The sequence below is a fragment of the Streptomyces sp. NPDC001507 genome, from assembly GCF_042894765.1.
Taxonomy (GTDB): Bacteria; Actinomycetota; Actinomycetes; order Streptomycetales; family Streptomycetaceae; genus Streptomyces.
This window is the reverse complement of record NZ_JBIAVV010000006.1, coordinates 1-57,671: the sequence shown is the minus strand read 5'-3', so window position 1 is coordinate 57,671 and position 57,671 is coordinate 1. Positions and strand designations below refer to the sequence as shown.

The 57,671-nt window shown below is 69.8% G+C and carries 33 protein-coding genes and 4 pseudogenes (1 of these 37 running past the window's edge); 19 read left to right on the top strand and 18 right to left on the bottom strand.

Features of this window, described 5'->3' with window-relative positions:
- Together ACFY0K_RS20320 and ACFY0K_RS20315 are read right to left on the bottom strand one after the other, a co-directional pair.
- A protein-coding gene (locus ACFY0K_RS20320; protein ID WP_390641006.1) for a UvrD-helicase domain-containing protein crosses the window boundary here: on the bottom strand, nt 1–785 show its 5' end (the start). It extends 1,474 nt beyond the left edge of the window; only the first 785 of its 2,259 coding nucleotides appear in the window; it begins with the start codon at nt 783–785; the stop codon falls past the left edge of the window.
- Nucleotides 782–7,693 carry a DEAD/DEAH box helicase gene (locus ACFY0K_RS20315; RefSeq protein ID WP_390641005.1) on the bottom strand — a complete coding sequence of 2,304 codons (6,912 nt, stop codon included), beginning with the start codon at nt 7,691–7,693 and terminating at the stop codon, nt 782–784. The genes ACFY0K_RS20320 and ACFY0K_RS20315 overlap by 4 nt, the downstream gene beginning before the upstream one ends.
- A gap of 399 nt (nt 7,694–8,092) precedes the next feature.
- Here ACFY0K_RS20315 and ACFY0K_RS20310 point away from each other — a divergent pair, with 399 nt between their 5' ends.
- Both ACFY0K_RS20310 and ACFY0K_RS20305 read left to right on the top strand, forming a co-directional pair.
- On the top strand, nt 8,093–9,787 hold the full coding sequence (locus ACFY0K_RS20310) for a hypothetical protein (RefSeq protein WP_390641004.1): 1,695 nt from the start codon (nt 8,093–8,095) through the stop codon (nt 9,785–9,787).
- On the top strand, nt 9,784–10,224 hold the full coding sequence (locus ACFY0K_RS20305; RefSeq protein ID WP_390641003.1) for a hypothetical protein: 441 nt from the start codon (nt 9,784–9,786) through the stop codon (nt 10,222–10,224). Before ACFY0K_RS20310 ends, ACFY0K_RS20305 begins: the two co-directional genes overlap by 4 nt.
- Before the next feature lie 37 nt (nt 10,225–10,261).
- On the opposite strand, the gene ACFY0K_RS20300 is transcribed toward ACFY0K_RS20305, so the two are convergent.
- From ACFY0K_RS20300 to ACFY0K_RS20275, 6 genes are all read right to left on the bottom strand, one after another.
- Nucleotides 10,262–10,933 (bottom strand): hypothetical protein, encoded by a 672-nt coding sequence (locus ACFY0K_RS20300; RefSeq protein WP_390641002.1) that lies wholly within the window; start codon nt 10,931–10,933, stop codon nt 10,262–10,264.
- On the bottom strand, nt 10,930–12,168 hold the full coding sequence (locus ACFY0K_RS20295) for an AAA family ATPase (RefSeq protein ID WP_390641001.1): 1,239 nt from the start codon (nt 12,166–12,168) through the stop codon (nt 10,930–10,932). Before ACFY0K_RS20295 ends, ACFY0K_RS20300 begins: the two co-directional genes overlap by 4 nt.
- 69 nt (nt 12,169–12,237) lie before the next feature.
- On the bottom strand, nt 12,238–12,864 hold the full coding sequence (locus tag ACFY0K_RS20290) for a DUF4276 family protein (RefSeq protein WP_390641000.1): 627 nt from the start codon (nt 12,862–12,864) through the stop codon (nt 12,238–12,240).
- Nucleotides 12,861–14,372, bottom strand: coding sequence for an AAA family ATPase (locus tag ACFY0K_RS20285; RefSeq protein WP_390640999.1), 1,512 nt, complete (start codon nt 14,370–14,372; stop codon nt 12,861–12,863). Before ACFY0K_RS20285 ends, ACFY0K_RS20290 begins: the two co-directional genes overlap by 4 nt.
- A 21-nt stretch (nt 14,373–14,393) precedes the next feature.
- Nucleotides 14,394–14,852 (bottom strand): ATP-binding protein, encoded by a 459-nt coding sequence (locus ACFY0K_RS20280; protein WP_390640998.1) that lies wholly within the window; start codon nt 14,850–14,852, stop codon nt 14,394–14,396.
- A 121-nt stretch (nt 14,853–14,973) separates the two neighbouring features.
- The gene (locus ACFY0K_RS20275) at nt 14,974–16,110 is read right to left on the bottom strand and encodes a hypothetical protein (RefSeq protein ID WP_390640997.1); all 1,137 of its coding nucleotides are present in this window, start codon (nt 16,108–16,110) and stop codon (nt 14,974–14,976) included.
- 365 nt (nt 16,111–16,475) lie between these two features.
- Here ACFY0K_RS20275 and ACFY0K_RS20270 point away from each other — a divergent pair, with 365 nt between their 5' ends.
- Together ACFY0K_RS20270 and ACFY0K_RS20265 are read left to right on the top strand one after the other, a co-directional pair.
- Complete coding sequence (locus ACFY0K_RS20270) at nt 16,476–17,291, top strand: Scr1 family TA system antitoxin-like transcriptional regulator (protein ID WP_390640996.1); 816 nt, start codon at nt 16,476–16,478, stop codon at nt 17,289–17,291.
- A complete protein-coding gene (locus ACFY0K_RS20265) occupies nt 17,288–17,494 on the top strand; it encodes a DUF397 domain-containing protein (protein ID WP_390640995.1) in 207 nt (68 codons plus the stop codon). The genes ACFY0K_RS20270 and ACFY0K_RS20265 overlap by 4 nt, the downstream gene beginning before the upstream one ends.
- A gap of 78 nt (nt 17,495–17,572) precedes the next feature.
- Here the strand turns inward: ACFY0K_RS20265 and ACFY0K_RS20260 are convergent, their stop codons facing one another.
- The 4 genes from ACFY0K_RS20260 to ACFY0K_RS20245 form a co-directional block, all read right to left on the bottom strand.
- Nucleotides 17,573–22,681 carry a class I SAM-dependent DNA methyltransferase gene (locus ACFY0K_RS20260; RefSeq protein ID WP_390640994.1) on the bottom strand — a complete coding sequence of 1,703 codons (5,109 nt, stop codon included), beginning with the start codon at nt 22,679–22,681 and terminating at the stop codon, nt 17,573–17,575.
- A gap of 24 nt (nt 22,682–22,705) precedes the next feature.
- A complete protein-coding gene (locus ACFY0K_RS20255) occupies nt 22,706–25,582 on the bottom strand; it encodes a DEAD/DEAH box helicase (RefSeq protein WP_390640993.1) in 2,877 nt (958 codons plus the stop codon).
- 126 nt (nt 25,583–25,708) lie between these two features.
- Nucleotides 25,709–26,971 carry a serine/threonine-protein kinase gene (locus ACFY0K_RS20250; protein ID WP_390640992.1) on the bottom strand — a complete coding sequence of 421 codons (1,263 nt, stop codon included), beginning with the start codon at nt 26,969–26,971 and terminating at the stop codon, nt 25,709–25,711.
- A 173-nt stretch (nt 26,972–27,144) separates the two neighbouring features.
- Nucleotides 27,145–29,298: an N-6 DNA methylase gene (locus ACFY0K_RS20245; protein WP_390640991.1), complete on the bottom strand. Its 2,154-nt coding sequence runs from the start codon at nt 29,296–29,298 to the stop codon at nt 27,145–27,147.
- A 281-nt stretch (nt 29,299–29,579) separates the two neighbouring features.
- Here ACFY0K_RS20245 and ACFY0K_RS20240 point away from each other — a divergent pair, with 281 nt between their 5' ends.
- The 9 genes from ACFY0K_RS20240 to ACFY0K_RS20200 all read left to right on the top strand — a co-directional run bounded on the left by ACFY0K_RS20240 (nt 29,580) and on the right by ACFY0K_RS20200 (nt 46,972).
- Nucleotides 29,580–30,812, top strand: a complete 1,233-nt coding sequence (locus ACFY0K_RS20240; RefSeq protein WP_390640990.1) for a hypothetical protein — start codon at nt 29,580–29,582, stop codon at nt 30,810–30,812.
- A 270-nt stretch (nt 30,813–31,082) separates the two neighbouring features.
- Complete coding sequence (locus ACFY0K_RS20235; protein ID WP_390640989.1) at nt 31,083–31,916, top strand: hypothetical protein; 834 nt, start codon at nt 31,083–31,085, stop codon at nt 31,914–31,916.
- 177 nt (nt 31,917–32,093) lie between these two features.
- Complete coding sequence (locus tag ACFY0K_RS20230) at nt 32,094–33,725, top strand: RNase H family protein (protein ID WP_390640988.1); 1,632 nt, start codon at nt 32,094–32,096, stop codon at nt 33,723–33,725.
- A 340-nt stretch (nt 33,726–34,065) separates the two neighbouring features.
- Entirely contained in the window at nt 34,066–36,126 is a 2,061-nt protein-coding gene (locus ACFY0K_RS20225; protein ID WP_390640987.1) for a hypothetical protein, read from the top strand.
- Nucleotides 36,123–37,115, top strand: a complete 993-nt coding sequence (locus ACFY0K_RS20220; protein WP_390640986.1) for a hypothetical protein — start codon at nt 36,123–36,125, stop codon at nt 37,113–37,115. Before ACFY0K_RS20225 ends, ACFY0K_RS20220 begins: the two co-directional genes overlap by 4 nt.
- On the top strand, nt 37,112–42,577 hold the full coding sequence (locus ACFY0K_RS20215) for a DEAD/DEAH box helicase (protein ID WP_390640985.1): 5,466 nt from the start codon (nt 37,112–37,114) through the stop codon (nt 42,575–42,577). The genes ACFY0K_RS20220 and ACFY0K_RS20215 overlap by 4 nt, the downstream gene beginning before the upstream one ends.
- A complete protein-coding gene (locus tag ACFY0K_RS20210; protein ID WP_390640984.1) occupies nt 42,577–44,319 on the top strand; it encodes a hypothetical protein in 1,743 nt (580 codons plus the stop codon). Before ACFY0K_RS20215 ends, ACFY0K_RS20210 begins: the two co-directional genes overlap by 1 nt.
- Before the next feature lie 149 nt (nt 44,320–44,468).
- Nucleotides 44,469–45,215: a hypothetical protein gene (locus ACFY0K_RS20205; RefSeq protein ID WP_390640983.1), complete on the top strand. Its 747-nt coding sequence runs from the start codon at nt 44,469–44,471 to the stop codon at nt 45,213–45,215.
- Entirely contained in the window at nt 45,212–46,972 is a 1,761-nt protein-coding gene (locus tag ACFY0K_RS20200) for an Hsp70 family protein (protein ID WP_390640982.1), read from the top strand. The genes ACFY0K_RS20205 and ACFY0K_RS20200 overlap by 4 nt, the downstream gene beginning before the upstream one ends.
- Nucleotides 46,973–47,245: 273 nt before the next feature.
- Here the strand turns inward: ACFY0K_RS20200 and ACFY0K_RS20195 are convergent, their stop codons facing one another.
- The 3 genes and pseudogenes from ACFY0K_RS20195 to ACFY0K_RS20185 all read right to left on the bottom strand — a co-directional run bounded on the left by ACFY0K_RS20195 (nt 47,246) and on the right by ACFY0K_RS20185 (nt 49,197).
- Complete coding sequence (locus ACFY0K_RS20195; RefSeq protein WP_390640981.1) at nt 47,246–47,875, bottom strand: hypothetical protein; 630 nt, start codon at nt 47,873–47,875, stop codon at nt 47,246–47,248.
- 34 nt (nt 47,876–47,909) lie between these two features.
- A pseudogene (locus ACFY0K_RS20190) lies at nt 47,910–48,802 on the bottom strand (transposase); the annotation flags it as partial.
- Nucleotides 48,760–49,197, bottom strand: coding sequence for a WD40 repeat domain-containing protein (locus ACFY0K_RS20185; RefSeq protein WP_390640980.1), 438 nt, complete (start codon nt 49,195–49,197; stop codon nt 48,760–48,762). The gene ACFY0K_RS20185 and the pseudogene ACFY0K_RS20190, both read right to left, overlap by 43 nt.
- Before the next feature lie 62 nt (nt 49,198–49,259).
- Between ACFY0K_RS20185 and ACFY0K_RS20180 the strand changes: the two are divergent.
- Nucleotides 49,260–49,703: pseudogene (locus ACFY0K_RS20180) on the top strand (PIG-L family deacetylase); the annotation flags it as partial.
- Between the two features lie 110 nt (nt 49,704–49,813).
- Here the strand turns inward: ACFY0K_RS20180 and ACFY0K_RS20175 are convergent.
- The gene (locus ACFY0K_RS20175; protein ID WP_390640979.1) at nt 49,814–50,527 is read right to left on the bottom strand and encodes an endonuclease domain-containing protein; all 714 of its coding nucleotides are present in this window, start codon (nt 50,525–50,527) and stop codon (nt 49,814–49,816) included.
- A 265-nt stretch (nt 50,528–50,792) separates the two neighbouring features.
- Here ACFY0K_RS20175 and ACFY0K_RS20170 point away from each other — a divergent pair.
- Nucleotides 50,793–51,890, top strand: a pseudogene (locus tag ACFY0K_RS20170) (IS256 family transposase); the annotation flags it as partial.
- Here the strand turns inward: ACFY0K_RS20170 and ACFY0K_RS20165 are convergent.
- Nucleotides 51,849–53,066 (bottom strand): IS110 family transposase, encoded by a 1,218-nt coding sequence (locus ACFY0K_RS20165; protein ID WP_382732375.1) that lies wholly within the window; start codon nt 53,064–53,066, stop codon nt 51,849–51,851. The pseudogene ACFY0K_RS20170 and the gene ACFY0K_RS20165 sit on opposite strands and share 42 nt — an antisense overlap.
- 279 nt (nt 53,067–53,345) lie before the next feature.
- Here ACFY0K_RS20165 and ACFY0K_RS20160 point away from each other — a divergent pair.
- The 4 genes and pseudogenes from ACFY0K_RS20160 to ACFY0K_RS20145 form a co-directional block, all read left to right on the top strand.
- Nucleotides 53,346–53,567, top strand: a pseudogene (locus tag ACFY0K_RS20160) (IS256 family transposase); the annotation flags it as partial.
- Nucleotides 53,568–53,618: 51 nt separating this feature from the next.
- Entirely contained in the window at nt 53,619–53,918 is a 300-nt protein-coding gene (locus tag ACFY0K_RS20155) for a hypothetical protein (protein WP_390640978.1), read from the top strand.
- Between the two features lie 264 nt (nt 53,919–54,182).
- Nucleotides 54,183–55,985, top strand: a complete 1,803-nt coding sequence (locus ACFY0K_RS20150) for a hypothetical protein (protein WP_390640977.1) — start codon at nt 54,183–54,185, stop codon at nt 55,983–55,985.
- Between the two features lie 207 nt (nt 55,986–56,192).
- On the top strand, nt 56,193–56,510 hold the full coding sequence (locus ACFY0K_RS20145) for a hypothetical protein (protein WP_390640976.1): 318 nt from the start codon (nt 56,193–56,195) through the stop codon (nt 56,508–56,510).
- 197 nt (nt 56,511–56,707) lie between these two features.
- Here the strand turns inward: ACFY0K_RS20145 and ACFY0K_RS20140 are convergent, their stop codons facing one another.
- On the bottom strand, nt 56,708–57,580 hold the full coding sequence (locus tag ACFY0K_RS20140; protein ID WP_390640975.1) for an IS3 family transposase: 873 nt from the start codon (nt 57,578–57,580) through the stop codon (nt 56,708–56,710).
- Nucleotides 57,581–57,671 lie beyond the last annotated feature (91 nt).

Here is a 57,671-nt window from a genome sequence, read left to right as displayed (position 1 = left end):
AGCTTGGCCTGGGTGGGGTGCAGGAAGACCTTCCAGCGCCCGAAGTCCTCACCCTCGAGCGCCTCGCGCAGCGCTTCGTCGGTCGTGGTGACGATGGTGGCGGGACGTTCGACGGCAGCCTGGAAGTCTTCCGGGTCCACCGGTTCCGGCGCCGCGACCGGGGCGGTGACCTGTTCGAGGACGTCGTCGTACTCCTTGCCGTCGTACAGCGCCAGCAGCACCTCGCCGGTGAGCTGCGGCGCGTACTCGACGAGCCCGAGGAGCTGGTCCTCCGTGGTCAGCGCGGCGATGACCGGGGTCAGCGACGGGGCCACACCCAGGTCGGTGAGCTGCTGTTCCGACCACTTCGCGAACAGCGGCCGCGGAGCGGCCGGCTCGGCGGGAGGGACGGGCTCGGTGGGTGCAGTGGCCCGCGGGGCCGCGGGAGTGAGCACCTCTTCCTGCACGACCTGCAGGTCCACGTACTCGATGCCGCCCGTGACGCGGTTGACCGAGTACGTGAGCCGGTCCAGGTGCTCGTAGACGTCTTTGCGGTGCTTGACCGAGACGATCAGCCAGTCGTCGTCGGCCAGGCGCAGCAGCAGCGCGCGATATTCGTCGTTGACTCGTGCCGAGTGCAGCTTGTCGTGGCCCTGCAGCTGCTTGAGACGCAGTCCCGCCGAGTCGGGGTTGGTCTTGAACTTGTGCTGGAAGTCGTAGATGGCGCCCTTGACCGGGCGGGGGAGCTTGAGGATCTCCCGGTCCGCCTTGTCGAGCAGGCGCAGCGTCACGTTCTTGCCGGTCACGGTCGCTCTTCCTGTCCATTGTCCGTGGTGGTGTCGTCAGGCCGGCCGGGACGTTCCCGGCCGCCGGCCGGTGGCGCGCCGTCGAGTCGGTCGGTGATGTCGTCGGCGGTCCAGCCGGTGGCAGGGCGCACCTCCCAGCCGGCCGCGGCGAACGCACGGTCGCGGTCGACTGCCTCCGGATCCTCGTCCTCGCCCTCCGGCGGGCGGGGAGCGAGGACGACACCGACGCGCGCGTCCGGCCAGGCCAACTCGGCCAGCCAGCCGTTCTCGTCGAGCTCGTAGCCGTCCTCGGGAACCCGGGCGCGGCGCGCGGCGAGGGACTCGGCGAGCGCGAGCAGGCCGGGCTCGTCCGGGTCGAGGTATTCGATGATCCGGTCCCATGCCGCGTCCCTGGTGGGCGGCACGACACCCGCCGCGGGCTCCTCCGTGATGGCCGCCTGTGGCGAAGGGGCGGCGGGCTCGGCCTGCGCGGGCCTGCCGTCGCCGGCCGCGGTGACGGCGAGCGTCGCGCGCACGCTTTCCAGGACTCCGCTGCCGCCGGTGACCGCCAGGGTCTCGACGGGGAACCCGGCGAGACGGCCGGTCGTGAGCTGGACGGCGTCGCCGCCGCCGGTGTCCAGGAACTGGAGCAGGTTGGACCAATACAGCCAGGCCCGCCAGCGGCGTTTGTGCGCCTCCTCGTGGGCGTGGACGCCGGGTGCGTCGTCGAGGAGGACGATGCCGGTCCACGCGGGGGGCTTGGCCCGGCCGTCCGCGGCGAACACCAACGGCAGTCCCGAGTGGTCGGTGACCGTGAACAGCTGGACCGGGCCGCGTGGCCCAGCGGGTGTTCCGCCGCGCAGCGCCACGACGATCTGCTCGCCCAGAACCTCCGGCAGCAGCGGGACGGGGCGGGCCCCGGCTCCCATGAAGCCTGCCAGGGCGGCCTCGGCCCGCCACCGCCAGCGCTTCGCATCCGGGCGGCGCAGGTATTCCACGAGTTGCACGGCCGGATTGACCCAGACCGTCTCCGCGAGCTCGCCGGGCAGGCCGTTCCACACCTTGGCGTAGTAGTCGCGGGCCCTGCCGCGGGCCTGGTCGCCGTACGGCTCCCACACCGGGTCGGCCGGTCCGAGACCCGCGTGGCCGGTGTCGCGGACGCGGCGCCGCCACTCCTTCACGTCGCCGTAGGTGAGCTGGAAGACCCTGAGGCCTTCCGCGCGCAGCCGCGTGCGCTTGTCGGCGTCGTCTCCGACCCGGTTGTGCTCCCGGCCGGCGTGGAACTCGTAGCCGTCCAGGTAGACCGCCACGCGCGGGCCGGGGGCGTCGAGCCGTTCGAACAGGACGTCGGGACGGGTGCCGTCGAAGACGCGTTGCTGCGACACCCGCCAGCTCAGCGTGGTGCCGTCGGCGGCGGTCAGCCGCAGGTCCAGGGCGTGGGTGCCGGCCGGCGTTATGTAGGCGTCGCCGCTGGCCCGGCTCTCAGGCAGTCCGGCCCACTCCCGCAGCGTGTCGATGAACAGCACTTCGAGGTCGCTCTCGGCCTGCCGGTGCATGGGGATGTGCTGGGTGGTGGCGACGGGCGAGGTGCGCCAGCGTTCGCCGTCCGCGCCGAGCAGCTCGTCCAGCATCTGCCGGACCTCGTTGCGGCTGACCTTGTCGTAGTCGGCCGGAGGCACGCGGCGCAGCAGGCAGCGGTGGCAGCCGTCGAGCCCCTTCTCCAGGCAGCCGCAGCTCTCGATCACCTCACGGGCCTTCAGCAGGACCTCGCGGAAGCCGTCGGAGGTCGCCAGGCGGTGCAGGTAGCCGGTGCCGCCGGGCAGCCGGTCGTACACCACGAGGAACCGGCGCGGCCAGTCGCGGTCCTCACCGTCCGGCATGGACGCGGACGTGATCTCGATGTGGTCGGGGTCGCCGCCGTAGCGGGCCGCTATGCCCGCGAACAGCGCGGCGGTGAACGAGGCCAGCCGCTCCTTGGCCCGCGCCACGGACGCCGGCAGCAGGATGCGGACGGCCTCCGTCGTCAGCTCGTGCGCCAGCAGCAGCGGCACGTCCAGACCGGCGCCCTGTTCCTCCCCGCTGCCGCGCAGCCGTCGGCGCGGGCACCACAGCTGGTGGTGGGCGCTCGCACGCGTCGACCGGGCGAGGGAGGCGGTGAGCGCGTGCTGCGACTGGTCGACGACCGGCCGCCCGTCAGCCGTCGCCCCACCACAACTGGCGCACACATAGAACGGGTTCAGGCGCACGTCGTCACCGGCCAGCGGAACCGTGCTGCTGCCGTCCTGCCGGTCGACCCCGAGGTTCAGGGTGCGGACGACGGCCTTGCGTGTGAAGTCGGCGCCGAAGACGGCGGTGTCGTGCCGCCACGATCCGGCCGCCAGATGGGCGGGGTCGATGTCGACCGTGGTGAGGACCGCGTACCGCCTCCGGTCCCGTTCGTCACGGTCGTCCCGCACCCGGGCGTCGTCCCGCTTGTCCCGGGACATCACGCGCCGGGGCTCCAGCACGTGGTGCACGCATCCCGCGTCGGCGATCTCCCGGGAACCGCACCGCGGGCACGGTGAGGTGTCGTTCTTCGGATCGCCGTGCGTGCGCGCGTACCCGCAGGCCGGGCAGAGACGCCACACCGCCCAGGCACGCCGCTCCGGGCTGCCGATGTCGAGGGCGCGCACGACGTGCCGGTAGCCATTGACGTAGAAGCTGTTGCCGGGCGCGAGTTCGGTCAGGGCCAGCTTGCGGGAACGCTCGTAGTCGCGCACCTCGCTGTGGTACACCCACTCCCGGCGTTCGTCGTCGCCCTCCGGCGCCTCCGGGCCCTCGTCGTCACCGGCGGCCTCCTTCCAGTAGAGCGTGGCCTCCAGCGACGTCGTCGTGTCGGTGAGGCTGTAGTTGGGCAGCAGACCCAGTTCGACGAGGGCGCCGTGCGCACTGGCCTGGCTCAGCTGACGCAGCAGCTCGCCCGTGGCACGCCGTTCCGCGAGCAGCTCACGCCGCTCGGCGCCCTGCTCCCGGTCCTCGGCGAGCAGACCGTCCACCGCGGTGTCGATGGCGGCGATGCGGCGGCGCAGTTCCTCGCGGCGCGCCGTCCACTCCTCCTCGGCCTCCTGCAGGGCGCGCGCGATGCCGCCGGTGGCGTAGGCGCGCAGTTCGTCCGCGGCGTGCGCGGACACCCCCCGGTCGTCGTCCGGGCCGCCGGGGGCCTGCGGGAACAGCGCCAGGAACTCCTCCACCAGCCGCGCCCCGTGGGTGAGCGCCGCCTCCGACAGGTCCTGGCACCAGCCGGTCGCGCCGAACAGCGCCGACGACAGGCGCGGTACCGGCATGAGCGGCTCGCCGTCCGCCGTCGTCAGCTCGCCGCGCGCCGCCCGGTCCAGCAGGTGCGCCGTGTACTGGCGGCGCAGGATCTCGACGGCCGACAGGTAGCAGCCCGGCGGCACGATGTCACCGGCGATCATCTCCGTCGGGTCGTCCAGGTAGTACCGGTCGCGGGCCCGGCGCCCGCCGAAGGCGACCACCAGCGCGTTGCCGGTCCGGCGTCCTGCGCGCCCGGCGCGCTGCACGTAGTTCGCCGGGCCGCCCGGCAGCGAGCCGAGCAGCACCGCCGACAGGTCGCCGATGTCGATGCCCAGTTCCAGGGTGGGCGTGCAGGAGAGCACGTTGGGGTCGGTGTAGTGGACGCCCTGCCGGAACGTCCGCTCCACGCGCTCCCGTTCGGGCCGGGTCAGCATGCCGGTGTGCTCGGCCGTGACGACCCGGTAGGTGCCGCCGGTCAGATACAGACGGCGGTAGTAGTCGGCCCGGTAGTCACGCTCCAGCTTCCCGCCGAAGCCGCCGCCGCCCGCGCCGGACGACGACATGCCGTACTGGGGCGGGGTGAGGATGCCCGTGCAGCGCCAGCGCGGGCAGGGGTGCCCGTACCAGCGGGTGCGCCGCTCGGGCGGCACCACCTGCTGCCACCCGCACTCCTCGCAGGACACGAACGCCTTGTTGACCAGGTCGTCCGCCAGCAGCCGCACATGGATGTGGCCCGGCTGCAGCCCGTAGACGCGACTCGTGCGGTCCTTGGCGGTGCGTGCCGACAGCACGCCCTCGTCCGCGAGAACCGGCAGCAGCCTGCGCAGGTACTCGGTCGCCTGCGCCGCGTCCAGGCCGAGGCAGCGCCGGGTCCAGTCCTGGTACCAGTTGCCGCGACCGGTGATCGTGTCGAACTTCGTCTTCTCCTTGGGGCCGGCGAGCAGGAACCTCGGCGGTGCCACGTACCCCTCGGGGAAGGCCGGCATCCCCTCCGGCCGCTGTCCGGAGATCAGGTACTGGTTGACACCCGCTTCCCTGATCCAGGTGTCCAGCCACCGGTGCCGCACGCCGCCGCGCAGCCGCATCCGCTCCAGCAGCCCCCGTACGTACGCCAGATACCGCTCGGGCGTGGGCAGGCCGCCGTCCAGCCCCAGCTGTCCTGGCAGCGTGAGGTGCAGGTCACGGGCGAGCGCGACGATCCGGTCCGGTTCGGCGATCACCACCTCCGCGGCCGTGGTCCGGGTCAGCTCCAGTGTGCGCCCTAGCCGCGACCGCAGCCCGAACTCCATGACGGCCGCGAAGGCGAGCCGTTCGCCGATGAGTTTCCAGGTCCGCGCGTCCCCGGTGCCGCGCCCTGACAGGAGCCGGTCCACGCCAGGTTCGTCGTGCAGGTCCGGCGGGACGACCGCGGCCAGCGTCTGCGGGTCGTCCACGGAGTCCAGGACGTCGCCGATGAGGTCGTTGAGCGGAACCGGCGCACCGGTGTCGTCCAGTTGGTGCGCCAGCAGCGAGCGCAGCGAGAACTTGTACGAGGCGTTGGCGACATAACCGGCCCGGTGCGCCGCGTCCTGCGTGGAGTCGTTGAACAGCAGCGTCTTGCGTTCCTCCGGCGCCAGCGCGATCTCGTGGCCGCCGGTGAACAGCTGGGTGACGGTGGCGGAGGCCAGTGCGGCGAGCGCGGTACCGAGGAACCTGATGCCGTTGTCCGTGCCGCAGGCCGGGCAGGTGTCGTCCTTGGCGGCCTGGTCGGCGGTCTTCTTGTCCAGGACGGCCCGTGCGAACCAGGCGTCCTGCAAGCCCTCCCCGTCCTCGGCGACGGGCAGGCGGTAACTGCCCTGCGTCCCGTCCAGCACCACCACGGACATCGGATCGGCGCCGCCCGCCTGCTTCGGCGCGGCGCCGGTGAGCGCCGCGAGAGCGTCCCTCGCCTCGGCCGGGGTCGCCGAGATGAAGTACCGCAGCCGCCGCTTGTCCCGTCCGACGGACGCCGACCAGATCTTCGGCGGGCTGGTCTCCAGTTTCTGCGGATCGGCCTCCGGGGACAGCGCCGCCCAGCCGGACCGGCCGCACACGCGGCAGTAGATCGCGGGCAGATGAGTCTGCGCCGGCCGCTGAACGGTGTCGGAACCGGGCAGCGCCGGCGGCCTCCGGGAGTCCGCCGTCGGCCATTCGGCGCTGTCGGACAGGTCCTCGGACAGAAGGGCCGTGGTCAGCGCGGAACGCCGCGCGAGGGCCCGCTCGTCCTCGTACCAGCGGAACTCCGGCCGGCCGCTCACCCCGCTGAGCACCCGCCCCACCGGTCGGACCCACAAGTGCGCCTCGATGTGCAGCAGCGGACGCGGCCTGCGCTCGTCGGACTCCGGGTCCCGCGCGGACGACAGCAGCGCCACGAACCGGGACAGGGCCTCCAGCGCGAGCCGCGGGTTCTCCCGCGCGGTGCGCGCCCACGCGTACCCGAAGCGGGCCATACGGTCCCGCAGCCCCCACTCGTCGAGCGGCTCGCCGTTCAGCAGCGCGAGCACACCGTGGGTGAAGTCGTGCTTCTTCAGCAGCCGTCCGATCTGGAAGACGTCCATGCCGCGCCGCCCCAGGAGCCGCTCGGCGAGCCCGTCGAGGTCGAGCCGGTCCGGGTCGGACTCCACGCCCGGCCCGCCCGAGACCTCGATGACCTCCTTGGGTCCGGGAGGCTCCGGCAGCTCGTAGTCGATGTCTCCGACGAACTCGTCGGCGCTCAGCCGCTCCTCACCGACCACCGAGTCCGCTCCGAACGGCACCCCGAACACCTGCTCGGCGACGGTGAGGATGCCGCCGGTGTCGCCCCCGCCCTCGCCGAGGGTCGCCGACGTCGCCACCGGGCAGATGGCACCGAGCGGCCGGCCCGGCTCGGAGGCGCCCACGGCCGCCGCCAGCCGCCGCAGCAGCATCGCCACGTCGGTGCCCTGCGCGCCGTCGTAGGTGTGGAACTCGTCCAGCACCACGTACGCGGGTTCCGCGCCCTCCCACAGCGGGCGGTCCTCGGCCCGCTGCAGCAGCAGGTCCAGCATCTTGTAGTTGGTGATCAGCACGTCCGGCGGCGACTGGCGCATCTCCTCGCGCCGCGTCATCACCCGCCGGAAGTCCATGTCCGGTTTGTCGCCGATGTAGAGACCGGCCGTCACTTGCGCCAGTTCGGGCTGCGCCAGGTAGTCGCCGATACGGCCCGCCTGGTCGGTGGCGAGCGCGTTCATCGGGTACAGCAGCACGGCCTTCACCCCGCGCCGCCCCAGCCCCTTCTGTCGCCGGCAGTGGTCGAGCACGGGAATCAGGAACGACTCGGTCTTGCCGGATCCGGTGCCGGTCGTCACGAGCGTCGGCTCGGCGGCGCCCTTGTACGTGCTCAGCCGCTCCCACGCCGTCGCCTGGTGCCGCCACGGCGTGAACGACGGCTGCCACTCCAGCGCCGACTGCCACCCGTCGCCGGCGGGGTGGAACGGCGTCCTGATCCGTAGGTACGGCCCCCGGAAGATGCCCGTCTCCGGATCCCCGAGGAACCGCTCCAGCGCGAGCCGCGTGTCTTCGTCGGCCAGCGCGTACGTCGTCGTGAGGTACTGCGTCAGACTGCCGCGGAGCTGCGCGGCGGCCAGGGTGGGCTTCACGAGGACCTTTCGGACAAGTCGGTTACCGGGACCGCCGGTACGCACCACCGCTACTACCGGCGCCGACACCCGTGACGATCAGCATCAAAAATAGCGCCCACCTCGGACAATGACACCCACCTGGCCGAATCCCGGACTTCGGCCACGCGGCACGGCGGGATGCGGGTGCTCGGCGATGCCGATGACTCAAAACCTATTGTCGGAGCGACCGCCCCCTTCTCTGGCGAGCCATGAGCCACCACCCTGTCTCCACCGCGGCAAGTCGAGGGGGCAAGCACGTTGGGGCTGGGGACCGATTTCGAGCGTTCCGAGGAGAACACCGATAAACCGGACAAGAAGCCGAACGTCGGGCCGCCTCCGCAGAAACGACGGCGGATCACCTTGTACAGGGAACCGGTCATGCCGCTGCCGGATGATCGGCCGGAACCGCACGGACCTGCGCGAGAGGCGCCGCCTGGCGAGGAGAGCGAGCGGGGCCGACCGGACACCTCCGACGTCACCGGCTGGTTCTGCGCCGCCCCGTACCTCCGTGACGATCACGCCGAGAGGCTGGCGAGGCTGATCTCGCGCTACGCGACCGTCGCGCCGCGCATGGCATGGATCTTCGTCACCCGACGTGACCGCGAGAAGCGGGAACGCGCGCTGAAGGCGGTCGTCGAGGACCTGCGCCCGGTGGACAGCCAGTGGCCGGTTTTCCTCGGCCACGACTATGTTCGCTGGGTACGCCGCCGTGTCGCCCGCGGCCATCCGGTTCCGCCGCACGGCTTCCACCTCACCCCGGTCCTGCAGAGCGCGGCCACCGCGGAGAGCCTCACCCTACTGAGGAGGGCGCTGCTCGTCGCGGTCCTGGCCGGCGCCGCCGTAACCGGCTGGGCCACGGGCTTCGCCCTCGTCCTGCCCCTCTTGGCGGGCGGTGCGTGGACCGTCTGCTACGCGGACCGCGTGTACGCCTACGTACGGTTCCGCCGGACCTGCTGGACCGCCCGGCGTCCGGCACGCGACCTGCGCTGGTGGATAGGGCCCCGGCGGCGCCGTGTGCTGCGCCGAGAACCGCCCGAGCGCGACGGCCTCGTGGTGCCGTACGCGCTGCGGCTGCGTGGCGGCACCGAGCCCCTGCACAACCTCGTAGGCGCCGGCACGTTGTGGTCCGACAACGCCATCGGTATGGACGTCATGGCAGCGGACGACCAGGACACCCTGCGCAACGAGACGGAGGAGGAGAAGATCGTCCGCCGGACGTTCCGCAGTGTCGAGGAGATCATGCACGGCACGGCGGGCCGCACCTTCGCCGACTTCACCCCCGACGAACTCCACCGCCACGTCGCCGTCGAACTGACCAAGCTGCTCGACAGCCGGCCCGCCTACCATCCGGACAACAGGCTGGACGTCTTCGACATCGCCGCCGTCTCGGCCGAACGCTGGGACGACATCACCGACGCCGAATGGGACTCCCTCCTTGTCCTCGCCCGGCAGGGCACGGGCACGGACGGCGCGAGCGCGGCCCCGAAAGAGGCCCGCAGGATGCTGTGCGCACGGATCGTGTCCTGGGACGGCGAACTGGTCGCAGCGCTGTACGTGAGCTTCGCCTATGAGCACCATTTCCTGCGCATCACCCTACGCGCGCAGGTCATCAATCCGATCCACCCCACATTGCGCACCGCAGTGAAGGACACGCAGCGCGGCGGAGGCGGATGGCACGCCCGCACGGTACTCAACGCGCTGCTGGACGTCTTCGCGTTCCTCAACCGCCTGCGCGCACCGCTGCACTCACGTCGTCCGCCGATGGACCCCGGTAAAGGTCCGGTGAGCCTGCGCGAGGTCTACTCCTCGCACTTCATGGACGACATGCTCCAGTACGACGACGCCCGCAGATACGTGGACTGGATGCAGCGCTGCGTCTTCCGCGCGGCCCTCGGGTTCCTCAAGGACCACAACGTCGACATCAGCGCCTTCGTGCAGCAGGCCACGTACATCCTGCAAAACAGCGGTGTCATCAACTCGGGTGTCATGGGCGACGTGCAGAACCAGCCTGGCGCCCGCCACTCGACGACCACCATGACCCGGACACCACCGCCCAAGGGAGACACACCTTGAACATCTTCCGCCGCCGCGACGAAGAGCCCGCCGATGAGCGTGAGGACGGGGACGGGAGCCCGGAGCCGGCCGCCCGCGACGTCAACTCCGGCATCGTCAACTCGGGAACCATGGGCAATGTGCAGAGCCAACCGCACTCCTCCGGCTCGAGTCAGAGCATGGTGACCATTGCCTCCGGCCCCGGTGCCGCCGACCGCTGGTCGCAGACGGTCAAGGATCTCGAAACGGCGCTCGCACAGGAGCGGACCAAGGTCACCGCCCCCGAACGCTGTGAGGCGCTGCTCGGCCTGATCCGCGACCAGAGGGTCACCGAGGAACCGGGCCGTAGTGTCGCGGGTGCGATGCTCAACCAGTTGAGGACCTTCTGCGGTGACGCCAACAACGTCCTCACGGTGATCAGCACGGCGCTGGGACTCCTAGGGCTCGCGTCGGGTTGACCGCGGCACCAGACGTGCACCGGCGACCTTCAGGCGGTCAGCTCCAGCCTGTGAGGTCGCCCACGAAGTCGTCGTACGAGCGGTTGCTGCCGCGGGGGGAGGGGATCAGCCGAAGGGTGAGCGCCTCGCGGGCCACCGCCGGGCCGTCGCTCTCCCGGAACACCGGCAGGCCGAGCCCGCGCTTGAGTTCCTCCTTGGCGTCCCTGATACGCCCGGTGTCCTTGTCCAGGAGCTTCGCCGGCACCTTCCACCGCGGACGCACCTGCGGAAAGGCGTCCGGGAACAGCAGCAACCAGCTTTCGCTCTCCCAGGCGGCGAGCGCGAGAGCAGTGCGGAACTGCGGGCACTGGCGGCCCAGTTCGTCGGCGAGTGCCTTGCGGATCCGGTCGTAACCGGCATCCGCGTAGCCGTCCAGGTCCTCGTGGACGACGAAGCCGAGCAGGTCGGCGCGCTCCCGGAGGGCCTTCGCGCGGGCCTTCCCGGCCAGGGTCTTCACGGCGGCGGCCAGCTCCGCGCCGGACTTCCTGCGCAGCCGCACCGGGTCGTTGATGCGGACCAGCTTGGCGGTCTCGCTCAGATCGGGCCGGTGCGCGCGTATCAGCTCGGCGAGGATCTGGCAGTCGTTCTGGTCCTCACCGGCCAGCACGATGACGCCCCGCGCCTGGCCCCTGGACGCCCGCCCGCCGGCCCGTCGCCCGCCCGGGGTCACAGCTCACCTCCGGTGAGGTCGCCGCCGAGGACACCTGAGAACCACAGCTCTCCGAGGGGCTGTTCGCCGGACTCCTCGACGATGGACTTCACCTCGTCCACGGTCAGCGCGGGGATGATCGACGCACCCTCGTCGTCGCGGTCGCACACCACGAACTCCTCCGGTCGCAGCCGGTTGACGAGCGCGGGGGAGTGGGTGGCCACGATGAACTGCGTCCGCTCGGCGGCTTCGCGCAGCCGCTGCACGACGAGTTCCAGGGCTTGCGGGTGCAGCCCGTGGTCGATCTCCTCGATACAGGTGAACGCCGGCGGGTTGGGGTCGTACAGCAGGGCGAGCAGTCCCAGCAGACGGACCGTGCCGTACGACGCGTCGGCGAGCGGGGTCAGGCGGCGCAGGCCGCGCTCGCGCAGCACGACGATTGCCTGGTTCGTCTCCCCGCCGACCGTCTCGAACTCGATGTTCTCCAACTGCGGCAGGACCGTACGGGCGTCGGCGACCAGATCGTCCCAGGTCTCGTCGTGCAGTCTGAGGTGGATCAGGAACCCGGCCAGGTTCTCGGCGTGCGGCGAGAGGGCCTCGGAGCCCGTTCCGTGCAGGCGGGTCGGCTGACGGGCTGCTGCCACGTCGACGTCGAAGACCCGGAACGACGACAGCCGGTCTGCGACCCGTGTCACCTCGTCGCCGCCGTCGGCGGGACCGAGCCGGGGCAGCGTGGACAGACCGCTGCTGAGCCTGCGGATACCGAAGCTGCCGCTGTCCTTGCTCTCGCCGGCCCGCACGTCGAGGATGCGCGCCTCCTCACCCTTGATGGTGATGCGTCGACCACGCCCCTGCTTGCGCTTGAACGCGAAGCTCTCCTCACGGGACAGGGCGTAGTAGGGCGACCGTTCATCGGTTTGTCTCGACCGCAGGGAACGGCGCCGGATGGTCAGTCCGTATTCGTCCGGCGCGTTGAGAGTGGAGTTGGTCGTCCAGGTCGCCTTGAGGTGGATACGCAGAGTGGTCGGCGGCCTGCTCCCGCCCCAGAAGGCCACCTCGTCGAACCCGCCGCGCGAGTCCAGCGCCGGCTGGAGGTCGGTGCGGATGATGTCGGCGAGGAAGTCGAAGACCTTCAGCACATTGGACTTGCCCGCGCCGTTCGGGCCCACCAGCACCGTGAGGGGACCGAGCGGCACGGTCACGTCGCGCAGGCTACGGAAGTTCTCGACGTGGAGTTCGAGGAGGCGGCCAGGCATGGGAAACCTATCGGCTGGATGCGGGAACGACATACCTGCTGTCGCAGGGGGGCGGCGCTGCCTCTGCTGTCATGCATGCTCCAGTGCCGCTCTGAGATCGGTCATGAATGCCTGCCAGGAAGGCAACTGGGACACCGGCCCGTGGGTGTCGAGGGCTTCCAGGAGTTTGTGCCGGTGTCGCAGGAAGCGGCCGCGGAACGTGGCCAGACGGCGTCCGGAGACACCACTCGCCGTGGCCAGCGTCTCCTGCAAGAGTTTCTTCGGATCGCTGATCCGTTCGGCGGCGCTGCCCTTGGGCAGTTCGAGCTTCATCCGCCCACGGGGATTTTCCGCGACTCGGCGGATGGCCGCTTCGTCGAGGAGCAGCCAGGCTTCCAGGGCTCGCACCGGTACGACAGCTATGTGGGGGCGACCAGGCCACTCCGACGTGACGGCCTGGGCCACCTCCTGGTGCCGCTTCTCCGGAGCCACACTATCGGCGTCCCGGTGCACGATCACCAGGTCATAGGCATCTCCGAGATCCCGTACGGCACGGAGTTTGTCCGCTACTCCATGGCATTCCGTAAACCCGAGGCGGCCGAAGTCCGGCGCGGTCACCACGGCTTGTGTGCCGCCCTCAGCCGCCACCGCCTCGATATGGGGCACCAGCCCGTTGTCACTCGTTCCCTCGCCGGTGAAGAGGATGCGCAGGGTCACGCCGCCCCCAGATCGAGGGTGATCTGAGCACCGGGCGGAGTGGTCAGGTACGGAAGGATGTCCGCCTTGGTGACATAGTCCCGCCTCCCGTCCGTGACGCGCCACGTGCCATCCAGCGGGCGCAGCCGGAGGCCGTGGGTCAGTGTGCCGTCTTCCATCCGCTGCATGGTCGCGTCCGCGAAGAGCAGATCTTCAGGGGAGACGAGCTGTACGACGCCAGGCGAGTGGGTGTTGATGAGAACTTGCCGGAAAGGATTGTCCGGTCCAGGCTCCTCGCTGGGGTCCACCGCGAGTTCCTGGACGAGTTCCACCATGGGGTTGAGGTTTGCCGGATGGATGCCGTTCTCCGGCTCCTCCATGCAGATCATGCCGCGCACGGTGGGATCCTCGAGCAGCACGCACAGCGCGAGGAAGCGAAGCGTGCCCTCGGACAGACTGCGTGCCGGCAGGAGCATCCCGTCCGACTCCCGGACCTGGACCGTCAACAACTGCCGCACCTCGTCCTGGTCCACTCCGAGTTCGCGGACCTGTACCCCCGTCAGATCCGACAGCCGGCCGGCCACACGCGCGTACACCTGGTCGGGATCTGTCTCGGGCAGGGTGTGCGCGACACGGTAGAGGGCTGCGGGCAGGTGCGAGCCGTCGACATCCATGCTCTGTGGATCCATGTAACGGTCCGCGCTGCGCAGCGCGGAGGGTTCGAGGGCGAGTCGGCGCCACGACTCCATCTCTCGCCGGGCGGCGAGGATCGTCGGGTCGTCGCTCGATGTGATGGTCGAGACGACCGTGGCCGGGGCACGTGAGGCCGCTGCAGGCTTGGGCTGGCCGCGGCTGCCGCCGTCTTGGTGGATCTTGACGATGGGCTCGCCGGACGATGCGTCCGCGTCGGTCGAGATGTAGGGCGCGCCGCTGCGGTGCCCGATGATGACCTCGTTGCGGAAACGGCCGGCGCTGTGGGGGAAACGCATGTGGTTCTTGGCGGCGCCTTTGGTGATGTGGTGCAGGTTCTCACGGAGCAGCGTCAACCGTCCGAAGCGGTCCAGCCCGGAGGGTTCCTGGTAGCCGATCTCCAGCTCGTAGCGCAGGAAGGTGGTCGTCGGTTTGGCGACCCGCCCGAAGTCGTCCTCGATCACCGGTGGGACGATCATTTCGGCGGCGAAGCGCATCCGGTGCTGTCCTGCCGCGTAGCCCTTCCAGAAAAGATCCCTCGGGTCGCCGTGGCGCTCGCCGTGCACCCCGCGGACCTCTTGTGCGGCCTCCATCATGGAACGGTCGGCAAGGAGGGACAGGAACTGGATCGCGTCGAACACGTTCGACTTGCCGGTACCGTTCTCTCCCGCGATACAGGTGAACGGTCCGAAGTCGATGGACAGGTCCAGCAGGTTCTTGAACCCATGGACCTCCAACCGGGTCAGCATCGCCCCTCCGTCCTGTTCGGCTTCCACGGATGGATGGTCATCTTCCACACGTGGAACATCGTGGCTCAGCGTATCCGGGAACGCTGACATGGGTCTGTGTGTCCGGCGTGGTCATTCCGCCTGGCGAGCGGGTGCGCTCAAGGACGCCCACACGGTCTTGCCCGGGCCGTGGCAACGGTCAGTGACGCCCCAGTCGTCGGCCAGGGCGGTGACGAGGAGCAGGCCGCGGCCGGATTCGGCGTCGGGCTCCGTGGGAGGGACGACGGTGGGTCGGCGCTCGCCACGGGCGTCCGACACCTCCAGCCGGAGTGCACCCCCTGCCTCAGTGGTCAGCCGTACGTGGAAGTCCCGTCCGGGGACCCGGCCGTGCCGTACGGCGTTGGCGCACAGTTCGGCGGTGATCAGGGTCAGTGCCTCGTTGACGTCGCTGTCGTACGGGTGGCCCCAGGAGTCCAGGCAGTGCGAGACGAACAGCCGGGCCAGGCGGGCGCCTCGCGGGGTCGAGGTGAAGGACATCGCGAACTCGCTGGTCCCCGTGGGGCCGGGGAGAGGGAAGAACGTCGTGTGCATGCGGCCAGCGTTGCGGCCGTATCGGGCGTGTCACCAGGAGCGACGCCTGTACGGCCGTGCGCTGTACACGGAGCCGGGTCGCAGCGGGGGAGTGGCGTGCGGGCGGTGCCGTACGGCGGCATCAGCCCCGGCGGCACCGCTCCCGAAGCTCCGCGAGGATCGCCTTCTCACGGGAGTTGACGTCACCGTCCACGGTGGCCACACGCTCGGCCGCGTCAAGGACATCGCCGAGATCGCCCGGCTCTGCGTCCACGCGCTTCCACACCTCGGCGGGGTCGATGTCGACGACGTTCGCGAGGTTCTCGTCGACCACCTCGTGCCGTTCCCGGACCAGCCGCACCAGATGCCGCATCAGCAGTGCCTCGTCGTCGGCAATTTTGGCCTTCGCGTTCGCCCTGAGTACGAGCCACGCGACCCACAGCATCAACTGCGGGTGGCGACTGCGCTCGCTGATTCCCTCGGCGATCTCGATCACCCGCGCCTCGTTCCGGAACACGGCCCGCGCGTGTCGGCCGGCGAGGAGCGTGGTGTAGCGGTTCAGCAGGACGGCGAGGGGAACGCCGACCAGGGGGATGCCGATCTTGATGACGTTGCGCTGCAGGAGGCTCTTCCCGACGACGGGGAGCGCCTTCCCCGCGTTGAGTACCGATCCTGAGTAGAAGCGCTTGACCAACGGCCTCACGAGGGCCGGGACCGCTTTGGCGACACCTTCGCGGGCAGCTTCCCCGCTCTTGATCGTGAAGGCCACGCGGATGAGCTTCCACAGGTCCTCGGGGTCGTGCACGTCGAGCGGGATCCGGTAGAGGACGGAGATGTCGTAGGCCAGGCGAAGCTGGAGCTGGGTGGTGAATGCGACGTCGACCATCATGGTCGCCACGGCGGCGGGGACGGTCGCCGGTGAGGCACCGCCGAGGCTGCCGATGGTGGCGGCGACGGTCGCCGTGTAGGCCCCGGCGGAGAGCCCGCCTTCGAGCGCGGCGTACCGGGCCGCCATCTTGATCCGCTGATCCACGATGGCGTCTGCGGGGACGCCCGCGTACCGGTCCTGGAAGTACTGCCAGTCGACCTTCTCGGTGTACGAGTTCATGGCGTGCGCGGCGAGCTTGGTGAACCAGTTGCCCGACTTGATGTCGTCAGCGCTCAGACCCTTGACGAAGTCCTTGATCTCGGCCTGCTCCTGCTCGACGACCTTCTGGTCGGCGGTGTCGTGGGCCTCGTCCGTGTCGGTGTCGGCGGCGTGCGTCGGCGCGTCTGTCATGGCGCGTTCCCCCCAGACTGTTGCGCGGTCGGCTGGGCTGCGGGGTGCGGGCACCCCGGCTGCCGTCTCCGCGCGTTGATGCGGCGAGCGGTACAACGGCCGCTCTGTCCTCCCCTTGAGGCGGAACCATAGCGCGTCGTGAGGCGACCGGTGCCGTGTCGAGTCACGCGGGGGCGGGTGTACAGGCGGGGGCTGTACAGGGAGGGCGGGCGCTCTTACTCGGTACGAGGGATCTGGGGTGAAGTAGGACCGGCGCAACGCTGCGTGTCTTTACAGTGTGCGGTGAGCGACGGATGGGTGCGGTGCCTGCGGCCGGGCGAGGTGCGGGTGGGGCCTTTTGTGCGGGTGGGTGAGGTGAGGTCACCATGGCGGCACACGGTGAGAGCGAGGCGGGCATTCTGCGGTGCTTCGGGCAGCAGTTGCGGTTGCTCAGGACGAGCCGGGGGCTGACGCGGGCGGAGTTGGGCGCGAAGCTCGGGTACGGCGAGGACATGGTGACGTCGGTGGAGCTGGGGCGGCGCATCCCGAGGCCGGAGTTCATCGAGCGGGCGGATGAGGTGTTGGGGGCTGGCGGGCTATTGGTGGTGATGAAGGAGGAGGTGGCGCGGGCGCGGTATCCGGCGTTCTTCCGGGATGCGGCGAAGTTGGAGGGGGAGGCGGTTGAGCTGCATGTGTATGCCAACCAGGCCGTGCCGGGGCTGTTGCAGACGGAGGAGTACGCGCGGGCGGTGTTCGGGGTACTGCGGCCTCCGTTGGACGACGCGGTGGTTGACGAGCGGGTTGCCGCTCGGCTGGCACGTCAGGAGATCTTTCACCGCACGCCGCCACCACTGATGAGCTTCGTCATCGATGAGTCCGTCCTGCGCCGCCCTCTCGGGGGACGCCGCGTTCTGCGTGGCCAGTTGGAGCAGATCCTACTCGTCGCGCACATGCGGTACGTCGAGGTACAGGTCATGCCGTTGAGCCGCGAGGAGAACGCCGATATGGCAGGACCGTTCACCTTGATCGAGACGAAGGGAGAGCGCAGGATCGCGTACGTGGAGGTGCAGAACGTCAGTCGGGTCCACAGCGATCGCGAGCCGGTGCGCGCCCTGGAGGCCAAGTACGGGACGCTGCGAGCCCAAGCGCTGACGCCTCGCGAATCGCTCGCGTACGTCGAAAAGCTGTTGGGAGAACTGTGAGCCCCGAGAAGGCAGTCCTGGGACCGAGCGCCACCCTTCGTTGGATCAAGAGCAGCTACAGCAGTGAGGAAGGCGGCGAGTGTGTCGAAGTAGCCGTCGACGGCAACGCCGTTCATGTGCGTGACTCGAAGCAGATAGCGCTGGGTGGGCCAGCCCTGAAGGTGGGTTCGGCTGCATGGACAGCGGTGCTTGAAACGATCTGAACGGCACCAGGTTGGCCCGCGTTGGGCCGCGCTTCTCCTCTTGCGGGAAGCGCCGCCCAACATTATGCCTGACGGCCCTCAGCGCTTCGGCGGAGTCCAACGCCCAGCAGCCATCTCCTTGTCCAAGCGAGCTTGGAAGTGCGCGTGCGCGGCGCGCATCTCGGCCTCGCGGTCAGCCTTGTAGAAGGGAGCGGTGTAGCTAGATGGGGGCGGGATCGTCTCCGGGTTCTCCAAGTGGGTGAGAAGGTCGATGTAGTCCTGCTTCGTCTGGCCGTGGCCGTAAGTGTTGAAGTCAGCCGCGATCTTGCGGCCGCGGGCATCGAAGTGGGTTGCTGACTCGTAGTCGTAGAGCTGCGGGTAGCGGGACTTGTAGATAGCGGCGAGTTGGTCGGCGGTGATACCGAGCCAGACGGCGACGAGAGCGTCCAATTCGACGAGGGCGGCGCGGCGCTCGTGCTCGGTGCGGAGCGGGGTGGTGAACTCCCAGTTTGGTCCGAGGCTCGCAGCAAGTGGCTTGAGGCCAGGCCAGTCGGGATTCGCCCAGTCCTCGTATCCCGCCCACCTAGGGTCGAACAATTCCGCCCAAAGGGGGGCGTAGTGGCTCGTGAGGCAGTTCAGGCGGAGGGTGCGGAGAAGAAGGGCGGAGGCGAGGGGATGCTTCGGGTCAGGAGCGGGCATCTTCGCTGCGCCGCCGACTTGGAGGTTCGAATGACCGGTGATGCGCAGTAGGTAGTCAAGCGGCAGAGACGCCCAGAAGCCTGCGTTGAGAGCGGTCAGGCGCACGTCAGTTAGTGCTGCCGAGTAAACAGCATGAACATGGGCTGGCCCGGGAGGAATGAGGGCGGCATAGAGACTGCGTTCGGTGTTGAACGGAATCATCGCTCGCCAAGCCAGCCGGAAGTATGAGGTGGATGGCTTTCCGCTCCAAGAGTTCTGGGCTGCCAGGTAGGTGTTCTGATCGGTGGCCCGCACGTAGTTGGTGACTGGAATATAGTCCACGGGAAGTTCGGCAGGGTCCAGCGGTTCCCAGTCTCTGTGGTTTCGGCAGGGCCTTCTTGGCTCTTTCCCGAAAGGGTGTGCCAGCAGGATATGTGGTCCCTGTAGGATGACGTCCGTTAGGTTGGAGACTAGTTCGTTACCCCAGCGAATCAGACCCTCCTGCTTGGCGCCAGCCTCGTGGTATCCGCCGGTAATTGCGGGCTGGAAGTCCGCTAGGCGAAGTGGATGGGCGGCCAGCGCTTCGATGGCGCCTTGCTCGCTACCGAGAACCGGGTACAGCAAAGGGGTCTGCTCCCACCCCCCTGTTGAACCAGTGAGGACCTGCCAGCTGGAAAGAAGAGGGGTGTTTACGCGCACTACGCGTTCTCGGTGCGGCCGAACATCCCACACGCCGTGGTATCTGATTCCCGGGACTTCGCCGTGTCCGTCATGAGCCAATGATGTGGGCAAGACTTCCGCAGCGCGCAGTTCGCTCAGGTGTAGAAAATCGGGTTCGCGCACAGGTCCGTAGATATGAGCCCCAAATTCTTGGGTACGTCCGAGATCCTCAAACGCCCAGTTGGCGGAGTTCACGAAATGCCCGTGCACTCGAAGATGGCGGTATGAAGCCTCTCGGAGCGCCCGCTCGCGAACACCACCGAAGTGAGTGTCAGGGTGAATGAGTCCTGCACTCCCTTGCGTCGCCATGTGGCGCCATACCTGACTCATGAAGGCCCGATAGAGGTCACCTTGGGTGCCGACGAGCAGTGGGTACATGCTGGAGCTACCGAGCACAGCGACAGCGCCCCCAGGGATGGCCAGTTCACTTAGGAAGTAATTACGGCCATCGTTACTCTCGATCAGTGCCTTGGTCTTGCGCAGCTGCCACTCTGCGGCGCTCGGCCTCTCCGCTAGTACAAACCAAGGTTCCAATTCGGCTAGAACCGCGTCTTCCTGCCACTGAGGCCGCACCCATGGCGGATTGCCCATCTGCAAGTCAAATCCACCCTGCGCGAAGACCTGCCCAAACTCCAATTCCCAGTGGAAAAACCCCTGGCGCTCAGCCACGTCCTTCGCGACCGCCGCCCACGGATAGCGCGACTCCAACGAGTAGAACCGCTCCATGCCCATCCACTCGGGCAACTCATCCTCGTACCGCTCAAGCTCATCAAGCGTGTCGAACTGGGCCACCAGTGAGTCCTCCGGCACCCCCTGCGTGCCCAACAGCGACTCCGCGAAGTCCAGCCAGTCGTCCAGTGAAGCCAGCGGGATCGCTGTCCGTCGCTCGCCCCGGATCTGTTCCCTACGGCTGCCGCCCCGCGCGCTCTTCGACTTGACCTCGACGACCTCGACCCCGCCGAACAGGTCCTCCTTCTCATACGTCTCCCGCGCAGACGCACCCGACTGGCCCGGAACCGAAGTCGGGGCCGGGGCCGACGGCACGACCCACTCGCCCGACTGCGAAGCAAGCTCCGCCGCCCGCGCATACGCCTCATGCGAGCCGTCCAGCAGCGCAGCCTCCTGCACCGGCCAGAACCAAAGCGCGCACCAGGCGTCCATCAGTGTCTTCAAGCGCCAGTACGGGGTGTCGACGGCTTCCAGGTCGGCCTTGACCTTCTCCCTCGGCACCGCGACCTCGGGCGACCGCAGCCAGCCGTCCTCCGCACCCCACACGTCGATCCGCCGCGAGATGTCCCGTTCGGAGATCTCCAGTCGGCGTACGACCAGCCCCCACAGGTACTCCGCGCGCCGCGCCAGCCCTTGGAGCCGCTTGGTCTGAGTGGTGCTTGGTGACTTAGTGATCGCCTTGCGCCAGGCGGCCAGCGCCTTCGCCTCTTTTGGGGCTAGCGCCTTCGCCTCCTTCTCGGCGGCTACCGAGCCCCACTCCTTGGCGGGTAGGAGAAAGTGGTGGACCGCACCCAGGAGGAAGCGGTTAACCGCGCTAGAGGGCAGACCACCGGTTGCTTCCGCTAGCGGGAAGCGTTCCGGTGTCGTACCCAGCCAGCCGCCCTTCTTCAGGCGCTCGGCGGAGTAGATCTCCCTGCGCCCGCCGATCAGCGAGTTGCCGCGCCGCAGGTGCAGCCCGAACCACGGCGCCTCCATCCCCGGATGCATCGTGTTCAGCCACAGCGACACCTCGGCCAGCTCCACCGCCGTGTCGTTCAGGTCGACGCCGTAGGAGTTGTGCAGTGCGATGTACGCCTTGGCCTTCTGCAGCTCCACCGCGTACTTCTCCGTGTCGATGGCGACACCCAGCTCGTCCTGCCGCCGCCGCAGGTACTCCGCCGCGACCTGGTTGATCGCCTCGTTGAGGAACGCGCCCGAGCCGAGCGCCGGCTCGCAGATCTTCCAGTCAAGGAGCTCCCGCGCCTCGGTCGTCGTACCGTCCTGGTCGAGGCGGTGCTGCAAGGCGAGCTGGACCGTCACCCGGGTCAGGGACTCCGGCGTGTAGTACGACGCCGAGGTCTGTCGGTCGCGCCCCGACAGGCGGTACACGAACGCGCCCGGCGCGTACCGCACGCGCCGCTCCTCACCCGTGTCCTCGTCCTTGTGCCGGACGAACACCTCGTCCGGGTACTCGTCGGCCTTGGTCGCCGGGATCAGCCAGGAACCGTCCTTCGGGTCGCCGTTCTTCGCGACCTCGTACAGCTCCTCGCCCGCGACGAAGCCCGAGTAGGACATCAGACCCTCGTACACGGCGCCGAGCTGGTTGATGCCGAGCTGGGCGTAGGAGATGAAGCCGCCGCGTTCGCGCCTCTTGCCGCGCGTCAGCATCAGCAGGCGCAGCACCCGGTACAGCGTCTCGTTGCGCAGGCGGGTGTCGATGAAGCGCTCCCCGCTGTCAGTATCAGCCTCCGCCTCGGCCTCCATGTCGACCCGGGGGTCGAGGACGGCGTCCCGCCCGATCAACCGGATGGCATCCGGCTCGAACAGCTTGGAGTGCAGCGGCTCGAACCGCAGCCCGAGGTCCTCCGAGGTCTTCGCGGTCACCGCCTCGGCCGACTCCGCGTCCACCCCGTGCGTGCGGCGCGGCCGGTATCCCTCCTGGACCTTGCTGAACAGCAGGTCCAGCGACTCGTACAGGTAGAAGCCCTTGCGGGACTTCTCGTCCACGAGGTCGCGCTCGGCGATCAACTCGCCCAACCGGCCCAGGCCGTACCCCATCTGGTACTCGGGGTAGTCCGAGGGCAGGATGCCCAGCTCCGGGCGGGCCTCCGCGTACAGCAGGAACAGCACCCGGTACAGGTAGCGCAGCGACTCGCGGGTCAACTGGCGTCCCAGCTCGGGGAGTTCCTTGACCTCGTCCGGGCGGACGCCGGCCTCGCGCAGCCGGTCCAGCACCTCGTTGGCGATCAACTCCACGCTCAGCCGCAGGCCGTCCCGCAGCTCGCTGGAGACACCCACCGCGTGCTTCGTCGACTTGTCGAGGAGCGTGGCGAGGGGGTTCTCGCCGCCCTCCTCCGGCGTGCGCAGCGAGTCCGCGCCGAACAGGGTGGCCACCGTGTCGAGTTCGCCCCCCGCCTTGGTGTCGTTGCGCTCCAGCGCCGCGTCCAGCGACACCGCCAAGTAGCGGCCCTCGCCCCATGCGGCCCGGTCGGCGAGGACGACCACGCCGCCGACCAGGAGCAGGACGTAGCGCGGAGCGTCCTCGCACGCGAACAGGAACGAGGCGAGCTTGGAGCCGGTGGTGACGGTGTGTTGGCCGTCCAGGCGCAGTTCGTCCAGGAGGCGTCCCGCGCCGTCGGGGTCCAGGGCGTCGTCGGGCTCGGCCGACCAGCCGCAGTCCAGGGCGACGAGGTCCTTCTCCGCGTGCGCGACGGTCACCTCGTGGGACTGGTCGGCGCGGGCGACGGTGAGCGTGCCCGGCTTGGCGTCGAAGCCGAGCGCGTGCAGCACCTCCGCGTTGAGGGCGCGGACGCGGTCGCGCCACTCGGGGGCGTCGTACGTCACGGCGTCCTCGCCGGTCGCCGCACGCTCCTCGTCCATCGTGAAGTAGGAGCGCGCCGCGAAGTAGGCGCGGCGCAGCGCCCGCAGGCCCGCGCGCGGGGTGACCGGCAGCGCGCCCTCGGGGCGCTCGGCGCTGGCGGCGTCCTCCTCGCGCTGCTTCCACTCGGCGAGCAGACCGGACTTGAGGTCCTTGGGGAGGACCTCGGCGAGGTAGTGCGCGGAGAAGTAGTCGCCGCGGTTGACCAGGCTGTCGTACGTCATCTTCGTGAACCTCTGGGGACTCGGTCAGGCGGCGTGGGCGGTGGCGGGGGCCAGGACGGCGAGCACGCGTAGCATCGGGCGGCCGGTGGTGAGGAGGGAGTCCGCGAGGGAGGCGAGGCGTTCGCGGGTGCCGGTGGGCGCGGCGCCGCCGCCCGTCAGCGTCGGCTGCTCCCACGAGCCCAGGCGGGCCTTGTACTCCTCGATGGGGGCCCTCAGTGGCTCGTCCCACGCCTCGCGGCGGAGCTCCAGGAAAGCCTCCGCGGTGTCCAGGACGCCGGGGATCGCCTCGGCGAGGCGGGCCGTGTCGTGTGCGAGGCCCGGGTTCGCCATCGTCGGGCCGACCTGAGCGCGGCGCAGTACCGCCACCATGTCGTCGTCGACCTCGCCGTCCGCGGTGACCGCCATCCACTTGACGACGGTCGGGCGGCCGAGCGCGTTGGAGTAGATGCCCTGGACGAGGTAGGTGGGGCGGGACACGTCGGCGGTCAGTACCGGCGCCTCCTGGCGGTCCAGGCGGACGAGGACCTTGTCCGTGAGCCACTCCATGACCGGGTGCAGGTCGGTCAGCAGGGAGATGTCGGGCCAGCTGGACGTCGCCGAGGCGCGGGCGCGGGTGAGGCTGTGGTCGGCGAGCCGCCGGCTGAAGGTGACCTTCAGGCGGTCGCGCAGGCCCTGTTCACGGACGTAGTCCGGGGGCAGCGCCTTCAGACGGTGCACCAGGTCGGAGGGCGGGACGAAGGAGAGCAGGCCGGTCTCGGGGTCAGCGGACAGGTCAAGGCGGTCGTGGGCGTCCGGGTAGACCTCGCGCAGCGCCTCGTCCAGGAACTCGCGGGCGGAGGCGAACAGCCGGGGCACGTGGGCCTTCGGCGCCGCCCCGGTCCCGTGGCCCGCGTCGCCCGTGGCGTCCTCTTCCGGTTCCTCGTTGACGGGGCCGAAGAAGTCGGCGAGGAAGTCGTCCACGCCGTCGTCGGTGTCGGAGGCGCGGTCGGTGTCCAGGGACTCGTCCACGGTGCGGCCCCGCAGCAGGTCCTGGATGAGGGACTTCTCCTCGGCCTCCGCCCGGTACAGGCCGGACACCGCCTCCGCCGTGCCCAGCGACTGGTGGGCCTGCTCCTCGCGTTCCAGCAGGCGCTCGGCGACGAGGGTGTCGTCCTTCGCGCCGTCGACGGAGCTGGTCAGGATCAGCGCCCGGAACTGCGGCTGGTGCGCCTGCCCGTAGCGGTCGATGCGGCCGTTGCGCTGCTCGATGCGGATGAGCGACCAGGGCACGTCGTAGTGGACGAGCTGGTGGCACTGGCGGTGCAGGTTGACGCCCTCGGAGGCGACGTCGCCGGTGAACAGGATGCGTACGGGCGTGTCCGCGAGGCCGAAGTCCTCCACGCACTGCATCTGCTGCTCGTCGGACAGGCCGCCGTGCATGACGCGGGCCGCCTCCTCAGCGGCCTTGCCCTTGAAGCCGAGGGCCCCCGGCACGGTCCGCGCCAGCCACTCCAGGGTCTGTACGCGCTCGGAGAAGACCACGACCCGGGTGTCGGACTTCGGGCCGACCCCGATCTCCCGCAACAGCTCCAGCAGCGCGCCGAACTTGCCCGAGTCCTCCTCCGCCATGCCCGAGGCCAGCTCCAGCAGCCGGTGCAGGGCCGCGCGTTCGGCGGCCGTCGTCTCCGGGGTGTCCTTCTTCTCCAGCGTCTTGATGCGGGTGGCGACCGTGGCCTTCAGCGCCGTGTGGGAGGAGAGGAAGGACTTCAGCAGGGTGTACGGGAACAGGGGGACGTCGCTGACCGACTTGGAACCGTCGGACGGCAGCCAGACGGCGGCCAGTTCCTCGAAGACCTTCTCCTCGGCGGGGGTGGCCGTCACCCGGATCGAGCGGGAGGGGCCGCGGTCCGCCCACTGGCCCTTCATCTGCTCGCGCACCTCGGGGCTGACCTTCGTACGCCGGATGAACAGGTGCTTGATGTCCTCGGCGCGGTAGTGCTCGGGGTCGCGGATCGCGGCCGGGTCGAGGAGGGAGATCAGCTCGGCGAAGGAGCGGGCGTCGCCGTTGTGCGGGGTCGCGGAGGCCAGCAGGAGGGCGTCGGTGTGCGGGGCGAGGGTGCGGGCCAGCTGGTTGCGCAGAGAGCCCTTGTTGATGAGGTTGTGCGACTCGTCGATGACGACCGCGTCCCAGGTGATCCGCTCCAGGTGGTGCTTGTACTGGTCGGTATTCTTCAGGGTGTCGATGGAGACGATGACGCGCTTGAAGTACGTGAACGGGTTGCGGCCGGCGGGGATCTCCCGCTGGATGCGCTCGATGCCCACCGAGTCCAGGCGCACCAGCGGGATCGCGAACCGCGTCCACAGCTCGTGCTGGAACTGCTCCAGCACGTGCTGCGGGGTGACGACGAGGATGCGCTCGCCGCGGCCGCGGCGGATCAGCTCGGCGAGGGTGAGGCCGATCTCCAGGGTCTTTCCGAGGCCGACGACGTCCGCGATGAGCACGCGGGGGCGCAGGTTGCGGCCCGACAGCGCGAGTTGCGCGGGGCGCTGCTGGTAAGGGAGCGAGTCCAGGAGGAAGGAGTCCGCGAGGGCGAGGCCGCGCTCGGCCTGCGGGAGCGGAGTCTTGCGCAGGACCGCCTCCAGGAACAGGCGCGAGCGGCGGAAGTTGGGCGAGTCGTCCCGCACCAGGCGGGTCCGCCTCGGGTCGAGCAGTTCGATCCGGTCCAGGCCGGTGAAGAACACCGCCTCCTGGTCGCGCACGAAGTCCGACGCGCCGACGGCCTCGATCCGGGCACCGTCGTGCTCGGTCCGCGTCGCGTTGCGGACCAGCCACACCTCGTCCCGTACGAGGATCTGGGCGCCCGGCGGGAACTGGGCGTCCTGGCCACTCGCCGCGGGAGCCGTGGTGAGGTCGGCGGTCACTCGGGTGCCTCCTGAGTCGTCGTATCGAGGTGTTGGGGGTGGGGCCGCGTCAGATGCGACGCCCGTGCCGGCGTGCGGCCGGTTCGGGCACCGGTCAAGGGTGGCGTGGAAGGTGCTGGGTCACGGTCAGGAGGTCCGGCTCGGTACGAAGGGCGCTCCGGCCGCGTAGGCGGCCCGGATGCGCTCTGCCGTTTTGCGCGCCTGCACCGAGTGGCGCAGGGTGCCCGGCGGCCCCGCGCGGTGCTGAGGCGACTTCGCGGGACGGCTCGGCGTCGGCCGATCCCCGTGGGTGCCTTCCGAGGTGTCGCCAGGTGCGGACGTGGCGGGCGCCGGGGTTTCGGGCGTCTCCGTGACCGTGGGCGGTACCGGGAGCGTGGGTGGGGGTGTGGGTACCACCGTGTCGGCCGTGGGCGCCGGCTCCTGCTCGGCCGAGGCGGTCGCCGTGGACACGTCCGGGAAGGGGACGGGGGGCGGCGGGGCGGGTGCGGGCAGCGGCAGGGTCGGGGTGTGCTGCTGTGCGGTGTGGGCGGTGAGCCGCCTGCGCGCCTGGGCGATCTTCAGCCCGTGGGCCTCGACGACCGAGCGGCATCGCTGCACCACCTCGACCAGCGGCGGACGGTCCTGCGCGCGGTGGGCCAGCATGTCGGTCAGCAGCGGCACCAGGTCGGCGGGGGCGTCCGACAGGTCGGGGGCCGCATCGGGGTCGGTGACCAGGTGGAAGACCATGTAGGGCGTCGCCGCCTGGTGCGGGTAGTGGCCGGCTGCCGAGAACAGCAGCACCGCACCGAGCGCGTAGACGTCCACGGCGGGCGTCAGCGGCTTCTCGCCGGCCGCCTGCTCCGGGGCCATGCAGACCGGGGTGCCGACGACCTGGTGGGGCGCGGTGAGCGACACGCTCGACTCGGCGAAGGCGGCCAGGCCGAAGTCGATGATCTTCGGGCCGTTCGGGCCGAGGAGGATGTTCGCCGGTTTGAGGTCGCGGTGCAGCAGACCCTGTGTGTGGACGGCCGACAGTGCCTCGGCGAGGATCGCGCCGAGCGCGGCGGTGAGGACCGACGGCAGCGGTCCGTGCGTCTCCACATGCCGGGCGAGGTCGGGGCCGGCCACGTACTCGGTGGCCAGCCACGGCTGCTCCGCCTCCGCGTCCGCTCCCAGGAACGCCGCGATCCGCGGACCCCAGATGGTCTTGAGGACCTCGATCTCCTGCGCGAACCGTCCGCGGGACTCCGAGTCCACGACCGACGGCTTGATCACCTTCACCGCGGCGGGTTCGCCACCGAGCGACTCCCCGAGGAAGACCTGGCCCATGCCTCCCTGGCCGATCCGGCCGAGGAGTTCGAAGTCGCCCAGCGAGAGCGGGTCCTCGGGATTCAGGGGCGTGATCTGCACGTGTGTCCTCGTAATGTGGTGGTGGCGAGCGTCTGATCAGCCGCGATGCGCGCCTGAAGACACGGTAGTGGATGCGGTCGAGGCCGGGAACGCGGATGGCGGGATGGAGATATCAACCTCTTGAGGAGGAGAACGCGTGAAGAGTCCGACTGGGTCACGCGATGATCGTCATGTCACGTCCCGCGCGGCAGCAATTGGCCGCCCGTGAGTCCGCCCGACAGCAGCCGTGCCGTCTCCTCCGCCAGCCGCGTCGCCCGCTGCGCCTCCGCCCGGAGCGCGTGCACGTGCCGGAACGCCTCCCCGTACCGCCGCTGCTCCTCCAGCGGCAGCAGGGGCACGCGCAGCCGGCCCGGACTGACGGTCAGCGCCGTACTGCCCGTCGACGCGCCCGCGATGTTCTCCTCCGCGCCGAGGAACCCGGCGAGGAACCAGGCGTCCAGGCGTGCCGGGTCCGGCCGGAAGAGGTGGACCTGAGGGCCGGGCAGTGCGCCGGCGTCCTCCTCGCCCGCGACCCGGGCCATGGGGCCGTCCGTGCTCGCCACCCCTCGTACGAGGACGTCCCCGACAGCGATCACGGGTGCTGTGTCGTCGTGCAGCACCATCGGCTCTCCTGTAGGGCCTGACCCGGTCGCGATGTCCGAGCCGGTGAGCACCGCCCGTGGCTCGGGCCTCCCGTCCCCGCCGCTCGCGGCTTGTCCCCTGCCGCGCACGTTGTCGGGCGGCGTGCGCAGCAGGGTGAGCGCTCCACCGCGCGACAGGTCGGATGCCGTAACCGTCCGCCACTCGCGGGCCGAGGCGCCCGCCGCACTCCAGCCCTCCTGACCCGCCGTCCGAGCGAGGGACTTCGCGGCCTCGGCGAGGCTCCGGCGTATGGCGTCGGCCTCCACCGACAGCTCCGCCGGGTCGACCTCGGCCCGTGACGCCCGTACGAGCCGCGCCGGGGTCAGATCCACCACGTCGTCCAGCAGGTCCACCACGCTGGCCGCGTGTGCGACGCCGGGTTCGCCCTCGTACGTGTCCGGGCTCTCCGTGAACGCCCGCCACGCACCCAGGGCACGCGCCGTGATCCCCGCCCAGTCCGGTGAGGCGGACCGGTTCACGCCCCGCGTCCGGGCGGTCGTCGCCGTTCCACCGCGCCCGCCCGCCGTCGCAGCGTCCGCCGCCGTGTCCACGAACAGCACCGACTTGCGCTCCGGACCGCCCGGCTCGGGCCGTTGCAGTACCCAGATCTGCAGACCGACGTGCAGCGGCACCGCCGTGCCGACCGGCAGCGCGATCACCGCGCGCAGCGCCCCGTCGCGTACCAGCTCCGCCCGTACGCGACGGCCCGACGCGCGGCCGGCCATCGCGGGCGGCAGGAGCAGGGCCGCGTAGCCGCCGGGCGTCAGATGGGCGAGCGCGTGCTGTACCCAGGCCAGCTCCGACTCGGCGCGCGGCGGCACGCCGTACGCCCAGCGCGGGTCGTACGCGAGCTCGTCGTGACCCCAGTCCCGGACGCCGAACGGCGGGTTGCACAGCACCGCGTCGGCGACCAGGCCGGGGAAGGAATCCGCGCGGAGGCTGTCGGCGGCGTGCACGGTGACCGTGGCCTCCGGGGCCGTCAGCATCAGGCTCACGGCGCTGCGCCGGGCCTGCACGGGAAGCGTGTCCTGGCCGTACAGCTCGCGTGCGCCCCGGCGGGCGGCGGCCGCCAGAAGGGTGCCGCTGCCACACGCCGGGTCGAGGACGCGGGCCGGGGATCCGGGGATCAGGCGGGCGAGCAGGTCCGCGAGCGGCGCGGGGGTCTGGTACGCGCCCGACGCGGCGCTGTCCTCCAGTTCCCGCTCCGCCAGCACGCCCAGCGCGGCCTGACTGCCCTCGTCGCGTACACACGCGTACAACGCGCGCAGCACCGCCGCGTCGCCTGTCTCGAATCGGACCGTCTCCGCGTCCGGCACGGCGTCGGCCGTGGACGCCGCGTCGCGCTGTGCGCGGGTGGCGAGCTCGGCGTCCGGCAACTGCGTGGCGGCGGTCAGCTCTTCCGGCGAGCGGGCCGCCGCCGCGAGAACGAGGAGCAGGAGATCCGACGTACCGCCGCCGTGTGCGTGCAGGCGGAGGGTCGTCCGCAGTTCCTCCGACGGGGTCGCCGCCGAGGCGTGACCGCGCGAGGTGAGCCAGGCACGCACGGACTCCAGGTCGTACAGCGGACTGCTCTCCGTGCCGCCGGACGGCTCGGGGAAATCCTCGTGCCGGCGGCGCCAGTTGCTGACGGTGGCGCGCGTGACGCCCGCGATGCGGGAGATCTCGGCGGCTGTCACCTGGGCGGACGGTGCGGGTGGCTGCGACATGGGTGTGGGTCCTGGCTCCGATGGGCGGGCGTGATCACACCCTACAGCACGGGTCAACTCTTGGAATCTGTTTGACGACGCTTTCAGTGTCATGCTTTCATGAAATTGCTTCCGGTGGTGAGCAACGCTCCCCGGCGTGAAGCGTGAGTTCCTTGCCACAGCCACGTCTTTGAGTGCCCAGCCCCTTGCCCTGCTCCAACGCCTCTCGGCGGGGCGCCGGGGGACGCACGGCGCCTCGGGGCCAGGCGGCGGCCGATCGACCATCACCCAGGGGGACACCCATGCGCCTGACCATGCCGAGCGGCACCCCGGAAGGAATCCCGCTCACCGTCATGCCGTTCCGTGAGGACGCGGTCATCGGAACCATGTCGCTCGCGACGCTCGTGCGTCTCGTGCCGTCACCGCGTCAGGAGGAGGACCCGCGAGTCCTCAAGGCCGCGTCCGGGCACGACCGGCGGCACGCCGAGCTGCGCGCGACCGTGCAGCGGACGCTGAAGTCCCAGAAGGGCAAGAACATCCCGGCCTACGCCGAGTACATCGCCGCCGGCATCCTCGGCAAGCACGGCTCCGCCTGGTCCACGCCCCCGGTCACGCTCTGGCACGCCGGCGAGATCGCCGCGATGAGCGACGAGCTGGTCCCCGACTCGGGCCTGCGGACGCTGACCCTCGCCCCGGACGCCATGGTGATCGCCATCGACGGCGAGACCCAGACCACCGCCTGGCACGACATCTACCAGGACCCGGAATCCTTCGGCCTCACCTACACCGAGCTCAGTCTGCGGGTCCGTATCCCCTTCGAGCTCTACCTCGGGATCTCCCCGGCAGACGCGCGGCAGATCTTCTACGACCGCAACGTCAAGGGCATCGACGTCGCCAAGAACCTGGCCATGTCCATGGACCAGCGTGACCTCGCCACCCGCCTCGCCTACACCGTCGGCGAGAAGCTCGAGGTCGAGTCGAACGGTCAGCGGATGCCGTTCGGCACGCTGGTCAACGCCGGCAAGCGGCAGCTCACCAGGACCGACAAGGAGGTCGTGACCCTGTCCGCGCTGCGGACGCTGATCGTCACCACCGTCTTCGGCAGCAAGGGTGTGCAGTACTCGGCGGCCAACGTTCACGCGGACGACCTGCCGTCCAACACCGACGCCGACGAGGTGGAGACGGTCGTCGTCCGTCTGGTGTCCCGGCTGATCGGGGGCCGCTTCCCGGACTTCGCCCGGCGCAGCGCGATCACCGCCCCGGCCGTGATGGCAGGCCTCGGAGTCCTGCTGCACCGCGCCACCCCCTGGTGCGCCCCCGGCGACGCCATGAACTACGAGACGGTCGAGCACCTGCTCGCCCAGGTCCGTTGGGAGCGTGAACCCGTCTACTGGGACGGCGTCTGCGCGAGCGTCGGCTCCACCGGCCGGCTCAACTTCAGCGGCGGCGTGAAGGACTCCGCCGGCCGCGTCGCGGGCGCCCTCCTCGACCCGAACAGCGGGTTGGGCCAGAAGATCCGGGGGATGCGGAGCTGAACAGGCCTACGGCGCCGGTTCATTGACGCCGAGACCTTCTCAGCCGACGCCTCGCGCGGGACGAGGTCCCACCTTCGGGCATGGCCCACGGCTCCCGACCGCACGTATCCGTGGGCGGCCAGGCTGCGATGCCGGGCGCCCGGGCCGGCTCGGGCCGACAGGTCCGACCGGGGCGGGGCGACCCCGCTTCCGTCAGCGTGCGCGCCCTCTCTTTGCGCCGTCCGTCAGTCCCCTTCTCTTTCTCTCCACATGCATCCAAGGAATGGAATCATGAGCTACCCGAACACCCCCGGCACGCAGTCCTCCGCGTCCCCTTCGTCCCCGTACGCCGTCCGCGCCGCAGCCGCGGACAACCCGCAGCACCGGAGACCGGCCGGGCAGGCCCTGGCTTCAGACGTATCCGGCATGGTGCCGCAGACGTCTCCCGTCTCCGCGCCGTCGTCGGCCGGGAGGAAGCCGTCGCGGCGCGGAACGCGGCCCACCCACGACGGCGCACGGCTCCTCGCGCTGATCGCGGCGCCCCTGGCACGTTCGCGCAGGACCGTCCTCGCCGTGGCCGGGGCGGCCGTGGGCTGCTTCCTGTGCGCCTGCACCGGCATCGGCGGCACCCAGACCGACACGGCGACGCCGGCGGCCACCGTCAGCGCCTCGCGGGACACTCAGAGCGCCGAGGACGGGCAGAACTCCCAGGACGACTCCGGCGGTGACACCTTCACCGTCGCGCTGGACAAGACCGCCACGTGGAACAACGGCGTCAAGGCGCACCTGAGCGGCTTCGGTCGGGGCACCTCCGGCGAGTACGCCAGCCCGTCCGGCAAGGCCTACCTGTCCTTCTCCGTCACGCTGCAGAACGGCTCCAAGTCCTCGATCGACCTGAGCATGGTCAGCCTGTCCTGCCCGGACGGAGCCGACGAGATCTTCGACACGGACGCCGGCTTCAGCGGCAGTCCGGACACGCACGTGCTGCCGGGCAAGTCGGGGACCTGGAAGGCGGCCTGCGTGTTCCCCAAGACGGCCAAGAGCGCCCAGATCGAGATCGAGCCGATGGACACCTCCGGCTCCGGCTGGTACCGCACGGCCATCTTCACCGGCCAGGTGCAGTAGCCCGGACCACGGGCGGGACCCCGCTGGGTGCCCTCGTCGTCTCCGCGGCGGCTCACCCCTCCGCCGGCATCGGCTGCACGCCGATGCCCCGCGCCCACGGGCCCGCCCCCATCCATGCCCGATCGCACACCCTGTGCGGCCCCGACCACACCACCACCCGCGACCTGGAAGGCCATCGTGACGAACACCGAGCGCACAGAGCTGATCCGTCGCTTCGCCGACGACTTCACCGCCCTGCAGGAGGCCGTCCTCGCGCGCATGAACGGGATGTGCGCTCCGGAGACCGCCACGGCCTTGGAACACGCCTCGCTCGCCGGTCCCATCACCGTCGCTCTCGCCCACGCCGACGTCCTCGCTCGCGGAGCCGTCCGGCGCGCGGAGTTCTCGGCGCAGCCCCCCGAGCGGCTGCGTCGGCTGCGAGCCCACGCACGCACGGTGCGACGGGCCCGGTCGCAGGCGGAGGCCGTGTACAAGGAGCAGCGGGCCCGCCGTCTCGCCGAACGCTCCCGGCCGGTGGACATGCTGGAACTGAGGGTGGCGCGGATGGCATCCCCAGCTGCCTTCGGCGAGGCCCTGCGACAGGAACTGCGCGACAGGGGGCTGCCGGACGGCACGCCGCAGGCGCCGGAGAGCGACCTCGCGCAGTGGGCCTGGGACCGGGAAACGGCGGGCGGCGAACTGCCGGGACCGGTGCGCGCACTGCGGGACTGCGACGACGACGACTTCGTTCAGGCCCTCTTGCGCGATGCCCGCGAGGAGGAGAACCCGAACCTCCCGCACGACGCGGTCGTCGAACGGTGGAGCCGCCACGCCCGTGCCGCGCTGGCCTGGGGCCGCTACGCGATCGGACAGGCCGAACGGGACGCGCTCGCCCATCCCCTCTCCGTACGGCGCACCCGGCTTGACGCTCTGGACGACGCGTACCAGGACACCGCGGTTCTCGCTGCCCGCTCACGCGAGGCCCTGCTCCGGGTCACGGACCTCCAGGACCGGATGCTGGCCTGCGTCTCCACGCAGCCCTTCGCGGAGCTCATCGCGCGGTGTCGCGCCGCGGCTCTGGCGCGCTTCGCCGACGCCGAGCCCGAGGTGTGGCACAGCGTGCGTGAGCTTACGCTCGGGCACCAGGCGCACTGCCCCGAAGTCGCCGATGGTTGCCCGCGCTGTCACCGCACTCTCGCCGCCGTCGTCGCCGATGCCCGTCCCGCCGGAACGGGCGAGGACGGCGGCGGCGAACCTCCGACGAGAACTCTTCCGGCCGACGTGGACCGCTACGCAGTGCTCCCCGACCTTCCCGACAGCGCCGTCGTGGCCGTCGCCGACGCCGCGGTCGGTGACGAGTCCGCACTGTGCGGCTACGGCTGGGCCGCAGAGGACGGGACCGCCGGATACGGCGACTCCCTGGCCTCGAGCAGCGGCGAAGCCGAAGTCATCGGGGTCTGCGCGGCCGCCCTCAGCCTCCTCGAGCACCACCGGGACGCACCCGTAGTCATCCTGTGTGACAGCACCGAGGCAGTCGACGCCGTCAACACGGCCCTGCGCTCCGCCGACCCGAGCGCCGCCCACCGCACCCTCCTCTTCCCAGAGAGCCGGAAGTTGATGGACCGCCTGTCGCGTCACCGCCACCGCGTCCAGGTCCGGTGGCTGAAAGGCCACATCGGTCACGATCTCAACGAAACCGCCGACGCCCTCGCCGGCCTCGCCCTGCGGCGCGCCGGCGGCCGAATCCCTCCGTCCGCCGCACGGAAGGAGGAGGCGCGCATCCTGCGCTCGCTCGGCTCCGGTGGTTGCCCTCGTCCGGCTGCTGCTTGACCCCGTCGGTCATCCCTCTGGCTTGCACACATCTCCTTCACGAGTAGCCTTTGACGGCAGGGAACCTGCAGTTGATGGCCGATTTCGGCTCACTGCGCAGGTACCGCGTCGGACCGCTTGTGAGAAGTGGTGGGGGATGAGGGGATACGCCTTCGTGCGGCGTGCGGCGTTACGTCGTGCCGGGCGGTGACGGTCGAGGGCTGCGAGGCCGAGTGGCTCGGCGCGCGAGGGGTGTTGGGCAGCGGCCTGTCACCCGTGGCGGGCTCGGGTGATTCACGGACCGTTTCATGCTCGCGGGATTTCATGAACGGAGCATCGTAACCTCTCTTTTGGGGACAGAGTGGACCATTCTTATCAGGCGTGGCAGGAAGTGCTGGCCGAGGAGTTCTTCGGACGGCAGCACGCCGGCCACCCGACGCTGTTCTACGTCGATGACGACGTGGAGCGGGAACTCAGGCACGGATACGGCATAGAGGAGCCCCTCGCCAGGTGCGTGGGCAGGTTCCTGCGGTTGGGGACCGCGGAACCGTACAGCGCACTGGACGACTACCGCTGGCGCAGGCGCCAGCAGGACCAGGGCGGCGTGCCCGCCTTCCTGCCGCTGCTGGCCTGCTCGGTGCTGGCCGCGACCCGGATGGTGAACGACGGGAACCACCGGGCCACCGCCTACCACGCCCGCTTCTCCGAGCTGCTGACGGGCGACGAGAAGCAACTGGGCAGCCACCACTACGAGTCCGTCTCCCGCATGTGGCAGGTGCTTGCCTCCTGGCAGCACAGCCAGAAGGGCGCGCGGGGCCTGTGCACCATTCCCGCCCCCGCCGACCTGCCCGCCAACCGCAGCAGGATCGGGTTCGCCCAGTCACAGGCGCTCCTCAGCGGCGCGGACCGGTCCTTCATGCCGAAGTTCTTCCGGTCGTTGCTGGAGCACGGCACGACCTGGCCGCTGCCGGGTGAGACGCTCCTCGCCCAGATCGAGATCCGGGGCATGGAGCAGCACTTCTCCAAGGGCTTCCGCAACACCCTGCAGGAGGAGGAGTTCCGTCCCCTCCTCGCCAGGCTGATCGGCAACTACGCCGCTTCCTGGGACGGTTCGGACGAGCTGGTGCCCACCGGTGTCATCCGGGCCGAACTCCTGGTGCGGCTGGACGCGGGGCGTCTCAGCTGGGTGGCGCGCCTGCGGTCTGCGGAGCGGACGAAGCTCATCGAGCTCAAGGGCGGCGTCCTCCTCGAACAACTCGGGGACACCGCCTACTACGAGGTGACGGGCCTGCCCGCCCCGAGCGCGGACACCCTCACCAGGGGCATCCGCCGCGAGGGGCAAAATCTGGTGCTCAGCCGCCCCTCCTGCTCCGTCCTGGTGCTCGCACGGGACGACGTGCTCGGCGTCTGGGCCGCCACCGACGGCTTTCGCCCGGGAGAGGCACACGTGGTGCTCGCCGCCCCTACCGCGCAGCGGGACGTGCAGAGGCTGCTGGACAAGGCCGCGACCACGGGCCGGAGCGCCGACACCAGCAAGCTGCCCTGGGTGCCGCGGGGGTGGTCCCTGCACAAGCCCGTCACCTTCGCCGACGCGGTCACCCTGCGCCGGGCACTCCAGGAGATCCAGGGCGCGGTCGGCCTCCTGCAGCCCCCGGCCCAGTTCAAGCTCCGCCTGGAGGGTGGCCTGAAACTCGCACCGTCGCTCGGTTCCCACGTGTATCTGCGGGGAGGCGAGCCCCAAGTGGTCCTCCCGGACGCCACGGAGGGCACGGGCACCCTCCTGATCGACGGAAAGGAGCGGCCCGAGCTCGAGAAGGCGGTCGCCGCGGGCTGTCCCGTCCCCCTCGCCGTGCTCCGGCTGGAACCGGGCCGGCACACGGTCAACTACGCAGGCGTGGAGATCGGCTTCGCCACCGCGGACCAAGCCGTCGTCGAGCCGAAGATGACCGAGGTCTGCGGCTTCACCGTCGTGGACGGCAAGGCCTTCGAATCACCCTCTCTCCTCGTCGAGCACAACCTGCCGACCGGTATCACCGGCGCCCACTGCACGAGTGCCGCGGACCGGGACGCTGCTGCCGTCATGGAACTGTGCCGTCGGGACGCGGACGAGGTGCTGTTCGCGGCGGCTGACGGACGGCTGTGGACGATAGAGCCCCCGGAGCAACCTGACTGGTGGACGGAACGCCTCACCGACACCCCCGCCCCGCTCCGCTTCGAGGCCGACTTCCACGGCATCGGCGGCTGGCTCTTGGAGCGCCGGAGCGGACGCTGGAAGGGCCGCCCCGTGAACCCCGCAGCGCCGAAGCCGAAGAGCGCCGGCAACTCGCGGGCATGGGCCCGCGCGGTTCTCAACGCCCAGCAGGCGTCCGCCGAGACCTCGTGGGCCGCGTACGTGCAGGCAGCGAAGGAGCTGGACCGATGACGGGACCGATGAGCAGTAGCGAGTTCGGTGAGATCCTGCTGCGCTGGCTGAGCGAGAGCCGCGGAGGCAGGGCGTCCGCACTGCGCGCCGGTGTCCGCGGCCAGGCCCAGGCATGGGACCTGGAGCTGAAGGAGTACGCCGACTGGGACTGGATGCGCAAGGCCGCCGCCCTCGGCTTCATCGACGTGGACCTGCGCGCCGACCGCTGGTCGGTGGCCCCGCCGGTGCTGACGCGGCTGCCCCACGCCGACGGCCTCGCGTTGCTGACCGGCGCGCGTACCGCGCAGATCAGCACGCGCGTCGAGGAGGCGGCACAGGAGTGGATGGAGCTGATCACCGTCCCTCACCGGCCGGAGGCCGGTGAGGCGCCGCTGCCGAACACCCTCCTGTTCCAGTACGAGGACCCGCGGACCCTGCAGGAAGCTGCCGAGCTCCTCGGGGCCCGCTATGTTCCCTGCGCAGCCCGGCAGTTGATGGAGCTGCTTCCGCAGGCGGCGCTGGGCCCCGAGTCCGCACCGCCCGGTGGGAGCACCGCCGGCACGCTGGAGAGGTACGAGCTGCGCCGCCAGCGGTTCGTCCCGGTGGAAAGGGACGACGAGGACGGCCTGTACCGGTGGCGGGGGGCCGACTACGCACGTCTGACCCGGGTCCGCCGCAACAACGTCTTTTATGCGGTGGAACGCGAGACCGGCGTCTACCTGGAGCTCGCCCGCCATCGCACGGGCGCGCTGCGGTGGCGGCCGGAAGGCAACAGGGGCCGGGCCGGCATCGGCAGGCTCCTGGTCGACCGGTACGCACCCCTGCCCGCACTGCACGAGCGTGCGGCCGTCCTGTGCAGCGGCTTTCCGCCGTCGGTGGGCAAGCAGGCGCAGACCCGCGCGTACGACAATGTGCCGAGGGCACACGCCGAGGCGATCGCGGCCTCGCTGCAGCAGAACCTGGAGATCACGCCGCGACCCGTGGCGGCCGCCGGCGGGAGGACCACGTGAGCGTCGAACAGCAGACAGCGGCGGTCACGAACACCGATGTCCAGGACGTCATGGGCACGTTCGATGACCTGCGCAGCGCGCTCTTCCGCTACTACGACACCCCGTTCGGCGTCGACGACCGTTCCGTCATGGAGGAACGGCGCAACCTTCTGAACCGGGACAACGGGGCCTGGCGCAGCCCGCTGATCGAGCTGCGCCCGCAGTACGCCTCCCGGGGTGTCGGCATCGCGGACTCCTTCGCCGAGGCAGGGGCACACCCTGACGCGGCTGAGTTCGCCCGCTTCACTCTCCCCGACGGCGTGACCAGCCTCTACCAGCACCAGCATGATGCCCTGGTCGCCGCCTGCGAGGGCAAGGACTTCGTGGTCACCGCAGGCACCGGTTCCGGCAAGACGGAGTCCTTCCTGCTGCCGGTCCTCGCCGACCTGGTCGCCGAGTCCGCACACTGGCAGGGCACCCGTGCGGTGCAGCGGGAATGGTGGCAGGGAGACGGCGACTACAGGCCCAGCCGGCAGAGCGAGCACGGGCACCCCGCCGCCATGCGCGTGCTGATTCTCTATCCCACCAACGCCCTCGCCGACGACCAGCTGGTCCGGCTCCGGAAGTCGCTGGACAGCCGCGAGGCTCACGTATGGCTGGACCGGAAGCGCAACGGGCACCGCTTCTACTTCGGCCGTTACACCGGAGCCACCCCCGTCTCCGGCAGCCGCGACTCCGAGCCGGCGAACTTCCGTCTCCGGCAGTACCTGCGAGAGGTCCAGGAACGGCAGCGCAAGGCCGACCAGAAGCTCGACGTGGAACTCCGGCCCTTCATCCCGCGCCTCGGCGGAGCGGAGATGCACGCCCGCTGGGACATGCAGGCCGCGCCACCGGACATCATGGTCACCAACTACTCGATGCTGAACATCATGCTGCTCCGCAAACAGGAGGAGCACGTCTTCAGCGCCACGAGGAAGTGGCTGGAGGAGACCCCTGGCGCCCGCTTCACCCTGATCCTCGACGAGCTGCACATGTACCGCGGCACGGCCGGTACCGAGGTGGCCTACCTGCTGCGGAACCTCCGCCACCGTCTCGGCCTCGACAAGAGTCCCGAGAAGCTGCGTGTGCTCGCCGCCTCCGCCTCCCTGGAGGCCGGCCGGGACGACGAGTTCCTCGACGGGTTCTTCGCCCTGCCCGGCTCCCGGCGCGTGATCATTCCTGGACAAGCGAAGGAGATCCATGGCGAGGGCGACCTGGCCGCACACGCCGAAACCTTCGCGCAGGCCGCGAATGCCTCCGCCACCCAAGCCGAAGCCGCCGCCCTGGCCAGGGACACCGGCCTCGGCCCGGCGCTCCAGCGCGCGCTCACACCCGGCGGCAGGCCTCGTGCTCTGCCCGTGCCCGAACTGGCGGCGAAACTCTTCCCGGACGTGCCCCGAGAACAGCGCCAGGACGCACTCCACGGAGTGCTGCGCATACTCGGCTCCGCCCAGGACCCCGAACTTCCCCAGGTCCGCGCCCACTTCTTCTTCCGGAACATCGAGGGCATCTGGGCCTGCTCCGACCCGCGGTGCCCCGACATCCCCGTGGAGCACGGCCCCGAACGCCGGGTCGGCCGGCTCTTCGCCGAGCCCACCTCCCGCTGCACCTGTGGCGCCCGCGTGCTGGAGCTTCTCTCCTGCCAGGCCTGCGGCGACCTCATGCTCGGGGGGTACGCCAGTCCCAAGGACACCCAGCGGCGCAAGTTCACCGGTGCCCTCCACACCGACTTCCCGGACCTGGACCTGCTCCCCGACGAGGCCAGTGGCGCACCCACCGCGGCGAACTACGTCGTGTACTGGCCGCGCACCAAGGGCCCCGGGCTCGACGACCCCGGCTGGCACGCGGGCCTGTCCGACGGCGGGCCGCAGGTCGAGTTCGAGTTCCGGCGCAGCGCCTACCAGCCTGCCACCGGCCGCCTGGAGAACCGGGACGTCCAGCACACCGGATGGTCGTTCCACATCTCCGTGCCCCTGGACAAGGAGAACAAGAAGCCGGCCTATGACCCGGCCCGGCTCCAGGCCTTCCCCACCCGCTGCCCCGCCTGCGGCGACGACTGGGAGATCAAGTACGACCGGGACGGCCGTTTCATCCCGCTGGAATCTCCCGACCGGCTGCGCAACGCGCCGGTCCGGCGCATGCGCACCGGTTTCTACAAGGTCAACCAGGTGCTGGTGACCGAAGCCCTCGGCCACCTCCCCGACGGCCGGCGCAAGGCGATCGCCTTCTCCGACAGCCGCGACGACGCCTCCGAGCTCGCCAGCGGTCTTGCCCTGCGCCACCACCAGGACCTTCTCCGCCTGCTCAGCGCCCAGGCCGTCGAGAACCAGGGGGATCCGTTCGGAGACCTTCAGCTGGTGAAGGCCCACTACGCCGGGGAGCCGGTCGATCGTGCGGCCGCCCGTGCCGCGATGGAAAGGCTACGGGACCGCGATCCGGCGGGCTGGGGGCGCCTGAAGGCGATTCTTGTCGACGACCTCGACGCCGAACCGGAACTCCTGCACGACCTGGAGCGGAAGTTCTCCGCACTGCCCTCGCTGGATGACCTTGCCTCCGACCTCGAAGGCATGCTGCTGAAGTACGGCACCAACCCCGCCGGTCCCGCGGCCTCACTCCAGCAGACCTCGGCCGGGCAGCCCTGGACCGCGCTCTACAACTGGGAGCGGGACCGGGAAGCGGTGGCCGAGACGCAGGCACAGGAGGAGCTGCTCAGCCGCCTCCGCTCCCGCCTCCGCCTCGAGACCATCGGAAGCCTCTTCTCCGGCGGCGGCCGTGACTTCGAATCGCTCGGACTCGGCTGGCTCTGCCTGCGCGACGACCGCTCGCCGCTGGAGCTCGGCCCGGACAGCGATCAGGCCGTGGCCCGTGCCAGTCTGCGGATTCTCGGCCTGATGCGGCGCTTCACCCGGATACGTGCCTCGCTGCAGAGGCCGCCTGCGCCTCTGAAGCGCTTCTGGCAGCAGGTCGCCGAACGCCAGGGCACCGATCTGCGGACAGTTGAGGACCGGGTGCTCGGCGTCTGGAAGGACGCCGTGGTGGACTACGTCATCAAGCCCGAGATGGTGGCGCTCCGCCCCGGCGAGAACAGGACCTGGACGTGTCGTTCCTGCCACCGGCCGCACCTCCACCCGGGCACCGGGCTGTGCACCAAGTGCCTGACCCCGCTGCCTGCCGTGCCCCAGCAGTACGGCGGAGTCCTCGAAGACGACTACTACGCGTGGAAGGCAGCCCACCGCACCGGTGACTTCCCCCTGCGCACGGCGGAGCTGACCGGCCAGACGGACCGGCTGGAGGCCCAGCGCAGGCAGAGCCTCTTCCAGGACGTCTTCCTCGGCGACAACGACGTTCCGGAGGCGGACGGTCTGGAACTGCTCTCCGTGACCACGACTATGGAGGCGGGTGTCGACATCGGCCCCCTCAACACCGTGATCATGGCCAACATGCCGCCCACCCGCTTCAACTACCAGCAGCGGGTGGGGCGCGCGGGCCGACGAAACAGCCCGATCGCCGTGGCCCTCACCGTCTGCCGCGGCCGCAGTCACGACGAGCACTACTTCGCCCGCCCGGAAGCCATCACCAACGACCCGACTCCGCCGCCCTACCTGGTCCTCGGCATGATCTCCGTTGTCCGGCGGGTTCTGCTGGCCGAGGTCCTGCGCCAGGCCTTCGAGCCGTTGCAACCCGAGGACCGCCGGAAGGGGCCGGACATGACGACCAACGTCCACGGGCAGTTCGGCCTCGCCGCCGACTGGCCGATGCATCGCGGTGCCGTCCGCCGCTGGATCGCCGAGCACCCGGACCGTGTCAGAGCCGCCGGCGCCGCCCTCCAGGCCGGAACCCCGGAGAACATCGCCGCCGTCGATCCGATCGCCGCCATCGACGAACTCCTCGTCCAGGTCGACGAGGTGGCAGCCCGGACGGTCGGCCACTCCGACCTCAGCCAGCGCCTTGCAGAGGCGGGCTTCCTGCCCATGTTCGGCTTCCCGACCCGCTCCCGCCTCCTCTACCGGAGCATCCCGCAGAATACCTTCCCCTGGCCGCCGGCCGACTCCGTCAACCGCGACCTGGCCGTCGCCCTGAGCAAGTTCGCACCGGGCAGCGAGACCCCGCAGGACGGCCGACTGCTCCGCTCCAGGGGAGTGGTCTCCCTCGTCCCGAGCGGGCGCGGGGTGCAGGCCGCCGAAGACCCCTTCGGACCCGAGCAGTTGGTCGCCATGTGCCGGATCTGCTCCCACGTGGACCCGCAGGCGGCCGTCGACCCGGAAACCGGGAACGCTGGCAACTGTCCCGCCTGCGGCGCGGAGAGCAAGTACTACAGGGCCGTCCCGTTCCGGGAGCCCGCGGGCTTCCGGGCCGCCCACGAGGCACGGGACTACGACGGCTACCGGGAACTCGGCTCCAACGCCACCAGCGCGCGGACCGCCACCGACCTGGAGAAGACCGCCCCCCGCATCCACCGTGCCGCCGACGACTGGATGGTCGTCCACACCGGCAGCGGCGACCGCTACATCGTCAACACCAACGCCGGAAAGCTCTTCCGGTTCGTCAAGAACACCGGCCCGTGGCGCGGATACCTCGCTCTGGACAACCCCAAGGCGGAAGCCGACCTGGAGATTGCCCTCGGCGCCACCCAGCACACCGACATGCTCTTCATCGGGGCCAAGAACGCCCTCGACACGAACCGGGGCCTCCGCTTCGACATTTCCAAGTCTCAGCAGATCGACGGCTTCCCCGAGGCTTACCACGGCCGGCGCGCTGCCTGGTACTCGCTGGCGGCCCTGCTGCGCCGCGCCGCCGCCCCGCACCTGGACGTGCAGCCGGAAGAACTCCTCAGCGGCATCCACGGCTCGGACGCCCCGGTGGCCGCTCCCGTCATGGCCTACCTGGCGGACAGCCTCGACAACGGCGCAGGCTTCAGTACCTACCTGGGCTCGGAGGAACACATCGAGGAGTTCCTCCAGGCGGTCGACCGGTACGTGCACGACCTGGAGGCTGTCTCTCATGCCCAGAACTGCCGCAGCTCCTGCTACGCCTGCCTGCGCGACTACTCCAACATGCGTCTCCACCCGCTGTACGACTGGCGGCTCGCCCGCGACCTGACCGACGCCCTGCGTGGCAGGAAAATGCAGATCGATCCGAACGAGCACGCCGTCCTGCTGAAGGGCTGGGCGGACGAGGAGCAAACCGTCAGCCTCAAGGAGACCCCCGCCGGACCGGTGGCGCTCTTCACCTCGGACTTCACCGGCGAGCCCGTCGCGGTCGCCGTCAAGCATCCGCTGGAGTCCGTCACCGAGGGGTGCGGGAACGAACGGCTCCAGGCCCTGCGCCACGAGGTCCGTGCCGGCGGTCTCGCCACCAGGATCGCCTTCGCCGACTCCTACAGCCTGGACCGGACCCCTGCCGCGGTGATCGAGCAGGTGCGTATCTTCGCGGAGGAGCTCTGATGACGGCAGGAATTCCGCTGGGATCGGGCCAGGACGAGCAGGCCCGCCTGGAGGAGCTGCGCCAGCGCGAGATCGCCCGCCGCCTTGACCTCCGCCAGGCCCGCGCCCTGAGGCAGACGGTTGGGGACGCTCCGCAAGTCGCGGAGACCGCCGGCAGCCCTGCTCTGGTCGCCCCGCCGCAGAAGCAGCCGGAGCCGGAACCGATCATGTCCCAGACGGTCCCCGAAGGATTCGCAGACCCGGAGACCTGGGAGCGCGCCCGCTCCTTCGCCGAACTCATGCTGCCTGACGCGCTGAAGACTGAGACCGGAACTCTCTCCGCGCAAAAGCTGGCCCGGGCCGCGGCCGACGCAGCGTCCCGGCAGGACGACTCTGTCAAGGGCGTCTCCCTGCTCGTCACGGCACAGGACCACGGGCTGGACGTATTCAACGGCCGGCTCCACGACCGCGCCCGCGCCCTGCTGGAGGACAAGCCACTGCCGCTCGTGGGGGAGCCGGGCAGCATGTGGCAGATCTACCAGGACGACCGTCGCCTGATGGAGACCAACCTGCCGGCCCCTCGGCAGAGGGCGCTGCTGGCGAAGCTTCCCCGGCCGCTTCTCGACGACTACATCGACGAGGAGTGGATCGGCGCGGTCCCCGAGCACGACGGCACCTCCCGTGCCGCCTACTTCCGTGCCCGCCTGGACCCGGCATCCCTCACCGATGAGGAGATGCACCTGTTGGCCTGGCCCCTGGAACGGGAACGCCGGGAGTCCGGCCCGGGAACGGAACCCGGCCGTGACTGGCCGCAGGACTGGCGCCTGCTGGTGAGGCTGCAGGCCAACGACGCCAAGGCCGTCACCGAGGAGTGGACCGACCTTCTTCCGCCGACACAGAAGCTTCTTGACGCCCTGCGCGAGGTGCGTCGGACCGGGGAGGTCCCTGACAACCTGGTCGCCGACGAGCGGCTGTGGGTCCTCCTGGAGCGGATTCGGCCCGGTGTGCGCAGCGCGAGCAACAGGAAGTTCAACGACTGGATCGGCGTCCGGACCCTGATCAGGGCCGTACGGCAGATGCACCGTGCCCTCCTCAGCGGGGACGACGAGACGGCGGAACAGCGGAGGAGGGCGGCGCTCACCATGGCCGCAAGGCTCCGGCACCACTCGCAGCCAGCGCGCTGGGAGGCCCAGAACATCCAGGCCTACCTGCGGGCCGGCCAGGAAATGACGGGGTCCCTTGAACTTCTGCAGCATGACGCTGAAGGACGGCCCCCGGTGCAGGAGCAGCTCGGCGGAGGTGCCGTGGCCATGCTGCGGAGGAATCGGGGCTTCCTGGAGGGCCGGCCCAACAGAGAACGCGACCAGCCGCTCAACCCCTACATGGTGCTCGGCGTGCCCGACGGGGCGGACGACTGGAAGAGGGCCTGGCGCGTCCTGAGGAAGGAACTCGACGACAGCGGCCGCGTTCGGATCAACCGGGCCAAGGACATGATTGAGAAGGCCGAGCGGGAGCAGCAGGAAGCAGCCTGGTTCGCCGTCCCGGTCGTCCCGCATCGCTGGAAGGACCCCACCGGCACGAGCCACCGGCTGGAGCTCCCGCCCGAGCCTCTGCAGAGGCTCACCGAGCCGCCCACGGACAGCGACCGCGAGTGGTCTCGTACCGAGGCGGCCCGAGAAATAATCACCAAGGTGACGGAAGGCCTTTTCCCGGCTGCCGAAGATCCCGCAGCCCCTGAAGACCCGGAGAGCAGCACATCGTGAGCATCGGAGCCGGTAAAGGCGAGAGTGGTTCAGACCCCCGTGACGGTTCCCGGCGCGGTCGGGGACGCGGGCCGAACAGCGGAAGCGCGCGAAGTCGTGGGGAGCGTAGGGCGGCCGAGGCTGCTCCCTGGCGGTTCGCGGAGAGCCACATGCCCGGGTTCATCCCGGGGAGCCTGGACGCCGCCGCGATCCTGAAGTCGGTCAACGAGACGCTCCTGCCCGTGGTGGAGAGAGAGTTGGAGCAGGCGACGGAAAGACTGGGCGCAGCGCTGGCCGACAAGGAGACCGAGGCCGATCTGGTCTCCGTCTTCCGGGCCGAGCTGATGCGCCGAGTGCTTCCCCAGTTCACCGAAGCAGTGCGCACGGGTGTGCTGGAGAGTGTCCGTACACGACAGATGCACTTGGCTCAATTGGCCGTCCTGCACCGGCAGGCGCTGGATGCGAAGAGCCTGCAGGTGGTGGTGACCCGCCTCGACCACCTGGCGGCGAAGGCCGGCCTGCAGATCGTCGGTGACTCGGGCGATCAGTCGTTGTTCAACGTCGTGGAGGACCCGCCCGGTGTCATGAAGAACGGCCCGGTCACCCTTGAACTCGTCGCGCCGGCCTACGTCGACAAGGAGTCCGGGAAGCTTGTCGAACGGGGCTGGCTGCGAGCCGTTGCCAAGGTTCCACCCGAAGAAATGACGCCTCGACAGAGGCGTAGAGCAACCCATGCCGAAGCGGAGAAGAAGCAGCCTGCGAAGAAGGCTCCTGCACAACAGGAGAGGAAGAAGTACCACCGGGGTCAGGAACCCGAAAAGCAGCAGAACAGAGGCAAAGAGCGACAAAACGGTGGGTCCCGTCCCAGCCTTGGAGGAAACGGCGACCGCCGAATGAAGCAAAGGGGAACGCGATGACGTTCGGTATCGACTTCGGCACCAGCAACTCCGTGGTGGCTCATTGGAACGGTCACACCACCGAAGTTCTGCCGGTCGACGGCGACAACGTGCCCGCCCAGTGGCAGATGTCGGAGTTCGAACAGCTCTTCCCCTCCGTGCTGTCCGTCCGCGACCTCCAGCGCACCCTCTGCTTCGGCTGGGAGGCGAAGACCGGCACCAGCGAGCCGGTTGACGCAGTAAAGCGCATGCTCGGCACTCGCTCCGGCGCCGAGAAGGACGGCGACATCGACGGTCTCGAGGTCGCAGCTCAGCTCGAGGAACACCACGTCTGGGTCGGCTCGGAGAAGTTCCACAGCACGGTCGCTGCCGCCTCCCTCTTCAGCCGCATGAAAGAAGGCGTCTCCGCCCAGCTGCTCGATCTTTCCGACGCGGTCGTCACCGTCCCGGCCAACGCCACGGGCGGCGCCCGCTACCGCACCCGCGCCGCGGCAGCGCTCGGCGGAGTGAAGGTCCGGGCCCTGCTCAACGAGCCCACCGCGGCTGCGATCTCGTACGCCCGCGACGTCCCGATCCCCGGCCGTTTCCTCGTCTTCGACTGGGGTGGCGGTACCATCGACGTCACCGTCCTCGAATATAACGACGGCCTCTTCGAGGAGCAGACCTCCCGCGGCATCACCGCGCTCGGAGGCCTGGAGTTCGACAACTCGCTGGCCCAGCTGATCCAGCAGAAGATCGGCTTGACCGCGGACCAGCTCACCAAGGCCGAACGACGCCGGTGGCGCCGGTCGGTCGAACTGACGAAGATCGCCCTGTCCTCCGTGCCGATGGACGGCGCGCTCTTCTTCGATCTCCCGATCGGCCTCGCCCCTTCGATCTCGAGGCGGGAGGTCAGGATCACCGCGGCCGAGTACACCGAGGCGATCACCCCGCTCATCACCCGCGCTCTGGAGCCGGTCCAGCAGGCCCTGGAAGATCTGGCCATCACCTCGGACGACATCGACTCCGTCCTCATGATCGGCGGCACCTCCCAGATCCCCCAGGTGCGTCACGCCCTGGGCGAGCTCCTCGGCCACGACCGTATCGTCGACAGCGGCCTGTGTCGGCCTATGACCGCCGTCGCCCGAGGCGCAGCGATCTATGCGGCCTCCCTCGACGGTGAACTCGGCGACGACAGCGACTTCTCCCTGGTGACCAGCTACGACCTGGGCACGGCCTTCGGCGCGGGCGAACAGAAGGGCTTTCGCGCCATCATCCGACGTAATGCCACGCTTCCCGCGGAGGGTTCGGCCACCTTCTACCCGGACACGCCGGGCGCTTCCTTCGTGCGCGTGCCGGTGATCGAGGGCGAGGTCGGCTACCCGGCCGACAGCGACCGCTCCTTCCCCCTGGCCAACATCGAGGTACATCTCCCGGCCCGCGAACAGGACATCCGTCGGAACACGATCGAGATCAAGTTCCGCTACAACGAGAGCGGCATCCTGCGCTTCACCGCCACGCACGCGGCCACCGGGGTGGTGCTTGCTGAGCGTGAGATCGACTCCTTCGGCCCCGACGGCACCCCCTTGCAGCACGGCCTCGACGATGAGCTGACCCGCCTCTTGGCCCATACCGTCCGCCCGTTCGCCGACGGCTCCTCCAACGTCCGACACCTCTCGGCAGCCGAAACGGCCAACGCCCGCCCCGCGCCGCTCGACATGTCCGTGCGCGTGGTGGAGGCCGACCCGGCCGTGACGGTCAACGGTGAGCCGCAGGGCGTGGTGACGGGGGGACTTTGACCAGCCTCTGGACTCTGGTGGGCAATTTCCGGGTGCGCCAGTAGCTCGCTCCGCTGCTGCGGCAGGTGTCGGCAGCCGATGGATCCCGTCTATGGCCGCCGACGCAGGACTCCGATCACGTGAAGAGGGGGAGTGGGAGTGCCAACCTTGCTGCGCCCCGGCGTTAGCGAATCAACCCCGCCACCCCCCTGCTCTGGCCCCGCCCGGACGCCGGCAGGGCAACGCGCGAGCGCCGCCACCCGCACGGCCCCGCACGGCACGTCCTCGCCTGGATCAGGCGCCCCCCAGCGCCCAACTGCCGTCCCGCGGCACCGCGAAGGCCAGTATCCAGGGCCTGTGGTCGGGGGCGGTGCAAACCGCCCAGAGACGGATGGGAGCAGCGCGGTAGTCGTTGCGCCAGCGCTGTTCTCCGTCGGCGCCCTCGTACCAGGACGGTTTCAGTGACAGGTCGAGGGCGAGCCGATGACGGTCACCGGGGAGAAGGGGGAACGCCGGGACCGCCCGGCCCAGCTCGTCCGCTTCATCGACGTGGGGCCGGAATCGGTACGGCCCCCAGATAACTTCCGCTCTCTGCTCCGGTGTCGGAGTACCGGCCAGGTGGGGAAGCCGAGAGCGGTCGAAGTCGTCGCGAATGGTCAGCTGAACGGCGAGGTCACCGAGCGTGGCCGGGCTGTCGAAGCGCACGTACAGCACCTCATGGGGCTCAGTCTGAAGTTTGATCCGGAGCTGCGGTGTCAGTTCCTTGTGCCAGCGATCCCGCTCGATCTGGGCGACGGAGTCGGCCGTCTCGTTCGCCTTCCACGCCGCCTTGTTGGCCTCGCGTGAGGCCTTCCACGCCGCCCCCGCAGCCAGCCCGCTCAGCGCTGCTGAGACCGCGGCTATGGACGTATCAACGATGCTCATGCCGGACTGTATAGCCCATCGGAAGCCGCCCTCCTCAACCCGCTGCCCCTCCGGCGAAGGACGGGGGCGACCGGCGCCGTCCTCGTGGCTGGCGGCCGCCGCGGCGTCGGCGTAGGCCAGGGCGGCGGCCCGGGGATCCGCGGATTCGGCGATCCGGGTCAGCCGCTGAAGCTGCGTCCCGATACCCGCGCCCGCGAGAGGCCGCGCCAAGTGCGGCCACACGGCGGCGGCCGCATCCGCGTACTCCTTGCCCGCCAGCGCGATCACCTTGGGCGCGCCGCGCAGGCCCCAACCCATCGCCTCGGCCTGGGCGCGGTGCTTGGCGTGGTCGACCGTGCGCGGATCCAGCCGCTTCTCGTACGTGGCGAGCAGGGTGTCCGGAGTGATCAGCCTGTACAAGCCAGTGGCGGCGGTCCTGACCGCGACCCCCGGAATCGAGGTCAGGACCGCGGAAAGAGGGTGAGCCTCCAGCAGCTGCCCGATCTGTGTTTCCAGAGCTCGTCGCTGTTCGTGGACGGCCGCGAGCGAGCGGGCCAGCGACGGGATCACGACGTCGAGCGTGCCGGTCCCGGGGACGACGACGGTCTGCTCGTCGAGGGCGTCGAAGATCTCGTCGATCAGTCGCTGAGCCATGCGCGGGGCCTTGGGCCGGATGACTTCAACCAGCCTGCGACGACTGGCCTTTCGCAGGGCGGCCGGAGATCCGTAGCGTTCCAGCAGCCAGGTCACGGCCGGGTGGTCCAGACGCGGCCCGAGCACCCGTTCCAGGCTGGGGTGGAACTGGGTGAGCAGGCCGCGTATCCGGTTGGAGGTGCGGGTGGCCTCGGCCGCCAGGTCCTGGTCGAAGCCGACCAGCACGGTCAGCTCGGCGGTGATCTCGTCGGTCAGTTCCAGCGAGCGCAGGGTGTGCGGCATCGTCGGCGAAGCACCCGGAGCGAGATGGGCGGAGACATCGATCCGCATCTCCTTGAGCGGCGTACGCACCGGCCGGTCCCACGCGTCGCGAAGAGCGACCCGTCAGCTCGGGCGACCCCCACGGTGCGTTGTCCCGCGACATCCCAGATCCGCACCGTCCGGTCGTGGCCGCCGGTGGCGAGCCAGGCGCCGTCCGGGGCAATCGCCACCGAAAGCACCGAGCTGGTGTGGCCGGTGAGGGTGGCGGAGCAGGTCCCGGAAGCCCGGTCCCAGATCCGCACCCTCCCGTCCCCGCTGGCGGTGGTGAGCCAAGTACCGTCCGGGGCAATCGCTCGCAGCAGCACGACCACCCATCGTGTCGGGGTGATCGTGCTCACGTGGACGCATGCAGACGCCTGCCGTGCCATGGCGCTTAGACACCCTCGACAGCTGCTCCCACCTGCATGGATGAGGTATTCGGCAAGGGCAGGGCTGGCCGAGCAACGACGCCCCCGGATCCTTCTGACAGACCCCCGTGCAGGAAGGCGCGGCCCGACTCGCGGAACTCATGCGGCACTACCGACCTGATGTGGTCGTCACCTACGACGAGAACGGCTTCTACGGCCACCCCGATCACATCCAGGCCCACCGCATCACGATGGTGGCGCTGGAGATGACCGGGCTGACACCGAAGGTGTACTGGACGACGATGCCCCGCTCGGGGATGCAGCGGTTCGGGGAGATCATGCGCGAGTTTCATCCGGACATGCCGGAGCCGGATCCTGCGGAGGCCGCCCCGATGGCCGAGATCGGCCTGCCCGACGATGAGATCACCACGTGGGTGGACACCACCGCGTTCAGCGGTCAGAAGTTCGACGCGTTGGCCGCGCACGCCAGTCAGGGCGAGAACATCTTCTTCCTCAAGATGGGCAAGTAGAGGGTCGACCGGGGCACAGATCAGTGGCAATGCACACCGGGCCCTCGTGTGGCAGCGTTCCGGCCTCTACGGCCCCTGGCGGACAGCCTGAGCGGCGGGCAGCGGTCTCACGGTGGCGCGCCCCTCGGACAGTCGTCTCCCGCGTGCGGGCGCATGATCCACGTCTTGCATCGCTGATGGCACTTCACGGTCAATGACGTCGCGTCAGTCGTCCACGCTGGCGGCTGTGGCAGGAACGATTGGATGCCGCCTTGGCGCTGCGGGTCGGGCCAGTACCAGCCGAACGGGGCTCCGGGTGGGCTGTCCCAGTACCGGTGGTACCAGCAGATTCCGGAGTGCCGGTGCAGGGCGAGATCGAGGGCACACCCCGCCTCCTCGGCGTTGCAGTCGTAGCACAGTAGGCCGCGCACGAGGCCGGTGGTGTGGTCGTGGTCGATGACCTGGGGCGGCCCTGGGCATGTGGCGCATCTGCCGTCCTGGACTCCCCACAGGCGCCACCAGACGTACCAGCTCGGCACTTTGCCTGGACGCGTCCAGAACTCTGGAATGGGGCCATGCCAGGGTCGGACGGCTGCGTTGGGCCATAGTCGGTTGTTCTCGGGACAGCGCGCCGTCCGTGGGACAACCGCCGGGTCCACTCGTACACCCGCCCAGTCGGCGTATTTCGGGTGACAGTGCGGGCAGTAGCGCCGCTCGCTGTCGTGGGCGGGGTGGTAGAGGCCCTGGTTGTCGAGGCGGATTTTGTCCGGCCATGCGAACGGCAGCAGCCGCGGGGTGGGCGGGCGACACCAGCTCGGTCCTCCGATTGGCCGTGTTCGCATCCGCGCGCCTCGGATTGAGCGCCTGGCTACGGCCAGTTCTTCGGGGATTCGCGAGGGGGGGAGTGGGATCCGTTGCGGGTGCGGGGAACGCCTCGGCCAGAAGTCGCGGTACTCCCCGTAGCGGCATGACGGAAGTGGACGGGAGCAATGCTCAGGACTTGTGGATCAGCCCGGGGAGGACGCAGAGGGCGTACCTTCCCGAATGATCCTGTGATGGTCACCGAGTAGGCCCGCGTTCGCAGCGCGGGTCGGGAAGGCACGCCCGATGCTCAGCGTAGTGAACGCCGATGGTTCGACCGAGTCCGGCTCCCTGATCGACGAGATCGTGCGCGAGGGCGCCCGCCGGATGCTCGCCGCCGCACTCGAGGCCGAAGCCAACCAGTACATAGCTGAGTTGGCGGCCGAGACGGACGGGGCCGGGCGGCGCCTGGTGGTCCGCAACGGCCACCACCGGCCCCGCACCGTGACCACCGCAGCAGGTCCCGTCGAGGTCGCGCCCCCGCGCGTAAACGACAAGCGGGTGGATGTGGCCACCGGCGAGCGGATGCGTTTCTCCTCGAAGATCCTGCCGCCGTGGTGCCGCAAGTCGCCCAAGGTCAGCAAGGTGCTGCCGCAGCTCTACCTGCATGGGCTGTCCTCGGGGGACTTCGTGCCCGCGCTGGAGCAGTTCCTCGGCTCGGCGGCCGGTTTGTCGCCGGCCACGGTGACCCGGTTGACGAAGCAGTGGCAGGACGACGACGCCGCCTTCCAGCTGCGCGACCTCGCCGACAGCGACTACGTGTACGTGTGGGCGGACGGCGTGCATCCCAAGATCCGGCTCGGGCAGGCGCACTTTTGTGTCCTGGTGCTGATGGGGGTACGCCTGGACGGCACCAAGGAACTGATCGCGCTGGCCGAGGGCCTGCGCGAGTCCACCGAGTCGTGGGCCGACCTGCTGCGCGACTGCCGCCGCCGGGGCATGCGCGATCCCGAGCTGGTCGTCGGCGACGGCGCGATGGGCCTCTGGAAGGCACTGGCGGAGGTGTTCCCGGCCGCCCGGCACCAGCGATGCTGGGTCCACAAGGCCCGCAATGTCACGATCGCTCTGCCGAAGTCTGCGCAGCCGGGCGCGACGAAGGCGATGCAGGAGATCTATAGCGCCGAGGACCGCGCGCACGCCGAGAAGGCGGTCGAGGCGTTCGCGAAGACCTACGGCGCCAAGTTCCCCAAGGCCGTCGCCAAGATCACCGACGACCGGGAGGAGCTCCTGGCGTTCTACGACTTCCCGGCCGAGCACTGGATTCATCTGCGGACCACGGATGTAATCGTCAAGGAGGGCAGGTCACGGGTCGGCGCCGGGGATGGCGGGCAGGCGGGGCTTGCCGGTCGGGCGCGTGGGCTGCCATTGGGCGGCCAGCAGAGCGTAGGCGCGTTCGGCCTGTTCGGCGATCTCGCGTTCGTGGCGGCGCAGTTGCTTGTTGTTGTAGTCGTAGCCCGCGCCTCGGCGGGCGATCCGGCGTTCGGCGCCGGCGGTCAGTTCGAGCTTGCGGCGTTTGAAGGCGACCAGGCTCGGGCGGGCGAAGGCGTAGTCCTGCTCCTTGGTGACCAGGTGCCAGGCGATGACGGTGATCTTCCGGGCGACCGCGACGATCGCGATCTGCATCCCGCGCCGGGCCGCGATCCGCTGGTGCAGGGCCCGCAGCGGGCCCGGGGAGCGCAGCGCGGCGAACGCGGCCTGCACCAGCATCCCGCGGGCCTTGCCGCAGCCGGCCTTCGTGATCCGGCCGTGGTGGGCGGGTGTCCCGCCGGACTGGCGCACCCGCGGGTTCAGGCCGAGGTAGGACACGAGCTTGTCCGCGCTGCTGAAGCGGTGGAAGTCCCCGACCGCAGCCAGCACGGTGACCGCGGTCATCGCGTCCACCCCGGGGATGGTCATCAGGCGCCGCACGACCGGGTCGTCCAGCGCCTCGGCGGCCAGCCGCCGTTCCACCTCGGCGAGTTCGGCACCGTAGAAGTCGAGCTGGCGCAACAGGGCGCCCACGGTCTGCCGCTCGTCGGCCGGCAGTGTCTGATGCTCCAGCCAGGCCCGGCCGCGGGTGCCGAAGAGATCGGTCACCGGCGGCCGCGGCAGCATGTTGCGGTGCAGCACCGCCTGGACCTGGTTCTTCACCCGGATCCGGCCGCGCACCAACTGTGCCCGGTGCGCCGACAGGCGCCGCAGCATCCTGATCCGTTCGTCCGGCAGCCAGGTGCCCGGCAGGAAGTCAGCGGCCAGCAGCTGGGCCAGGATGCGGGCGTCGACCTTGTCGGTCTTGACCTTCGCCTCGGCGATCGCCCGGGTCTTGAGCGGATTGGAGATCACCACCCGGGCCACGTGCGGCTCCAACAGCACCGCCACCGCGTTCGCGTTGCCGGTGGCCTCCAGCGCCACCTGGTCGTCCGGACGCAGCCCGGCGGCGAACTCCCGCAGCGCCTGCGGTCGGCAATCCACCCGGCCCCAGTCCGTGACCAGCCCGTCCTCGACCACCGCGACCTGCGCGAAGTCACGGTGGATGTCCAAACCGATGAACCGCCCCACCGTACGCCTCCCTGTGCCGACGCAAACCCGATGCGGGGATCAGCTGGGCGAAACGACGCTTACGGAATCGCGCTCACGACGCAGCCAGGCAAGTCGCAGGGGCGGCCATCTACTAAGGCGGGCTCGCAGCCCATCGTTCAAGACCGGCCTGCCCATGCTGATTCCCCGGGCACCCCTTGTCCTGACGGTCGCACCGTACAACTAGGCCCAAGCCTGGTCACCAGGACACGGACAGCGGCACCCACGACTTTCATACCTGGTACGAACCCCATCGAGTCGACCTTCTCCACCGTCAAGCTCCGCACCAAGGTCAGCCGTGGCGCCGGCAGCTCGGCCGCAGCCCTCGCGATGGTGTTCAAACTCGTCGAGTCCGCCCAGGACCGCTGGCGCGCGGTCACCGGCGCCCACCTCGTCGCCCTGGTCCGCGCGGGCGCCAGGTTCGAGAACGGTGTCCTGATCGAGCGGCAGGAGCAGGCCGCATGACCTAGCGCGAAGGCCGTGATGCAACCCTCTCCCGGTGGCAGACTCCGCGTCATGACGTACTTCTGGGTGAGCGACCAGGGCGACAAGTACCACGGCTGGGAAAGGTGCTGGGCCCTTGAAGCCGGGCAGACCTCCGCCGATTCACAGGAGGGCTACGAGCGGCGCAACGTGACGCGGTACGACAGCGAAGATGCCGCTCGGGCTGCTGCCTTGAAGCACGCCCGGTGCGAGGCTCGCGGATGCTTCGCCCGGGGACGCGGTGCGGGGCTCGCCCGACTGTCGGAGCAGGTCCGCAAGGATCTGGATGATCCGAACTGGCTGGCGCGACATGACCTGCCAGCCGAGGACTGAGATCTCGACGCTGTTTGGAACCGCAGCTTCGAAGACGAGCACCCGGACCTCGGCAGACTTCGAACTTACCGCTGCCCCCCAGATCCACAGGTATTGACTATTCCTCCGCTGGACGGCCCGGTGCTGCTGACCGCTCGCGGTGACTATGTGCGCGGACCACTTCAGAAATCTCAGGGGCGACGTCAACTGGCTTGGCATATGCCAGTACGTTGGCCAACGCCGTAGAGAGTGGCTATGTCATCGCTCTATCAACCAGGAGACTCCGTGCCCATACGCCGCCTTGCAGTTACTGCCGTGATGGCGGTAGCAGCAACCGTCGTAGTGACCGCGCCAGCAGAGGCGGCCACCAAGTCCACTGCCACCATCACGTCATCGTCACTGTCCACGTCGGTCGGGGGAACGGCGAGCCTGCGCGGACACATCTACCCGTCGATCGGCCGTGCCTACCAGTGGCAGGAGCTTGTTTCCGGGCACTGGGTGAAGGTCGCGTCCGGGAAGACCAACTCCCATGGCGATGCCTACTTCAGCCAGAAGAACACCACCACCGGAGGTCACTCCGCTCGCCTGTTCGCGCTGAATACCTCGAGGTACGCCTCGGCAACCTCCCGCGCCGTCTCGTGGACCGCATATGCGAAGACCACAGCTACCGCGCGTCTCAGTGCGCCGACAGTCGAGCCGGCGGCGCCGGCCACCCTGACCGTCGCCGTCTCTCCTGCTGCGGTCAGGCCGGTCACCCTGCAAAGCTACTCCGACGGTCGATGGAAGACTCTCGTGAATGCCGCTACCTCGTCCGGCGGGAAGCACGCCTTCTCCCTGGACACCTCATCCCGCGGCACGACCTCCTATCGAGTCGTGGCTCCCGCCGCGGGCTACGCGCGCGCAGCCACTAGCGCGACGGTCAAGCAGACCGTCACCGGGCCGTTCACCGCCCCGTATGTATTCGGCATCGACACCGCCAACGCGGCCCGCATCGTGGCGTACTCCCCCTCCGGAGGAGCGACCCGCACTCTGTACACCGCCTCCGGCTATAGCACGACCATCAAGGCCCACGCCGCAGGCCCCGACGGCACCATGCTGTGGAGCGAGCTGCGGCAGGACTACTCGTGGCAGGTCAAAGCCAAACGCCCCGGGCAGGCAGTGCGCACGCTGGCCACAGTTCCGTCCACCAGCAGCGTCACCGAGGTTGCGCTCAACGACGACGCTACCTGGGCAGCCTGGGGAACCGTGCCGTTCGCCGGTCCCTACCAGGGCAGCAACACCCAGGCAATCCACGTGCAGAACCTGACGGGCACAGCGCCGGCGAAGGCCTTCACCGGCCAGCAGGATGGAGACGCCTTCGTCAACATCGTCTTCCTTCCGACGCCCGTGAACGCCGGGTCGGTCAGCCACCTGGTGACCGCCCGTGTCATCGGCGCTTACGGCGGCGTGGGTCGCGTCTTCTACAACCCGGACACCTCAGCGGCGACCTACCCAACGCTCCCGGACAGCGCGAACACCCTCAATGGGTGGGGCATGGAACCGGAGAACCTACCAGTCCCGGACCCTGCAGGTGATGAAATAGCGGTCTACGGAGGCAACACAAGCAATGAGGCACCGAACGGGCAGTGGATCTATCACCTGAACACCGGCGCCCTGACGCCTAATAGCGCCATTGCAGACCATGTCGGTACCCCGGGGAACCCATCGGACCCCAGCCGCGTAGCGGACCTGGCAGTGTTGTCAGCCTCCCCGGACGGTACCCGTATCGCCCACTACGCCCCGCAGCCCGACAATTCCTTGCACACCGTCATCACCGACGCTGACGGGTTCAGCAACGCACACGACTACGGCGCGATCGGGGTCAACGGCCCCGTGCCGACGTGGTACGACAACTGCCACATCTGGACGGCAGCGTCGAGCTACAACGACACACCTGCAGGCGGGTGGGAAGGCACCTGGGACGACTACGAGCGGGCGCTCTACAACCTCTCCACCGCCAAGCGTGAATGGGTCAGCCCTGACAGTGGCCGGGTCACCTCGGATGGTGCGCGCGCCCCTTGGTGGGGATACACCATGAACGCGCTTTGATCCCCCACCCAGGCACCGACGCCGATCGGTGACATGGCGTCAGCGTAGTCGTGGAGCACTCGGCGATGCAGTTGCGTGTTCGTGAGGGCCGAGGCTCGGACGCGAAGGTGTGAGTCCTTGCCCCCGGCCGGCAGGTTCCCAGAGGGCGGTCGCTTGCCGTCCGCAGCACGCGGTGCCACGATCGGGAACCTGGGCGAGGGGGGTTCGATGCTGCACGCCATTTCACTGGTCGCTGGGACGGCTGTCGTGGTGCTCTACGCCGCGTCGGGTGTCCTGGCCATCACGACCGGCCGGGCCGTGCCATGGAAGCGGGGGTACGTCCTGCGGCCACGGCTGTGGGGCTCCGGAGCCCTGGTGTTCAGCGTGGGGATGGCGCTGGCCCGTTATAGCGGCACGGTGCGCGACCTCACCACCTCCGACGTCGTCTTCGCCTGCAGCATGCTCATGCTGATCTGCGGTGGGGTGCTGCAGTACGTCGGCCAGCGCGGTCCGACCTCCGATCCCAGCCAAACAGCGAAGGGATGAGACAGCCCTTGTCAAGACCGCGCGCGGCGGCTGACACCAGTGGTTGACACCAACAAGCGCGAACGGCAGCGGTCGAGGCCGGATCTCAGTGAACGATCGGTCGAGGCACAGAGGCGGTTGGTCGCCGTTGGCGGACCCCTGTGATCGACCTGATAAGTGAGCTTGTTCCGCTTTGACGGACACCATCGGTGTGGTGGTCAGGCCGCGAGGGTGGCCTCGTAGTCTGCGGGTGTGCGGTAGCCGAGACTGCTGTGCAGCCGCTGCAAGTTGTACCAGCTCTCGATCCACTCGAATATTGCGGTGCGGGCGGCGGCCCGGCTGGGCCAGAAGCGGGTGTCGATCAGCTCGTTCTTCAGGGTGGCGAAGAACGACTCGGCCAGCGCGTTGTCCCAGCACTGCCCGGTGCGGCCGACCGAGAGCCTGACGCCGAACTGCGTTGCCAGGAGGGCGAATTCACGGCTGGTGTACTGGCAGCCGCGATCCGAGTGGAAGATCACCGGACCGGCCGGGCGGCGGGTGCGGCAGGCGGCGCGCAGGGCGTCGGCGACCAGTTCGGTTCGCAGGTGGTCGGCGGTGGCCCAGCCGACGATCCGGCGGGAGGCGATGTCGATGACGGTGGCCAGGTAGAGCCAGCCCTCCTCGGTGGCGATGTAGGTGATGTCCCCGCACCAACGGGTGTCGACCGCGGTCGGGTCGGGCTGGAAGTCGCGGAGGACCAGATCGGGGCGGGTGGCCGCGTGCGGGTCGGGGATGGTGGTGCGGTGGCGGCGTCTTCGGTGCCGGCCGGCCAGTCCGGCCAGGCGCATGAGCCGGGCCACCCTGCGGCGTCCGCAGCCGGCGCCCTCGCGCTGGAGAACGGCGTGGACGCGCGGGGCCCCATAGGTTCCGCGGGACTGCTCGTGCACGGCAGTGATCTGCAGCGTCAGCTCGGCGTCCCGCACTGCGCGGGGTCCCGGGGTGCCGGTGCGGCGGGCATAGAAGGCGGCTCGGGAGACCTTGAGCAGTTCACACGCACGCTTGACGTTGTGACCTGCGGTTTTCTCCGCCTCGATGAACGGGTGCACCGTCACCGGGTCTCCTTGATGCTCCTATGTCAAGCGGCCAGGCTCATTGGCGTTGGGGGTAGCGGGTTGAGGGGTTGGTCGAGGTTGGCCTGGTCGG

Excerpts from the sequence above, each read along its gene's own strand:
- ACFY0K_RS20310 (WP_390641004.1), top strand. The coding sequence starts at position 8,093 with ATGCCGCTGCCGGATGATCGGCCGGAACCGCACGGACCTGCGCGAGAG.
- ACFY0K_RS20295 (WP_390641001.1), bottom strand. The coding sequence starts at position 12,168 with ATGCCTGGCCGCCTCCTCGAACTCCACGTCGAGAACTTCCGTAGCCTG.
- ACFY0K_RS20285 (WP_390640999.1), bottom strand. The coding sequence starts at position 14,372 with ATGTCAGCGTTCCCGGATACGCTGAGCCACGATGTTCCACGTGTGGAA.
- ACFY0K_RS20280 (WP_390640998.1), bottom strand. The coding sequence starts at position 14,852 with ATGCACACGACGTTCTTCCCTCTCCCCGGCCCCACGGGGACCAGCGAG.
- ACFY0K_RS20275 (WP_390640997.1), bottom strand. The coding sequence starts at position 16,110 with ATGACAGACGCGCCGACGCACGCCGCCGACACCGACACGGACGAGGCC.
- ACFY0K_RS20270 (WP_390640996.1), top strand. The coding sequence starts at position 16,476 with ATGGCGGCACACGGTGAGAGCGAGGCGGGCATTCTGCGGTGCTTCGGG.
- ACFY0K_RS20260 (WP_390640994.1), bottom strand. The coding sequence starts at position 22,681 with ATGACGTACGACAGCCTGGTCAACCGCGGCGACTACTTCTCCGCGCAC.
- ACFY0K_RS20245 (WP_390640991.1), bottom strand. The coding sequence starts at position 29,298 with ATGTCGCAGCCACCCGCACCGTCCGCCCAGGTGACAGCCGCCGAGATC.
- ACFY0K_RS20240 (WP_390640990.1), top strand. The coding sequence starts at position 29,580 with ATGCGCCTGACCATGCCGAGCGGCACCCCGGAAGGAATCCCGCTCACC.
- ACFY0K_RS20235 (WP_390640989.1), top strand. The coding sequence starts at position 31,083 with ATGAGCTACCCGAACACCCCCGGCACGCAGTCCTCCGCGTCCCCTTCG.
- ACFY0K_RS20220 (WP_390640986.1), top strand. The coding sequence starts at position 36,123 with ATGACGGGACCGATGAGCAGTAGCGAGTTCGGTGAGATCCTGCTGCGC.
- ACFY0K_RS20210 (WP_390640984.1), top strand. The coding sequence starts at position 42,577 with ATGACGGCAGGAATTCCGCTGGGATCGGGCCAGGACGAGCAGGCCCGC.
- ACFY0K_RS20205 (WP_390640983.1), top strand. The coding sequence starts at position 44,469 with ATGCCCGGGTTCATCCCGGGGAGCCTGGACGCCGCCGCGATCCTGAAG.
- ACFY0K_RS20200 (WP_390640982.1), top strand. The coding sequence starts at position 45,212 with ATGACGTTCGGTATCGACTTCGGCACCAGCAACTCCGTGGTGGCTCAT.
- ACFY0K_RS20195 (WP_390640981.1), bottom strand. The coding sequence starts at position 47,875 with ATGAGCATCGTTGATACGTCCATAGCCGCGGTCTCAGCAGCGCTGAGC.
- ACFY0K_RS20185 (WP_390640980.1), bottom strand. The coding sequence starts at position 49,197 with ATGGCACGGCAGGCGTCTGCATGCGTCCACGTGAGCACGATCACCCCG.
- ACFY0K_RS20175 (WP_390640979.1), bottom strand. The coding sequence starts at position 50,527 with ATGCGAACACGGCCAATCGGAGGACCGAGCTGGTGTCGCCCGCCCACC.
- ACFY0K_RS20155 (WP_390640978.1), top strand. The coding sequence starts at position 53,619 with ATGACGTACTTCTGGGTGAGCGACCAGGGCGACAAGTACCACGGCTGG.
- ACFY0K_RS20145 (WP_390640976.1), top strand. The coding sequence starts at position 56,193 with ATGCTGCACGCCATTTCACTGGTCGCTGGGACGGCTGTCGTGGTGCTC.